Here is a 57,671-nt window from a genome sequence, read left to right on the forward strand (position 1 = left end):
TGCTTTACCAGCCCCAGCATACTCTGTTACAGACGACGAAGAGTCAGATTTCGCATTATTATTGGTTGCCATGGCGGCAAAGCTTGCCGAATTATCACGACTAACACCTAGCAAACCAGAAGATAGACTTTCGAGCATAATATTCCTCAACACTTCAAATAATACAACACCAACAAAAAACGTTATATTTCATCATATTATTTAGACTTAAGCCGTTCACGGGCTACGCTATTAGTAAATCGCATTAAACTTGATCTACTTTTGATAAATAAAATGCAATAAGCGTACCTAAATATAACAAGTTGGGACTTTATTTTTTTGTTCACTGAGCACAACGAAATAGGGACTAATAAATAGCGTTATCGCGCCCCTATTATGGCTTGAGGGCTTTGAATAAACTATGAGGAGGGGTTATTTTTACGGTAATAGGACATCATCGCAAACTCATCGGAGAGCTTTTGCTGTTGTTTCTCTTCTTTTTCAGCGTGTTGTTGTTGTTGCTTGTTAATTAAAAACTCAATTGAGTCGACGTATTGTTTGGCTTTACTCCAATCCTGTCGCCTTGAGTCAACCGCAATCGACGCTCTAGCAATCACATCACGCTGCTGGTTCATTGATTGATCTATTTTAGCTAAAAAGCCCTGCAACAAAATTAACTTATCAGCACTGACAGGAACAGTTGGATCGGGCTTCATCTGCCTTAAATAGTCTTTTTTATATTGAATCAATGAATCCATTTGCTGCTTTAGTTGATTTAATTGCTGCTGAGCCGCCGTTAACATTCGCAACTGCTCTTGCTCTTTCTTAGACGCCATTTCTTTGACGATGAGTAGTTGCTTGATATCAGCCATTATTGTAACGCGTCACCAAGTTGTGACAATGCCGTGAGTGACTCATCATACGGATGGCTTTCTTTCATCGTCTGCTGACAAAACGCTTCAATCACTGGATAGAATTGAATTGATTTATCCACTTTAGGATCTGCGCCTTGGATATAAGCACCAATAGAAATGAGGTCTTTATTCTGCTGGTACAGCGAATAATTTTGCTTCACGAGTCGAGCATACTGAACATGCTGATCACTCACAACCATCGGCATTACACGAGAAATCGATGCTTCTACGTCAATGGCAGGGTAATGACCCGACTCAGCGAGCTTGCGGGATAACACAATATGCCCATCTAAAATTGCTCGGGAAGCATCAGCAATAGGGTCTTGTAGATCATCGCCCTCAGTTAACACCGTATAGAATGCAGTAATTGAACCTTGAGTGTCACTACCATTACCAGCACGCTCCACCAGCTGAGGAAGCTTTGCAAATACTGACGGGGGATAGCCTTTTGTTGCAGGAGGCTCACCAATAGCCAATGCAATTTCACGCTGCGCCTGAGCAAATCGAGTTAACGAGTCCATTAGCAATAACACTTCCATTCCTTGATCTCGAAAAAACTCGGCAATTGATACAGCTGTTTCACAGGCTTTTAAGCGCATTAGCGGTGAGGTATCTGCGGGTGCGGCCACTACAACCGATCGTTTACGACCCTCTTCACCCAATATTTCTTCTATAAACTCTTTAACCTCACGACCACGCTCCCCGACAAGCCCAACCACAATAACATCGGCGCTCGTGCCACGGGTCATCATGCCAAGTAATACACTTTTACCCACACCTGAGCCAGCAAACAAGCCCATCCGCTGGCCTTTTCCGACTGTGATTAGCGTATTAATCGCCCGTATCCCCACATCTAATGGCTGGGAAATCGGCCTTCTGGCTAATGGATTTATTGGCTCTGCTTTGCCAGACATATGTTGTTTCGCTTTAATAGGCCCTAAACCGTCGAGCGGCTTACCAACACCATCAATCACACGCCCCAATAAATCTAGGCCAACCGGTAAGCCCTTTTGACCTAATAAAGGCTCAACCTTCGCTCCAGGCAGAACACCTTGTAATTCCTCACTAGGCATTAAATACAACACTTCACCGCTAAAGCCTACCACTTCAGCAGTTATGTAACCACTTAACGTTTCAACACGACAGAGGCTTCCTACGGGGGCACGACAACCAACGGCTTCCATCGTTAAACCAACAACGCGCCTTAATTTTCCAGACATAACAGGTTGAAACTGATTAACGCTTTCACTGTAATCTGTTAGCAGCTTGGACCAATTGGGCACACGAGGCAGATTAGCCATGCTCATTACCACCTTCCCTAGGGCTTCCTTCAGGGGCTTGAGCTTGCTCTATTGTTTGGTCATGGTGGGATGAGTCGGCCAAGGTTTGCTCTTCATTTGAATAAACTTGGCTATCAGTATATTGGGTGTTTGGGCGCTCTTGAGACTTAAAATCTTCAAAAACATGCTCAATCCGTTCTGTCAAAACTGATGATACAGAGCTACTTGGTGATTCAATAACACAGTCCCCATCTGATAATGATGGATCAAGCTGTAGAGTAATATGACGCTGACTTATCTCATCCTCAGTCCACACTTGTTTGAGGTACTCTGTATCCTGAGGGTTTAAACGCAATGTTAATGGCGAAGAGTCTTTTAATAAGACAAGGGCTTCACTTACCGCTTGCACAATCGGCTCATGGTGTTGTTTAACTTCAGTATGAATAACTTTCTTTGCCAAAACCATCGCCAAATGCAGCAATGATTGTTCAATCTCTTGCTCCTGTTTGGCAAGAGGAGTTTGTAAGCGTTCGAGTAAACTATCAATCAATGCGAGTTTGTGTTCCAATTCAGGTTGAATTGTGGCAAGCCCTTGCTCGCGTCCTTCCTCAACGCCTTGTTCCACACCTTGCTTGTACCCTTCTTCATGACCTTGAACGATACCTTGTGCAATCCCCTTCTCTAGCCCTTGCTCAAATCCTTGTTGCTGAGCTTGCTGTGTAATTTCTTCAAGTTCTTGTGCTGATAATGCACTCGGAGCCTGCACATCTTCAGTAACGACTTCCTCTTCCACCACCGCTTTTTTTTGGCTTAATTCCGCGACATTCATTCCTAGTGCATTAGTGCGGTCTTCGGCAACTTTTTCTGTAACATCTGGTGCGTACCATCGTTTTAGCAGTTCTAACTCTTCAGTAGAGGGTTTATACATTTCATTCGCCATTTTTAACCTTTACCTATGCCGCTAACGAATTATAAGAACTCGTCACCACCGCCGCCGCCAAGCATGATTTCACCTGAGTCGGCCAAGCGAGTTGCCACAGCAAGAATTTCTTTTTGTGCCACTTCGACTTCACTAACACGAATTGGCCCCATAGCTTCAAGATCATCCACCAACATTTCAGCAGCGCGTTTGGACATATTGTTAAGAAACTTATCTTTAAGTGCTTCATCAGCACCTTTAAGCGCTTTCATCAGATCGTCCGTTTGTACATCACGTAAAATTGCTTGGACACCACGATCATCAACGTCGATTAAATTCTCAAAGACGAACATCAAGTCTTGAAGTTTTTGCGCCATCTCCTCATCCGTATCACGGATAGAGTCCATTAACTGACCTTCAACATTGTTATCAAGGTAGTTCATGATATTAGCAGCAGATTTTAAACCACCCATTTTCGCCGCTTGTGCACCCGCTTGTCCTGCAAATTGTTTTTCCATAATATCGTTTAACTCTTGCAATGCCGCAGGTTGAACTTCTTCAAGGTTTGCAATACGCATCATTAAGTCTAAACGAATTTTCTCAGGGAATTGCGATAAAATTTCAGCAGATTGCTCAGGGTCTAAATATGACAATACGATGGTCTGAATCTGCGGGTGCTCACTCACGATGATATTGGCAACTTGACGCGCGTCCATCCATTTGAGCGATTCTAGACCTTTAGCACTACCACCTAAAATAATCTGGTCAATGATATTAGAGGCTTTATCTTCACCTAAAGCTTCAATTAAAGCTTTACGGATAAAGTCTTCAGAATTAAGACCAATAGAAGATAGCTCTTGAATATCATCGAGAAAGCAGCGCAGCACAGCCTGAACTTTCGCCGGAGTAAAGTCATCAAAACGAGCCATCGCTTGACCAACATACTGTACTTCTTTTGGTTCAAGCGATTTAAGGATGCTCGCGGCATCTTCCTCTTTAAGACTTAACAATAATAAAGCCGTACGCTCTAACCCTGTTAAGGTAGTAACATCAAACTCTTCTTTTTTTTCTTCTTGTGTTGCAACTTCTTCAGCCATGAGATAAACCGTTCTTAACCTTGATTGTCTTTATATAGCCAGTTCTTAACTACCTGAATTGATAAATCAGGTTCATTTGAGACCAGCGCTCGAACCGCGCGTAACAAATCATCATCTTTACGTAAATCTGGTATTTGAATTGAACCATCGTCAGCATAAGTATAGTCACTGTCCGCCGCAGCAAGCATATCAACGGTATCAGCAGCAAACTGGTCATCAAAGTCAGCTAAATCACCTTCAGCGACATCAAGATCCTCTTCCTCAACCTCTGGGTAGATGAGGCGGTTCAGCATTGGTTTCACTAATCCGAAGATAATCACAATAATGACCAATGCACCTAACACCATTTTCACAACACGCAAGAACCACGGTTGCTCCCATATAGGCAAGTCGGCAAGTTCTTCAACAGATTCCTTATGGAATGGAATTGTCACAACTTCTAAAATATCACCTCGGGCTTGGTTATAACCAATACTACCTTGCAAAAGGCGCGTGATATTAGACAGCTCTGCTTGTGTTCGCGGTGCTGTAATAGGCTCTCCGCCTTCTGCCGCTGGTGTTGTTGTGTAATCTAGCGCAACAGAAACACTGAGTTTTTTAATGATACCTACTTGCTGACGTATATGGCTAATAGTGGTATCTAGCTCATAGTTTCTGGTTGCTTCTTTCTGGAAACGTCCATTTTTCGTCGTCGTAATATCACCTACTTTTTGCTTATCAACTTCTTGGGGGATATCTGACTCTAACGGAGGCTGATTTGATAATGCGCCAGCGACGCCACCGACGAGATCACCGATGTTTTTATTTTCCATTGTCCGTTCACTGCGGATAGCTGGAAGGTCTGGGTTGTAGCGCTGTTGAGTCTCTTCAACGGCAGTAAAGTCCATTGCAACATCGACTTGAGCAGTGTAATTACCAATGCCCACAACAGGGATCAAAATAGAGTCAATTTTTTCTAAGTATTCCGTTTCTTGTTTTCGCTGCTGTTCAAACTCTTTACGATTACGCACGCTTGATGGGTCTTCATTGCCTGATTTTAATGAACGACCGTTTTGGTCAGCAACGGATACTCGACCGGGTTCTAAACCATCAACCCCTGAAGCGACAATATCAACAATTGCATCCACTTCTTCTTGGCCGAGTTGGCGACCTCGATTTAAAGTAACAACCACAGTTGCGCTAGCTTTTTTATCACGACGAGAAAACACATTCTCTTTAGGAATCGCTAATAAGACTTTCGCTCTCGCAACATTTTTTAATTCGGCGATAGCTGAAGATAGTTGGCGCTCACGGCTGTGCTTCAGTCGTTCGCGCTCTAAGCGCTGACTGACACCGAAACCCATATCTTGCATCAAGATATCATCACCGTTTGCAGGTGCATTAGCCATACCTGCACGCGTTAAAGCAAGACGGACTTGTTGATAATTCTCTTCGGCAATCATAATGGTAGTGCCGTCGATTTTGTATTCAAGTTTATTTTGGTCAAGGAAGTCAAGAGTTGTTGTAAACTCTTCAGTATCCATTTTTCCTAATGGTCGATACTCAGGTTCTTGTGCCCAAAAAAGTACCATGACGGCAATACCTAAACAGATAGCAAGCGCCAGAATCATGATAACTTGACGTAAAGTATCACCGTCACCTAACCCCGCGAGTACACCGGTCTTGGTTTCTTCTATATCATTAGATCCCGCTGACGTTATTGGGTGAGGGTCTTCATTCACCGTCATGTCTGTTGAGTTACTCGCTTCAGCCACTATTACTAACCTTTATTTTCATCTTAGGGTGCTACTTATTACGCAAAATAAGCACCTACACCATCAATATTACACTATCATCATAATCAAAATACGACGTACAGCCTATATTCTCATATTCTCAGTTTGTTTACATAAAAATATGATGAAAATACAGAACACTGTATTAAACAGGCATACTCATGATTTCTTTATACGCTTCAACGAACTTATTACGGACTTCAACGGCTGCAGAAAATGCAACGCTTGATTTTTGTGATGCGATCATCGCATCTGAAATGCTCACTGAACGATCGCCCATTTCTACGGCAATTTGCATCTCTTTTGAGGCTTTTTGCAGATCATTCACATTATCAACAGCGGCTTTTAACATCGATGAAAAATCGGCTGATTGCGCAGCAGCAGGTTTAGCACTTTCTATGCCCGGAGTATTCATTTGAGCTTTAGAGATCATGCTTTGCATATCGTTATACATTGAACCAGCGTTAATATTCATAATGTTGTCCTCGACGTTTTTTTGACTTTTTCATGCGTATAATCAATAAAAGCAAGAAATGATCCACAAAATGAAACTCAACCCAAAAAGCCAAACAAAATTAATGTTTGGCTTATATTTCAAGTAAATAGATTTTTAAAATTTTAACTACGCGGGTAAAGGAATACCCATATCACGTATTTTCGCCAATTTATACCTTAAGGTACGAGGACTGATACCCAGCTTTTCTGCTACAGCTTTACGTGATCCGTTACATGCAGCAAGCGTATCAATTATGATCTGATTCTCTTGTTGCTTTAATTCATTGCCCAATAACGGTTCGCTGACACTTGCTTCATTAATCTGTACTGACTGCACCTCTTGGACAGGCTCCATTGAAAACGACTCAAGAATAAGGTCATCGGTTGTGATCTCTTCCTCACTGCATAAAATCAATGAACGTTGTATAACATTATCCAACTCTCGAACATTTCCAGGCCACTGATGACGTTGTAGCATCAATTTAGCATCTGTAGAAAAAGCGGGAGGCTGGCCCAGGCCGCTATAATGCTTGGCTAATAAATGTTCTGCCAGTGGTAGAATATCCCCACTACGTTGCGATAGCTGCGGCCACGTTAATGGAAATACGTTAAGCCGGTAATATAAATCCTCGCGAAACTCTTTATCATTCACTGCTTGGCGTAAGTCACGGTTTGATGTTGCCAGCACTCGAACATCGAGTTTAATGGTTTTGCGTGAACCTAAACGCTCAACTTCTTTCTCTTGTAATACACGAAGCAACTTCGCTTGCAGGCTGATATCCATCTCTGTGATTTCATCGAGTAAAATTGTTCCTCCTTGAGCCTGCTCAAATTTGCCAGGACAGGCTTGTAGAGCCCCAGTAAATGCCCCTTTTTCATAACCAAATAAGGTAGACTCAAGCATGTTTTCAGGAATTGCTGCACAATTTATCGCTACGAACGGCTTATCACTTCGTCTTGATTGATTATGAATATACTGACTTAACACTTCCTTACCTGATCCAGAGGGTCCATTGATCATCACCGATGCATCGCTTTGCGCAACTTTCTTAGCCAGCTCTAATAATTTAATCGATTTCTCATCGCCAACAACAGGATCATTAACATCGAGTTCTGGCACTGGCATGTAGCGGCTGACTAAATTTAATAAGACTTCTGGTGCAAACGGCTTCGCCATATAATCTGCAGCACCCTCACGCATCGCACTCACAGCATCATCAATGTTGGCATAAGCTGTCATTAATAGCATCGGTAAATCTGGCCACTTTGCTTTGATACTGCGAAGCAGAGATAGCCCTGACATACCACCCATTTGAACATCCGAAACAACTAAAGCAACCTTGGTTGTTTTTAAGGTTAATAACGCTTCTTCACCACTTTCACATTCGACACACTCATAGCCACCTAACATTAGTGTATCAACTAAGGCTTCTCTTAAGCCTGCGTCATCTTCTACGACTAAAATTTTATTACTTGTCATGAGTTAACTCCCCATCGCATGTTTAATCACTACAGCGGCTTCACGCTGAAGTGGAAGTATTAATGAAAAACACGAACCTTGCCCCTGCTTAGATACTAAGTTTAATTTGCCATTGTGAGACTTAGCTACAGACTGAACTACTGCTAGCCCTAATCCCGTTCCCTGACTTTTTGTGGTAAAAAACGGTTCGAATATTTTTTGTTGTTGGGCTAACGAGACCCCTGGTCCATTATCAATAAGTGAAATTTCAACTTCATTGTCACCAAAGCGTCTGGCGATCAAATGCAGCAACAAGCCTTGAGGCTTAGCTTGAATCGCATTATGTATTAGGTTAGTAACAGCACCACTGAGTGCCGTGCGGTTACCTAATATCAATAAATCTGGATCGGGTAATGTCACCATCATCTTAGCTTTATGTTGTTGCATCATCGCTTCGCTAGAGGCATCAACTTCCGTTAATAGTTCTTGCAAAGATAGTTCTGTGGCTATTTGACCATTATCGCTACGAGCAAACATCAACATATCGTTTACTTGCTGCTCTAAATCTTTCAATCGTGCTAAAAGCTTGTCGTGAAAATGAGTTTTAGCATGATCGGGCATCGCTTTGTTTTTCAGGTTTGCGGCATAAAGCATCGCTGCTGAAAGCGGTGTTCTTACTTGATGTGCAAGTGACGCAACCATTTTCCCTAACGCTGATAAACGCTGCATGTGTGCCATGTTATTTTGCATTTGACGTGTTTCAGTTAAATCAGTGAGCAAAATCAATTGACCGTCTTCTGGCTCTAATGACGAAATCGCAATTTTAAGTCGGCGACCATCTTTTAATGACACCTCATGACCATCATCGGCACGCGGCTGAAACGCCTCATTAATCACATTGAACCAGCGCTGACCAATCACTTCTTGACCGAGAAAGCTCACCGCCATCTTATTTGCTTCTGAAACCAGACCATTGCCATCTAGAATAATTACCCCTGATGGTAGAATATCGACTAAATGTGCCAAACGATTTTGTGACACTTGTGCGCCGATGTGTTGATTGTTTGGTGAGTTTAGTGCCATAACAGCCTCGTCAAATATTTGTCTTAAAAACTAATACAACGAGAAATGCAGTTAATGTGCCAACTTTATTTTAATTATATATCAATCAGTTAGGAAGGGTAATTTGATGTACTTTGCTGTTATTTCCAATATAATTGATATCAACGAGAGGTTTCGTCTAAGAGACTGCAGGAACTGTGATTTGAAAGAAGCGACACAGGTTGCTTAAAATACTTTAATTGAGGACCTATATGCAGTGCCTCTTTATAAATGGGAGAACTTAGCGATAGCAATGCTTAAATGGCAAGCTATTGTCACCCTGACTCTGTAAAATTCAGGGCGACACTCTGGTCTATTAACCGTCTTTAGACATACCGTATTTACGCATTTTCTCAACAAGGGTTGTTCTGCGCATGCCAAGTACTTCAGCCGCACGCGAGACAACATAATCTTGTTGCTCTAACGCTTGGCCAATTAAATCAATCTCCAGCTCAGATAACATCTCTTTGAGGTTAACACCTTCCGCAGGAAGCTCAGTAAGAAGCGTCTTTTCAGGGATTTCAATTTCTTCTTCACCGCTGAAAATTGCAGCAAAGGCATCTTGCTCTTGTTGCTCTTCAGGATAGTCAGGTTGAAACTCAGGAACATCTAAATGGCGATATTTAGCCGGTAAATCGTTAACATCAATCAAGTTATTCGGGTAAAGAATGACTAAACGCTCAACTAAGTTACTCAACTCACGCACGTTACCTAACCAATCATGCATCATCAATGATTCCATACAGCGCTGAGTGAAACGAATTGATGTATTGTAGGCTGTCTCCATGCGTGTGACTAATTCTTGAAGTAACAGGGGAATATCACCTTTACGTTCACGCAGTGCAGGCATATCAATCGGGAATACATTCAAGCGATAGAATAAATCCTCGCGGAACTTACCTTCTTTAATACGCGTTTCAAGATGTTGATGAGTTGCAGCAACAATACGAACATCACAATTTAAGGTCTTATTGCCACCAACTCGTTCAAATGTTCGCTCTTGCAAGACACGTAATAATTTAACTTGCATCGGTTGGGGCATATCTCCAATTTCATCAAGAAATAAAGTACCACCCTGCGCAAGTTCAAAGCGCCCTTTTCGGGCTGTAAATGCACCAGTGAAAGCCCCCTTCTCATGACCGAACAATTCACTTTCTAAAAGCTCTGGCGGGATAGCACCACAGTTTACTGGAATAAACGGCCCTTCCCGACGTTTAGAATAATAGTGAACATTACGAGCAACAACTTCTTTACCTGTACCGGACTCACCAAGTACCAGAACATTAGCATCAGTTGTTGCGACTTGTTCAATTAAAACACGTACATCTTGAATATTTTCACTGCGACCCACTAAACTGCGAAACAACATCGATGAAGATCCTGCATTAACAGTGCTGCCAGGTCGCTTATTGCAAAAGTCTTGACAGTTATGAAGCTCTTGAGTGAGCTGAGCATAGCTAAAAGGAAAATCAATACAACCGATCAAGTTCGGTATTTGTTCAATAAAGGCTTTGTCGCAATCACCGACAATCAACATTGCCTGAGTGGCATGTTGAGCAAAAAAGTCAGCGCTGAGGTCGACTAATTCACCATCATAGATCACACTACGAAAGTTACCCTGCTGTTTGATGCGTTCAGTAACCTCACGAAGTTGCGTTACTTGTTCAACAGATTCACCAATAAATTCTAAAATTGTGACCAATTTTTCTAATCGTTGAGCATTATCGCTACAAATTAGAATAGAGTCAGAAACTTGCATCTTAAACAACTACCTTTTCATATAATGACTTAAACACATTAAATATTAAAAATAACTTAATAAAACAAAGTCATTTACTAGTTTTATTTATATAGGTTATTCTAACTGGCAATACAAAAAATTAGCAACAGTCAATTTATTGACTTTTTGATGTCGATTAATAATTTTATTAAACTATATTTAATATATGGCATATTACTTGCCTTTAAAAAGGTATAGTTAACACTAAAGCTATTTAAATTACCGTCGATAACATTATTAGTAACTTAAAATAAATACTCTAAACAGTCAGTTACTATCGACAGTAAACGCTAATTAAGAATCAATGAAAGTCATTGATTTAAATATAATACGTAGGATTAAGTATGACTCGATTATCAATAAAAAAGTATCGCCAAGCCAGTGTAAATACGAAAGCTGAAGAGAGTCCGTATCAATTAGTCTTGGAGATATTCAAACAAGTCCTTGGCAATATTGCTGCTGCAAAAGGTGCCATCGCACAAAATGATATTGAAAAACGCAACGAATTACTCAACAAAGCCATCACCCTCATCGGTGTTTTAGACGGTTCTCTTGATTTCGATCAAGGGGGAGATATCTCAAACAACCTTGCTTCGCTTTATGAGTATGTGATTCAACTTTTATTTAAAGCCAATGCTAACAACAGTGATGCGGAATTAGATGAAGCGATTCAATTACTATTGCCACTACGTTCAGCATGGGAACAGATCCCAACTGAAGAACAGAACAAAGTCGACTTTAGTGAGTAACCTTTAAGTTGATTTATGATAATAAGTATCGGTGACCTCATATGATACAAAGATCACTAGACGTAATCATTGAACTATCACAGCAACTCCTTGCTGTGATAGAAACCGTAGCGAGCAATGAAGCTACTAACGACACTCTAGAACAGCTAACAATTCTATCTAACGCAAGAGATAAAGCGATAAAAACACTCTTCAATGAATACAGTCATGAAGAGTTAGCACCAAATCAAGAACGATTACAAAAAATAGCCGACATTGACCAACAGCTACAACAAACTTCTCAATCGACCAAAGCTCAAATGGCACAACAAGTTATTAAGCAAAAAAAGAATACCAAAGCGGCGAGTGCTTATTTAAAATAGGCAACTTCAAAAGACATCGGAATCACTTATGGACTCAACCTTAGCGTTAATTGGCCGTAGCTCATCATTATTTGACCAAGATCTAGACACCATTGAACAAACTTTACTGTCGGGGGTTTCATCTTCTCGCTTTTTAGTTCTTGGCGCAGCTGGGACCATTGGTCAGGCCGTAGTTAAAGAGATTTTTAAACGCCAACCAAAGAAATTGCATGCGGTTGATCTTAGCGAAAATAACTTAACAGAATTAGTTAGAGATCTACGCAGTACAATAGGCTACATCGATGGCGAGTTCAAAGCACTAACCTTAGATATTGGCTCAGCAGAGTATGACGCTTTTATTAACAGTGACGGTCAATATGACTATGTTTTAAACCTTTCAGCGCTTAAGCATGTTCGAAGTGAAAAAGATCCCTACACCCTAATGCGTATGGTTAAGGTCAATATTTTAAATACCGAAAAGACCCTCAATCAATCTATTAATGCGGGAGTTAAAAAGTACTTTTGCGTGTCAACAGATAAAGCAGCAAACCCTGTCAATATGATGGGGGCCTCTAAGTCGATTATGGAGCAATTTCTAAATAGAGCGAGCAGCTCAATCAACATATCAACGGCACGTTTTGCTAACGTAGCGTTTTCAGATGGTTCCCTGTTACATAGCTTTAATCAACGAATGCAAAAGCGACAACCAATAGTCGCACCAGATGACGTCAAGCGGTACTTTGTTACACAGCAGGAATCAGGACAGCTTTGTTTGCTCTCCTGTATACTAGGTAACAACCGAGAAATATTTTTTCCTAAATTAACCCCCGACCTTCATTTACAAACGTTTTCTCATATTGCAAAGCAATATGTACTTGCACAAGGTTTCAACCCTCACTTATGCCACACAGAAGATGAAGCAAGAGAACTAGTAACACCATTAATCAAGCGAGGTGAGTGGCCGTGCTTATTCACTCCTAGCGACACTACTGGTGAAAAAGATTTTGAAGAGTTTTATACTGAATCAGAACTATTAGACATGACACGATTCACTGGGGTCGGCATAATTAAACAGGATCAGCAAAAACGATCTGAAAAGTTAGAGAGTTTCACGCAAGGTATTGAAAAATTACTCAGCCAAGGTCATTGGAACAAGCAACAGATTGTCGACTTATTCAAGCAGCTATTGCCGGATTTTGAACACCATGAGCTAGGCAAATACTTAGACGGGAAAATGTAGTGAACGATAAAATCATTAGCTTTATTCAAGGGCTTTATCAGACAAATCAGCCTATACCACTGCATGCCCCAATCTTTAATGGTAATGAACAAAAATATGTCGCTGAAACTATTGAGAGTACATTCGTGTCGAGTGTGGGTCGGTACGTCTCACAATTTGAAGATAAAATAAGCCAATATACCCAAGCTAATTGCGCCGTAGCCACAAACAGTGGCAGCGCTGCCCTTCATACTGCGCTCTACCTTGCTGGTGTTACTACAAATGACCTAGTTATCACTCAAGCACTCACCTTTGTAGCCACGTGTAATTGTATTGCTCAATTGGGGGCGCAACCTCTATTTATTGATGTTTCCAAAACCAGTCTTAGCCTATGTCCTGAAGCATTAGAGACTTACCTGACTGACAACGCCTTCATTGACGGTAAAGGTCAATGCATACACTCTAAGACCAAACAAAAAATAAAAGCTATTGTACCAATGCATTCCTTTGGTCACCCCGCATTACTCGACGAACTCACCCAAGTTTGCACACAGTGGAATTTAACTTTAATTGAAGATGCTGCTGAAAGTTTAGGCTCATTTTATAAAGGCAAACATACTGGCACACTCGGAGACTTTGCTGCTTTAAGCTTTAATGGGAATAAAGTTATTACCACAGGCGGAGGCGGCATGTTGTTGACTAAAAGCTCAGAGACCGGCCATCGAGGGAAGCATATTACTACAACAGCGAAAACACCTCACCCTTATGAATTCTTTCATGATGAGTTAGGTTTCAATTATCGCATGCCAAACTTAAATGCCGCGTTAGGCTGTGCCCAACTTGAACAGCTCCCGACTATACTCGCAAGCAAAAGGCGAATAGCAGAACAATACCAAAACTTTTTTAGCGATAGTGACTTCCAGTTTGTCGCCGAGCCTGACTACGCACACTCCAATTACTGGTTAAACGCCATAATTTGTCCAAATAAAAAAGTGAGAGATAGTCTGTTGCAACAAACGAACGGGGCCAACATCATGACTAGGCCCGTTTGGCAACTGATGCATAAGTTGCCGATGTATAAATCAGCGCTACGTGATAACCTTAAAAACTCACTTTGGCTCGAACAATGCTTGGTTAATTTACCGAGCTCGGTAAAATAAAATACATACCAATTTAAACACCTACTAAATTATGAAAAGAAATATAACAGTTTTCACTGGCACCCGAGCTGAATACGGTATTTTATATTGGTTATTAAAAGACCTTAAAAAATCTGATTTTTGTAACCTACAGTTACTTGTCTCGGGCACACACCTATCCCAACAACATGGTTCAACTATTAACGAAATCATCAATGACGGTTTTCATATTGATGAAACAGTGGAGATGATATCAGCAACAGATGACACAGCATCAATAGTAAAAAGCATGGGAGTCGCCTTAGTCGGTTTTTCACAATCACTAACGAGGCTATCGCCAAATCTCATCATCATTTTAGGTGATAGGTATGAAGCATTAGCAATAGCTCAAAGTGCAATGTTAATGAAAATACCTATTGCTCATCTCCACGGGGGGGAATTAACTGAAGGAGCCTTGGATGATAATATTCGCCATGCTATTACCAAAATGAGTACCCTCCATTTTACAGCAAACCAAGAGTATGCTCGACGTGTAATTCAGTTAGGAGAAGCCCCTCAAAGAGTGCATTGCGTTGGCGCACTGAGCCTAGAACACCTGCATAGAGAGAAAGTAATGGATAAAGAAAAGTTAATCGAATCGATTAGTTTTCCATTAAATAAACCTTTTTTATTGGTTACCTACCACGCAGTAACTCTAGCAAATGAGTGCCCTCAAACAACAACTAAAGCATTATTAGAAGCATTAGAACAATTTAGTCAATACCAAGTAATTTTGACTTACCCTAATGCCGATAGCGGGGGGTTAAAAATTATCAAATTGCTAGAACAGTATAAAAATGCAAATGAAGAGCGAGTTTTCCTCATAAAGTCTTTAGGTCAAAAACGGTACTTCTCTGCAGCAAAGCATGCCTCTGCCGTTATAGGTAACTCCTCAAGCGGAATAATAGAAGTTCCATCTTTAGAGACTCCCACAGTCAATATAGGTAGCCGCCAAAAAAGTCGTTTAGCCAGCTCTTCTGTTTTACACTGTAAGGCCGATAAAGATTCTATAGTTAACGCCATTACCCAAGTTCTTTCACCAAGCTTTAAGAGTAAAATATCCAGAACAACGAATCCATATGGGCAAGGCGATACCAGTCAAAAGATCATAGACGCACTAAAAGAGTTCAACTTCTCGCCCCAAAAAGCATTCTACGATCAAAAGGAGTAGAGCAAGTATCATGACAAAGGTATACATAATTGCTGAAGCTGGAGTAAACCATAATGGTGACGAAGCCCTTGCCTATCAACTGATAGATAAAGCAGTTGATGCTGGAGCAGACGCTGTAAAATTTCAAACTTTCAAAGCTGAAGATATTGCATCACACGAAGCTAAGAAAGCAACTTATCAAATTGATAGCAATCAACCAGAACAAACACAATTTGAAATGTTAAAAGCATTAGAGCTTTCTCACTCCTTACACTTTAAGTTAAAAGAATATGCTCAAGATGTAGGCATTGATTTTCTTTCAACAGCCTTTGACTTAACCAGTTTAAATTTTCTTGTTCATCAGCTAAAAGTCGACAGATTAAAAATACCATCAGGTGAAATAACTAACTTGCCTTTTATATTAGCTCATGCACAAACAGGATTAGATGTCATATTATCCACTGGTATGGCAACGTTATCAGAGATAGAACAAGCGTTAAGCACTTTAGCATTTGGCTTATTGAATAAGGGCCAAAAACCAAAGAGCCAGATGTGCTTCAATCAAGCCTATTTATCCCCACAAGGTCAGAAATTATTAAAAGATAAAGTTACGATTCTCCATTGCACTAGCGAATACCCTACCCCAATTGAGCATGTCAATTTAAATGCATTAGATCTAATGCGACAAAAATTCACCTCAAAGCTAGGGTACTCTGACCACACTCAAGGTATTTACGTTTCACTAGCCGCCGTAGCGAAAGGGGCAACGATAATCGAAAAACACTTTACGCTTGATAAAACACTGCCAGGGCCAGATCATAAAGCCTCTTTGTCACCACAAGAATTAAAACAAATGATTTCAGGAGTAAGGCAAGTTGAACACAGTCTAGGACAAGCGATTAAACAGCCCTCTATAGGTGAACAAGAAACTAAGATAATTGCACGAAAGAGTTTGGCATTAAAAGTGTCTGTAAGAAAAGGGGAAGAGCTAACAGAAGAAAACCTGACAACTCTTCGACCAAGCACCGGTATTTGTCCGAGTCTGTATTGGCAATACTTAGGAACAAACGCTAAACAAAATTATCAACCCGGGGACTTACTTCATGAGTAAACCACTGGTAATAATCGGTGCCGGTGGTCACGCAAAAGTTCTAATGGATATTTTATCTCGGCAAGGGCGAAAGGTAATAGCTTATGCAGCGCCGGAACAAGCAACATATAACACAATGTTTACTCAACTATCTTGGCTAAGAAGAGATAAAGAAATACTAAAATATTCGACAGATGAAATTCAATTAGTTAACGCTATTGGCTCAATGCCATATCAATTATTACGCAGCAAATTATTTGATATGTTTAAGCAGCATGGTTATGAATTTGCTAGCATAGTTTGTGAAAGCGCTTTAATATCCCCATCTGTAAAACTCGGCGAAGGCGTCCAGATTTTATCACGGGCAGTCATTAATGCAGACACAACCATAGCAGCCAATTGCATTATAAATACAGGGACAATAATTGAACATGACTGCCAAATAGGTCGGCATAATCACTGTGCTCCATCCGCGACTCTTTGTGGAGGTGTTACTACAGCCGACTTCGTCCACGTAGGTACCGGGGCAAATATCATTGAGCAATTGTCCATAGGGGAAGGTTCTATAATAGGTGCTGGTACTACAATTACTCAACATGTAGAAAAGAATACAATCGTCTATTCAGCTAAAAATCACCTTAAAAAAAGAGAGTAAAACGATGTCATCAGTTTGGGAAAGTGTGCTAATTCCACCGTCCATTACAATCAAAGAAGCGCTTCGGGTGATTGACACTCAAGCGCTTCGAATTGCTATTGTGGTCAATGATGAAAAACTCATTCTAGGAGTCGTTTATGATGGCGATATTCGCCGAGGGATATTAGCTGGAGTAGCCCTAACGGACCCTGTAACTGAAATCATGAATTCTAACCCTCTAACTGCTGACATTAAAACTCCAAAAATTCAATTATTTGAATTAATGCAAGAACATTCAATTTTTTCAATTCCTCTTGTAACAAACGGTAAAGTAGTTGGGCTTGAGACATTACATGAGAACTTAAATAGGCCGAAACATGATAACCCCGTCCTAATAATGGCAGGAGGTTTTGGCACCCGTTTAGAGAAGTTAACCGCAAACTGTCCCAAACCTATGTTAAAAGTGGGGGACAGACCCATGCTTGAAAATATTATTCTTGGGTTCATTAAAGCGGGATTTAACAATTTTTATATCTCAACTCACTTCTTACCAGAAAAAATAAAAGGCTATTTTAATAGTGGAGAAAAGTGGAATATTAACATCCAATATATTCATGAAAACTCCCCCTTAGGAACCGCTGGTGCATTAGGAATGCTTCCGAAGGAAAAAATCCAACGTCCGTTAATCTTAATTAACGGTGATATATTAACAAAAATAGACTTTAATAAACTTCTTGAATTCCATGAGGAACAACAGTCAGAAGCAACTATGTGCGTGAGAGATTATGACTATCAAGTTCCTTTTGGTGTTGTAGAAGGTGAAGGTACCGAAATAACAACTATTATAGAAAAACCAATTCATCGGTTCTTTATTAATGCCGGAATTTACGTCATTAACCCAAGTATCTTACATAGTTTAAAACCAAATACTCCTATGGATATACCTTCCTTATTTAAAAAGTTAATAGGACAAAACAAACGCGTTTTAAAATTTCCAATCCATGAATATTGGCTCGATATTGGCCAGTTACCAGATTATTCAAAAGCACAAATAGACATTCAAACATTGGAGTTAAATAATGAAACCTAATGTGCTTGCTGTTATTCCTGCAAGAGCAGGTAGCAAGCGTCTTCCAAAAAAAAACACTTTACCCTTAAATGGACGACCTTTGATTGAATGGACTATCGAAGCAGCTAAATCAGCAGCTTACCTAGACTCTGTTATTGTTAGTACGGATTGTCATTTAATCGCCAATCTAGCAAGGCAATCAGGGATAAAGGTTCCATTTATTAGGCCTGAATATTTAAGCCATGACACCGCTTCAAGTGTTGACGTAGCAATACATGCGATAGAACAATGTAAAGAATATTCACCTGAGTGGCTCATTTTACTACAACCAACATCACCTCTGAGAACAGCAGAACATATTGACCAAGCATTAAAAAAAGCAATTGAAAGAGAAGCGGATGCGATAGTCTCTGTCTGCCCAGTAGAGCACCCTCCCCAATGGACAGGTGTGTTGGGAGATAACGATTCAATGAGTCAATTTTTTAACTCAACAACTGATGCAACTAAGCAAAGTCAGCAATTAGCATCACATTACCGCTTAAATGGCGCTATTTATATCATTAGAGTAAAAACATTATTAAAATATCGAACTTTTCACCCTCCTGGCAAAGTTTTTGCTTTTAAAATGCCATGCTCAGCATCAGTTGATATTGACACTAAACATGACTTCGAATTTGCCCAATTTCTAATGCAGGCAAGAAAAGAACACAATTAATAATGAATTATATTAAAACTTAATCAAGGTTTTTAAATGACAATTAAACAACACGATTTACGCGCTTTATATAACCTTCCAGAAAAAATCGTTTTCTGTAAAGAATGTACAATATCAAATCAACGTCCCCGAATTACTTTTGACCAGAATGGGGTATGTAGCGCTTGTAATTTTGCCAAATACAAGAGAAATAAAATCGACTGGAACCTTCGTGAACAAGAATTGAGAGAGCTTTGTGATAAGCACCGTAAAAACGACGGCTCTTACGATGTCATTGTACCTGTCAGTGGTGGTAAAGACGGTGGTTTTGTAGCACACATGCTCAAATATAAATACGGAATGAATCCATTAACTGTAACTTGGTCACCTAGCTTATATACTGATATTGGAAGGAAGAATCTTGACAACTTTATTCGTATGGGTGGCTTCGATAATGTGCTTGGTTCTGTTAATGGTAGGGTCCACCGTGAATTAAGTCGATTATCATTCCTGCATATGGGGGATAACTTTCAACCATTTATTTATGGCCAAACAAACTTCCCACTAAAAATGGCAGTACAACACAACGTTTCACTAATTATGTATGGTGAAAATGGCGAAGTTGAATATGGTGGTAATATGAAAAACGCCCACCGCCCTACTCGCGATATTGAAGATCATGACTCTCATTATTTTTCAGGAAAACCACCTGAATTTTGGGAAGAGCACGGTATAAAAAATAAAGATATTTACCCTTATTTACCCCCTAAATATGACAAAATAGTTGAAAACAAAACTGAAATTCACTTTATGGGATATTACCATTTTTGGGATCCCCAAGAAAATTTCTATTATTGTACAGAACATAATGGCTTTGAGATTAACCCAGAACGTTCAGAAGGCACCTATTCAAAATATGCTAGTTTAGATGATAAAACCGACTGGTTACACTATCACCTAGCCTTTATAAAGTTTGGCATTGGACGTGCAACAAGTGATACCGCACATGAGATTCGCGATCACAAAATTACCCGCGAAGAAGGTATAGCTTTGGTCAAGAAATATGATAGTGAACAACCGAAAAAGCACTTTAAAGAAACACTAGATTATTTAAATGTAAGTGAAGAGCAGTATCATGAAATCATTGATAGCTGGCGCTCACCACACATTTGGAAGAAAGAAAACGGTCAATGGGTGTTAAAAAACGCCATTTGGTACAAATAAACTAAGGTAAACCATGATAAAACAACCTAAAGCAGTCGACTTAGCCGCGTTTAGTGCGGGCTTAAAGCGCCCTCTACCGGCTAAGTATGGCCTACCTGAAGAAATAAAGTTTTGTACACGATGCGTAGAGTCAAACCAACGACCTAGTACAACCATTGAATATAAACATAAAGCAGATTCAAAAAAGCAAACAATCCAATTTGATGATGAAGGTGTATGTTCTGCTTGTCGTGTTGCAGAGCAAAAAGAGCAACTGATAGATTGGCAAGAACGCGAACGGGAGTTACGTGAGCTATGCGATAAGTATCGCCGCAATGATGGCCGTTACGACTGCATTGTGCCAGGTTCAGGCGGTAAAGATAGTATTCTTGTAGCCCATGAGCTCAAATATAAATATGGAATGCACCCCCTAACTGTCACTTGGGCACCACACCTATATACTGATTGGGGGCGAAAGAATTTTGACGCTTGGATAAATTCTGGTCAAGATAATATCTTAATCACCCCTAACGGTAAGGTTCACCGCCTCTTAACTAGACTGGCAATCGACAACCTCTTTCATCCTTTTCAACCATTCATTTTTGGTCAAAAATCTGCAGCACCAAAGCTTGCTGCTGCAATGGGGATACCACTAGTCTTTTATGGCGAGCACGAAGCTGAGTATGGCTCACCCGTTGAAAATGATGATATGAGTCAGCAAGACAGTAAGTTCTTTTCAGGCGTATCTATCGATGATATCTTTATTTCTGGGGTGGCGGCAAAACAACTGATAACAGATTTTGCGATTGATCCTTCAGAACTTCAGCCTTATTTGCCAGCAGATCCTGAACGCCTATATCAAAATAAAACTACAGTTCGTTATTTTGGCTACTACAGGAAATGGCACCCGCAAGGGGCGTATTATTATGCTGTCGAAAACTCTGATTTTGAAGCATCACCAGAGCGCTCTGCGGGAACCTACAGTAAATATAGCAGTATCGATGATAAAGTTGACGATCTACATTATTACACTACCGGCATAAAATTTGGCCGTGGCCGGGCAACAGAAGATGCAGCACAAGAAATTAGATCTGGCGAGATATCGCGAGAAGAAGGCTGTGCATTAGTCAAACGTTTTGATTTAGAATGGCCAGGACGCTTCGAAAGAGAATTATTTTCATACTTAACCATTAATCCAAAAGAATTCCCTGCAGCCAGCAAAATGTTCGAACAACCAGTAATGGATCGAATATATTTTGATACACTTGCCGACAACTTTAGATCCCCACATTTGTGGCAGTATAAAGATGGTCAATGGCAATTAAGAAAAACTGTTTGGCAACCATAAACAATAAAAAGAAAAAGAAAATGTCACTAAAAAATACAGCAACTTGGTGGAAAACGTGGAATGAAGTAAATCAATTAACTTCAAATCGAGAAGTGGTTTTATACGGCCGTTCTGAAGACTGGATTCCTAAGACGTTAAAGAAGCTTCGAAACAAGCCAAGCTACATTATTGATAGAAACCCTAAATATATCGATACGGATTATAAAGGTCTTAGTGTTTACTTACCTGAGAGGCTACTATCAATAAAAAGTGCTCTGCCTTTTGTTGTGATTACTTCAGGGGTCTATGAGGGGATTGTTGAGATACTGATCAACAATGGCTTTCAACCAGGCATTGATTTTTGTTGCTGCCCTGAATATCGTGATTTTCAATTACTTGAAGATATGCGTAATTATACTCAACAATTAATCGTTAGCTGCTCAGATTACAATGATAAAGACAAATCACGGTACAGCAAGGCTGGCGGTGGTATCTTTCTGTATCACATAGGTCCAAACACCTACGAAAAGAAAATATCAGGCTCGTTTAGACAAATAGTAAAAGTAAAGAATCTTTTTTATGCCATAGAATATGTGGCTTGTGAATTATTTATCTTCGATAGCGATTTCAATATTATTGAGACAAAACCTTTAGATGACGCTAACTACTGCGGCCTAGAGTACAGTGAAAAGCACGACTTGCTGATTTTAATCAATGCTGGAAAAGACACTATTTCACTATATGATCGAGAGACGTTTACACTTCAACTGCGTCGATTTTTCTCAGCGAAATCCGAAAGTGGTGAAACAAGTTTGCATCACTTAAATGACGTATGTTGTTATGACGATCAGTTATACGTGTCATATTTCTCCCATTCAGGTAACTGGAAAAAAGGTATCTACGATGGCGGAGTTAGTGAGTTTAACCTCTTAGATATAGAGCAGCCCCCTGTTAGATTAGTAAGAGATTTATGGAAACCTCACAGCCCGAAAATAATAAATGGAGACCTATGCTATCTAGACTCCATGCGAGGTCGGTTCTACACTACAAACCAAGTAATTGCAGGGGAGTTTCATGGCTTTGCTCGTGGCTTAGCAAGCGATGATAATTTCTTTTATATTGGATTAAGCGAAGATATGTATATGAGCCGACGATTTGGCACGACAAATAATATTATGCTTAACGCTGGTTTCTACTTGTTCGACAAAGAAACTAAAGCAAGTCGTTTTTATCCTATGTTAGATAATATGAACATTCATGATTTACACGTACTAAGTAAGCCCGAAATCAATGCGTAATATTAGAATCATTGCTAGGTTAGACATAAAGTCCCCTAACCTAGTAAAAGGCATTCAATTGGAAGGCCTGAGAAAACTTGGTGACCCTAATGATTTTGCTAGGCAATACTATTTACAAGGTATAGATGAAATAATCTACGAAGACATTGTTGCCAGTTTATATGAAAGAAATAGTATTTTAGAGTTAATTAGCAAAACCTCAGATGATATTTTTGTTCCAATTACCGTTGGTGGAGGACTGAGAACTATCGAAGACGTTACTGCAGCCCTTCGAGCTGGAGCTGATAAGGTGTCGATTAACACCGCAGCACTAAAATCACCACAACTTATCAGTGACGTTGCAAATAAGTTTGGCAGCCAATGTATGGTGTTAGCGATTCAAGCGAAACGAATAGATAACGGATGGGAAGCCTACCATGACAATGGCCGTGAAAAAACAGGAATTGATGTGATTGCATGGGCTAAACAAGGACAAGAATTGGGTGCTGGTGAAATCCTATTAACTTCTGTAGATAAAGAAGGAACCAAGAAAGGTTTTGATATTGAATTAATTAAAGCAGTCAGTGAAGCTGTTTCTATTCCGGTAATAGCCCATGGCGGAATGGGCTGTCTCGATGATTGCTCTGACGCAGTAATCGATGGAGGCGCTGATTCAATTGCGCTATCGAATTTACTCCATTATGAAAAAGTCACTGTCGATGAAATTAGAGAGCACTGCAACAATAAAAACATCCCTGTCCGAAGTAAGAGTCTGAGGGGTGCATCATGACTCGACCAACAGTAACAATCATAGACTATGGATTGGGTAACATCAAAAGTGTACAGCAGGCTTTTGAACATATTGGAGCACAGGTTAATTTATCTTCCTGCCCAGAAGAAATTAAATCTGCACAATATCTGGTGTTACCCGGTGTCGGTGCTTTCAAACAAGGGATGTCCGCTCTTATACAACTAGAGTTAATCCCTGCCATAAAAGAGTATGCTCAGTCAGGAAAGCCTCTCATGGGTATCTGCCTTGGTATGCAAATGTTACTTGATAAAAGCTTTGAACATGGAGAACATGAAGGACTAGGTTTAATTTCTGGCACAGTGAAAGCGATAGATAGGCATTCGCCAAATGGTGAACTAATAAGAAAAATTCCTCATATAGGCTGGAATGCAATATCACCTGCTTCCAAATGGCAAAAGTCGATATTAGCCCCGATAGAACAAGGTAGTTTTTTCTATTTTGTTCATTCCTTTAGAGCTGAAGTAGCCAATACAGAGCACCTGCTTGCTACTTGTGAGTATGAAGGCTTAACAATTCCAGCAGCTATAAAACACAACAACGTTATCGGGCTGCAATTTCACCCAGAAAAGAGTGCAGTAGATGGCTTAGCTATCCTAAACACTTTTATTAATCAGTAATTCTTAAAATTAGTAGCTTAAGCACCAGAACTTTACTGGTGCTCATAAGCTTGAATACATATCAATAATACAAGAATTTTTGCACTAAAGGCTTGTAATTCAAATAGTCAGTGTAATGGTTCAACCTAATAAACCCCTTATGAATACTAACTTGCCTTATGTAAGTTGGATGAAGTAACATTCGCAATAACGTAAAGTCGCCTACCTCTTCTATTTGAACTTTTTTCGCTACCAATTTACCACCATCATATAGGGTTAAGCCAAGGACCAGCTCACTTAATTGAGCATATGTTTTAGCAACTTCATCAGCTAATTGACTTTGCTCCTGTAGTAACTTCGTTATTGTTAAATTAATAGATAAAGGAACAGGAAACCTCTCTAAAATAGTCAATATCTGCCGAGTAAATTCATTGTATTTCGAGCCTATCGTGTAACACAAAACCGTTATAATAGAGCTTGTTATGGCACTAGCTGGTAATTCAAAAAACTGCTGAGAAAATTCATGATATCGAGTCGTCAATTCTGCCACATCATGCCAACAATCAAGTTGCTCTCGTTCTTCAAGCTCAAAACTCAGAGCTGCTCTTAACATTGAAATCACAATTAATTCATGGAGTACTTCAGGAGGTATTCGCTTACATATCTGCATCATATTAGTTGAAGCAACATGAGGTGAAAAGTACCCCAGCCCCTCATAGGCAAGTAAATTCTCTGTAACGTCAGGCAGTTGTTTTAAGCTAGCGTGCAAATCTTCACTATGGACTAACTCATTTGATAAGTTTTTCAGCAGCCCTTCATAAACTGACAATAAGTCTTGTTGTACTTTTTGCATCTTATGAGCGCTCCTTTTTATTCACTAGGTGAATTCGTTCCGTAATAAAACAAAGCATTTCCTGAAAATAGGAAACAAACAAACTAAGAGCTTGATTTATATATATCAGCCTATCCCTTACCAAAGGTATCCGAAATACATTACTCGTAATTGTCGCTTGTAACGAATTAAGGCTGCCACCTAACAACTTGGAGCAAACAGCATTCCCTTCATCCATTTGTTTTGTTATTGCGATATGGTTGAGGTAGAAAAACTCCCATAACGCCTTTTCACTTTGCACCGCTGCCTCAACACGATCTTCTTTAGTAAGGTATGCGACCATATCACCAGTAATCTTATTATTCGCTTGGACTTGTGTAACCACCTCTTGCCAGTTGAAATCACTAAACAGTGAATCAGCTAAAAACCATTCAACATAGCTCTTGCGATCAAAGGGCTCAATGGTTTGTACTTCTGATACAAACATAGGTTCCGCCCCATTTATCTTGATCCCATCAGAGCAATTAATAACACGAGAATTCGGACAAGAGTCGATGAGTGATTCTAGAGATGCTCTTGACCAATCAAATACTTCATCCGTACGGATAGTTCCACCAAAATTTGCTTCTCTACTTCTATCGCCAGGAACCTCTTCGCGATTAAAGGTTCGCTTAAAGTCACTGTCATTGTAAGCTGTTGCTTTAGAGTGATGATAAGCTTTATCCTTAAAGCCTAAATCGACACCAAAGAGGTAAATATTTTCAGCACCTAAGTAACAAGACAAAGCCATTGCGCCATTTGCAACAGTCGGATTACAAGCCATCAACTCAACAAGCTCTACATTTTTTGCTAATTGTTTAAACAACTCTCCACCCGCATCAAAAGGCTTTAAGTAAAGCAACGAGTGATTAAAGCGAGAAAGTACTTTATCCGATAAAGTATGACAACCAACGAGAGTGATATCTTTTACAAAATCATCATCCTTAATCTGATCTAACCAATCAACAATATGCTCAGTCCGCTCAATTTCAATATGAAAATCAGGTTTTATTCCATGATTATAAAGTGCGCGTAATGAGGTACCACAAGAAATAACCAACGCTTGCTCTCGATGTTGCTTAATACACTCAAAACTTTGATCTAGTGATGGGCCAGATGCACAAATAAAAATGTTCTTGGCAACCTTTAAGTAATCATCATGGTGACGTACCCTTAAAAACGTTCTTTTCTTCTTGGCACTAATAATACTATTGCGAATAGACTGAATATCATCTTCACAAAAGCCATACCCAGAGTACAAAATAGAATTGTTATCTTCTAACTGCTCAATTAAAGCAACACTACTCTCACTTTCATAGTGACGATATATGGGAAGAGATGCTAACCGATGGAAACCTCTAAATTCGGCAACACGTCTAATCGCGGCCAAATAATGCTTCATTGTCTGTCCGACAACTAGGCTTATACCTCGATTATTTACCGAAAACTGCTCAAATAACCACTCATAGTCAATTGTATGGAGTGAAGCGTAGAAAAAATCTCTGTTGGGCTCATATATCACTATCATTTCCGTATTAGAATTAGCCAATGACTCAAGGTGATAGCCTAAACCGATACCAGTAACACAAACAAGAGGGTAGCTCTCAACAGGTTCCCAATCTTTTCCTTGCTGAGGTGTTACGTATGGTTTTGCAAGCTGTTGTAGCGAATCCATATAATTAGGGTGAATATGTTCATGCATTGCATTTTCATAACTGGCACCGTCATAGCTATCAATATTATAAACGAAACTAAATGGCTTTTTCATAAACTGAGCCATATGTTCTTGAGAAACTTCTTTTGGATCCCCTTGGTAAACAAATTGCCCATTACCAGCAATGTTTAAATAGCCATCGGCATCCATTTCCAGGGCCCATTGTTCTGGTTGATAATTAACAAACTCATTAAAGAGTTCAGAGTTTTTACGTTGAAAAAAGGCGAGATTTTTGTGGAAGGTAAGTTGTAATACCGTTCTTAACAACTCAAGATTTTGTTCGCTCATTGCGCAACCTTATTCAAAGGAAATTTGACACTTTAACCTATAAAGCAATAATTACACCAATACCCTGTTTTAGCTATTAATATCTACACAAAAAACAAAAAACCGCTCAATAAATTGAACGGCTCTATGTGTGCGTGGTATTTTTAATCAGAATTAGCTGGTTTTCTTAACCACCCCAGGCATGTTGTCTAACTGCCCCATTAAATAACTCGAGGTAGAGTTCATATTGGCCACCAGCATATCCATAGCGTTGTATTGTGATAATAAACGTGCTTCGTAATTTTCCATTTTACGATTAAATGCAGTCATATCGTCTTCAAGTTTATCTAGTTGCGTTTCATACCCATTAATGCGTGAATCGATTAACCCACCAGACTCAGTGTAATTAGCAATTAATGTATCGGTTGAAGCTGCAAAGCCAGGCGTTGAATCATCACCAACAAAAAACTGTTGAACCGCACTCGGATCTTCAGCAATCACTTTATTTAAAATGGTGGAGTCTAATGACAAGACACCATATTGGTCTGACTCGACACCAAGTTGTGCCAAAGAAAGCGTATTGCCACTACCACTGTCAAAGGATTGGCTTAGCATATTTCTTAATTTTCCCGTGATCCCACGTAACATAGAGTCACCCGCTAACGGACCACCACCGGCCTCTCCCGCTTGACCAAGTTCTTTAGCCACCTTGTAATATTCGTTATAGCTTTTAACAAAGGCCCCAAGTTCTTTCGCGACTAACGCATTATCTTCACTGACCGACACTTTAGAGTTGCCATCATCGACATCTTGTGCCTTTTTAGCGGTCAAGGTAATGCCATCAATGGCATTTTCAAAGGTGTCTGTTGCATTAGTTAGGGTAATTTGGCCATCAATGGTTATAGAAGAGTCAAGTGCTGCATTGGTTTCAATAAGGTTTGACTCGACCAAAGGATCGCCACTACGACTTGCCGGATCGATATAAGTTAATAAGTCATTTAAACGACTACTAGGATCAAGTGGTGTAGTGCCATCACTTTGTGTCGCTGTAATTGAAAGCTTGTTGTCGAGTCCGGTATTATTGGATGTCATGACTAAGCTTTGTTGGCCGCCGCTATCGGTAATAATAGTCGCAGTCACATCTTCATTGTCAGTAGACTCGTTAATTTTATCTCTGATGTCACTTAAAGTATCAGTGGCACTAATATCTAAGGTGAAGCCAGTAGGGTCATCAGGGGTCGAAAATGTCAGCTTTCCCTCACCCACAGCAAGCGTTTCATCGAACGGGGTCGACATGACTTTATGTGCTTGAGCCAAATTATTAACTTTTATATCATAGCTACCGACCTGAGCCGTTTTGTCCGACTCAATCTTAACAAAGTCATCACTGCCGGATGCTTTTCTTAATTGGTAATTTTCAGCATCTTTAAGTTTATCGAGTGAGTCGGCTAATGAAGACAACGATGCCTTTAATGAACCGTTTGCAGAAATGTTAGTAGTTAACTTGGAACCTTGTTTATTGATACGCTGTTGAAAAGGGACACGCTCAGCTTCAACAAATGCTGATACAAGATCTTGTACAGGCATACCAGAGCCAATACCTGTAAATGAAATACCTGACATAACTCACCTCTTCACACTAGTAGTATCAAACACTACTTTTATTACCACGTAACTTTTTGTCGCCAATTAGCACTTCCACCAATTTACAATGGGATGGCTAAGCCTTCACATTAACAAATGTACCTGCCGCATCCGATAAACTAGCCACTAAATCTAGCACTTCTTCTGAAGGATACTGACGGACCGTTTCACCAGAGTTTTTATCAATGACTTTTATCACATCACGGCCTGAATCTTCATCAACACTAAACTCTAAGCCTCGATTTAAAGAACCAACAAAATCTTGCAGTTTTTGCGCCATCGCTTCGAGTTGGTCTTTTTGAAGTGCTGGTTGCTCTTCGCTTACCGACGCTGATTTGTTGTTCGAAGTAATATCCTCAGCGAGCTTAGCTTGTTCCAATTGGGAAACATTTAATTTACTAGCTTGGACCGCATCTCTTTGTTGATAGGCTGAATTCGTCGCTTGTTGATTATTGCTAACGCCTGAGCTATCAGGAGTGCTCAACGATAATTCAATACTCATAACTTACTCCCATTTAAATCTAATCACCTTCACTGTAAAGCCAATAGCACTAACAAGTCTCTTATAACCTTTATAATAAAACGACTATCAAGCTTTATCAATTGACAAAAACGCAAATAACCGCTGCTGATGATACAGGCAACGGTTATTAATACGGCTTAATTTTCAAAAGCCTTCTAGCTAAGGTGTTCGGGAGCTAGAAGGTCAAGGCTACAAACTTAAGCCGAAGTTAACGCTACCTTAACCTAACAAGCTTAGTGCTGCTTGTGGTAGTTGATTCGCTTGCGCTAAAATCGAAGTACCCGCTTGTTGTAAGATTTGATTTTTAGTCATCATCGCTGTTTCACTAGCAAAGTCAGTATCACGAATACGGCTTCTAGAGGCTGATACATTCTCTTCAATGTTTGCTAAGTTAGAGATAGTATGTTCAAAACGGTTTTGAATCGCACCTAAAGTTGAACGTTGTGAGTCAATTTGTGCTAACGCGCCATCGATAACATCAAGTGCATCTTGAGCACCAGTTTGAGTACCTAAATCAACAGCAGATATTTTAGACAATGTAGATACCGCATCCGCACCAGCATCGGCATCAGTTGCAGTTACCACAGCAAATGAATCCACTGAAGTTAACTTGATACTTCCAGCAACTACAGTTGAGTCTGTCGCTGCGACTGTACCAGTTAGAGTAATCGCAGCAGCTTGCTTAGTACCAGCAGCATCAATACCTTTAACTGTCATATCACCAGTAGTAGTGGCTAAGTTCGCGATATCAATATCTTTACCAGACTCATCAGTTAGGATAATTGAGCCACCTTCATTTGATGCACTTACACCAGTATCACCAGATTTTGCATTAATCGCAGCAGTTAGCTCTTCTAAATCTGTGATGTCAGAAGTACTAGCAGAAATTGCTGTACCATTTAGTTCAAATGTTGCTGAACCAGTCGCTGTCATTGTAATTTCAGCTTGACTACGGGCATCAGCAGTAACACCTGTTGTTGCAGATTCAGCATTAATGCTCTTAGCAATTGTTTCAGCTGTATCAGCAGCTGCTGGCGCAGTTGTTAGTGCAGTACCATTGATTGTTAATGCACCACCTGCAACACCATTAGCCGTTGCCGCAGCACTTGCAGCTGACGCACGGCCAAGACCTACTGCAGAACCAGCCGCACCAGCAAGCGTATGTTGCTCTGAACCAATTTTACTTGCAGCTGTACTTTTTAGAGTCACACTAATAGTTTCATTAGCATTTGCACCAATTTGGAAAGACTTAGAACCAAAAGAACCGTCTAATAGTTGCTGACCACCGAAACTAGTAGTATCAGAGATACGAGTTAACTCAGTTTGTAGTGCTGCAACTTCTTTTTGTAGTGCTTCGCGGTCAGCTGAAGAGTTTGAACCATTCGCTGATTGTAAAGAAAGGTCACGCATACGTTGTAAGATATCTGTAGAGGCTTGCATTGCACCCTCAGCAGTTTGCGCCATCGAGATACCATCGTTCGCATTACGTTGTGCTACACCTAGACCGTTGATTTGGGAAGTTAAACGGTTTGAGATTTGCAGACCAGCGGCATCATCTTTTGCGCTATTGATACGCATACCTGATGATAAACGTTGCATTGAAGTAGCCAAATCATTACCAGATTTTGATAAGTTACGTTGACCGTTTAAAGAACTTACGTTAGTTGATACTGTTAAAGCCATGATAATTCTCCGCTTACTTACTATTAATTTTGTTAATTAGTTTAGGAATATGAATCCCTGTTAATTAACTTAACGGCACGGTGTGGAGAAACTTTACACTTTTTTTTATTTTTTTTACTTTTTTAATCCAAAAGAACCAAGAACATCAATAAGAGGCTGTTTTATATTGGATTATTATAAGTAAACACATAAGTAAATGTAACTTTTTATCTATAGAAATGCAAAACCCACCAAAAAAGGTGGGCTTTTATGCAGCTAGCAGAGTTAAATAGTGGGGATTAACCGCCCAATAATTGAACCGCTGCTTGCGGGATTTGGTTCGCTTGCGACAAGATTGAGGTACCCGCTTGTTGCAAGATTTGGTTTTTAGTCATATTTGCCGTTTCAGTGGCAAAGTCAGTATCACGAATACGACTTCTTGCCGCCGAGTTATTTTCAACAACGTTACTTAAGTTGGAAATCGTTGACTCAAGGCGGTTTTGAATCGCACCCATACTTGCTCGGTTACTATCAATAAAGGCTAATGCAGAATCAATGACCTCAATTGATAGTTGCGCTCCTAGTGCATCACTAACATCAATTTGATCAACAGGCTCTAAATTAGCTGATTCCACCCCAGTTGAAGGCATAATGCTAGTCGCACTACCTTGCACTGTGTAGTTAAGTGAAGAAGACAATCGTACCACTCCTGTCGCTACGGCATCTGGGGTTGCAGTGGCTAATGTATAGGTGTCCGTACGAGCTGTTCCTTCGTAATCTAATGCCGTCATTACGGTATTAGCCGTCGAGGTATAGTTCCCAAGGACAATATCGTCCCCCGACTCACTCGTTAAAACAATTTCATTATCTATGGCTTCTGCGGTAATCCCTGTTTTACCAGAAATCTTGTTGACCTCATTAACAAGTGAATCAACATCATCATCTTTTACTGTTGCTGATAGTTGGATCGCGGTGCCATTTGAGCCTTGTAAATCAAATGATACTGATGTCGCCGTCGTAAATGCTGCAAAGTTTAATTTTGTTAAAGTACGTGCATCAGCCTTAGCAGACGAATCACTGCCGTTGATTGCCGCTTCTAACGCTTTTGCATTTGCACCAGTCAGGGCCGCAGTTGGACCTTCAGAGCTAGTAATAGTAACCGTTGCTGCAGCGGTCGTATTAACAGAACCAACAGAGCCAAAGCCTGCTGCACCTGTGGTATTAGCTAAACCCTGAATATCGAGCTCATAACTACCAATATCCGCTGCCGCAAATGAAGAGAGGCCCATTTGAATCGTTTCAAATGATTTAGCACCCACTTGGAAGCTCTCGGTACCGAAACTACCATCGAGTAACTTACGATCACCAAAGGTAGTAGTATCAGCAATACGAGTTAACTCTTGTTGTAACTGTGTGACTTCTTCCTGAATCGCGCGGCGATCTGCTGGTGAATTCGAACCATTGGCCGCTTGAATTGAAAGGTCACGCATACGGTGGAGGATATTGGTTGATTCTTGTAGCGCCCCTTCAGCAGTTTGCGCTAATGAAATACCATCGCCAGCATTACGCACAGCAACATTTAGGCCCGAAATTTGCGAGGTTAATCGATTTGAAATTTGTAAACCAGCGGCATCATCTTTAGCACTATTAATACGTAAACCTGATGATAATCGTTGCATAGAAGTCGCTAACTCGTTACCTGAAGCACCCAGGTTGCGTTGTGCATTTAACGAGGTAACGTTAGTTTGTACTGTAAGAGCCATGATATAGCCTCCACTTTAATGACTAAGGCATCAAAGGGATGCCACAAGTCGGTAAAATTATTAATATTTCTGCTTAGCTAATTAATACAAAGCAACCAGTGTGCCAACTATAAAACTTAATTACATTAATCTTAGTTAATTTAAGCAAAACGTAGATAGCAGCTAGTTTTAAGCGATTTTTTATTTTTAATTAATTAAACATTAATGCCTTAAAACAGCATTTCACTTCGTCAATAAACTGACTTTTGCCGCTAATTGCCGCTCTTTGCCACCGTCAAATTTTGTACAATATGATTTAAGGAGCGGCGGCTTACTTCATTAAAGATAAGATGCATAAATGTAATTGGGTTGGTTGGGACTATGTAAAACAGAGCTCCCGGCTAAGAGACTGCCGGGAAGACGGTTGTTAGTATGCTACCGAGAAGCGTTGTCGATACGCTGCCAAGAAGAATTGTTGGTGCGTTGTCGAGAAGAACAGTGTTGGTCACACTATCGAAAGAAAGACAGTTATAAAAAGGTTACAAGAAGTTCAATAAACTCATACTTTGCACTTGAGAGAATGCAGTTTGTGAGGCTTGCAGTGACAACTTTTGCCGCTCAAACTGTGAGATAGCTTCTACCATATCAAGATCCTCTAATGAAGAACGTGATTTTTCAATCGTCAAATTATAGTCGATATGACGTTCACTTTGACTTTCGGTCAACTGTAACCTCGCGCCGATTTCAGCACGCACATTACTAAACTTTATTTGAATTTCATCCATATCAGCAATGATATGACCATAATCTTGTTGTCGTGCCCCTTCATCAGCGCCGGTACCATTTGACGCCCTAAGCCAGTCAATTGCATCATTCATCACACTAAACACATCAGTTTCTGATTGAGGTGATAAAGTGATAGAATCTCCTTCTTGTGGCGTTTGATTTATCTCTGTTTCAATACCACTAAAACTAATAGAGTCTCCAGCAACATAAACAGCTTGAGTTAATGGCAGTGTTGGATAAACCTGTGTGCCTAACGCATCAGTAACAGTAACGCCCATTTCACCACTTGGCATAGTCGCAAAACTAATCTGGTAATCATCAGGTGTTGCTACAGGTACATAAGAAGCACGGTCAACAATTTCTGAGCGAGTAACAACCGCGCGGTCAATTTCTTCATGCGCAGGGTTTAATGTATAGGCAGGCTTAAAATCGCCTACACTGTTTGCCACCGTCATAAAAACATCTTCACCAGGGTCACTAGTGGCAACTTGCACCCCTAACCCCACATTGGTTAAGCGCTGCCCTTTATCACCAACATAGTTAACACTGCTATCGGATTGTTCAATAAATGGAGGCGTCTCTGTTTGAAATCCCCCAAAAACATAACTGCCTGACTCATCTCGTGTGTTTGCTAATGACAACAATTCATCAAAACGGGCTTCTAACTCATCGGCAAGAGCGTCTCTTGCCGATTGATCATTGGCAACACTATTACCTTGTAACATTAAGTCTTTAACTCGAAACATGACATCTTCTGCTGATTGCATTGCGCTTTCTTGTACTGTGATGCGCGATTCAGCAAAGGTAATATTTGTTTGGTATTGCTCAGTTAAGGCCTGTTCTTGGCGGATATTTAAGATAGAGATAGCAGCAACAGAATCATCACCTGCTGTGATCACGCGTTTGCCTTCAGAAATACTGACAATCGACTGATTAACATCACTTTGACGATTAATAATATTGTCCGTATTACTTTGATAAAATTGATTCGTTGAAATTCGCATTTACCCCTCCTACCTAGCTGACTGAAGCAAGGTTTGAAAAATCTCATTTGCTGTTGAAATGATTCGAGCACTGGCAGAGTAAGCCTGTTGAAAACGCAACAAGTTTGATGCTTCTTCATCGAGGTTAACTCCAGAGGTGTTGGACATTCTCGTTTCTGCCTGTGTGTAAAGTGTTTGAGTTGCGCCAGCCTCAATACGAGAGGTAGCCGTTACAGAGCCCACGCTAGTGACCGCACCTTCAAATAGATCGCTCATTGTTGAACGACCTTGATTCGCCAGTTTTTGTTCGCTTAAGCTTGCCATTGCCAACGCATTTTTATTATTGCCCGTACCGTATGCGTATTCGATACTATAAACTTCTGGGGCATTAATTGTTTGTCCCGAAGGCTGACCAGATAACTTAAAACTCATGCCAGCCGTTGAGAAGTTCAGCGGTCCAGTTGTATAAGTTGCTGATGTACCAAGTGCTGTACCACTACTATCAAAAAGAGGTTGAGCGACTCCTGAGCTATCAAGCACCTGATAATTAAAGGTTCCAACAGGCGCTTCATACACTTCTAACGACAAGGCGCTCCCCGCACTAGGAAAACCAGCTGCGGCAGTATTATCAACACTGGTTATTTCTAATTTCGCTGTATTAACGTTATCTTTTGAAGAATAAACCTCCACCACAGAAGATGTCGCGATTTGCGATGGTTGTGTTAACTCTACATCTAGGTTCGCTCCACCAAGGCGGGTTGGCTGAATTATAAAATCGTCGCCATCAAGGGGCGTCCCACCTGCTTCTTTAAACATAAAACCATCAGGAGTCGTAAACGTTCGGCTACCGACAGCTGCTGGCGCATCAGGGGTTAATGTCTGACTACTACCGTCGGTTAAGTTTGTTAAAGTATAAGTACCGCCCATAAAGCTTAATTTATAATCATCACTAGTAAGCTGGTTAGGGTCTGTAATCTCAACTGCGCCGCTTAAAGTGCCAGTATTATCTTGATCTGCCATAAAGCGTCGTTGAGTGGACTCAAGGGCATTAATGTCCTCAAATAAATTTTGTCCTGGCAACCCATTTAAATCAACGCCTTGAGACTGCACTGTATTAAAAGCATCAGCCACGGTAATTGCGGTTTGGCCTAATTTGTTAATTGTATCGGTTAAAATACCATCCCGATAAGTCACCAAAGAGCCTAGACTGCCACCAACTTGTTCGTTCGAAAGGCGTTGCTCACTGCCTGAAGGGGCAACAATAGCCAGCTCGGTTTGGCGAGGATCCGGGTTACCCATTTTAGCACTGACCGAAAAAAACGTTGTGCCTGTCACGAGTGTTTGTCCACTGGCAATATAAACATTTAAAGCGCCATCTTGAGTGGGTACGGTAGACACGTTGGTATATGAAGAAAGTTCCTTGACTAACGAATCACGCTTATCCAGCAAATCACTTGGCGTTGCCCCATTTGCAGATCCTTTAACGATATCGCGATTAAGACTCGCAAGTTGAGCTGATATTTCACTAATCATTTCAACTGACGTTTCTAGCTCATCATTCACTGCATTGTATTCTGCATCTAATGTACGCTGCACAGACTGCACATTTTGCGAAAAAGTATTAGCCTTAGACAACATAACTTCCCGTAAACCAATATCACCAGGAACATCCACCAGTGAGTTGACCGCTGAGAATAAGTCATTCAATGAATTGGATACGTTAGGTCCAATCAATGACATCGTCTCATCTAGACGTAACATCTTTTCAGCCATGGTTTGTGCATTGCTATTGAGAGTTTGATTAAAGACTAACTCATTGTAGCGAAACTCATCAAAGACACGCTCGACCTGTGCAATGCGTGTACCAGTACCCACAAAGTCATTGCCCGAGGTGACAGGCAAAGTTGTTTCTTGTAATACTCGTTGGCGGGAATAACCATCGGTATTTACATTGGCAATATTATGACCCGTCGTGCCTAATTGCTGCTGAGAAGCAAGCAATCCACTCACACCGAGTTGTAATAAATCAACGCCCATAACTTTATTCCTTACCTCGAGAAAACATCACAACCGATTAACTAAATGACTAGTTCGCTAATTGATTGACCCTGGACAGTACCGACATGATCTTTGATGCGTAATTTGGATCTGTCGCATAACCGGCTTGTTGTAATCCTTGCAAAAAGCTTGCCGGATTTGAAATTTTCTCTAACGCTGGTTGATAACGGGGTGAGTTTTGTAAGAACTGAGTAAAGTCATCAAAGCTTTGCTCTAGGCCATCATAAGCCCTGAACTGGGCCTTTTCACGAACTGCAACACCGTCACGATATTCAAGAGTTGAAACCGTCGCATGCTCACCTTGCCAGCGATTATCCGCTTTGATATTGAATAAATTAAAACTTGATTCTTGTGACGGTTTATTGACTATTTTTTGCCCCCAACCGGTTTCTAATGCCGCTTGAGCAATAAGTACACTTGGTGAACCGCCTAATGCAGCGGCAGCCTTTTTAGCATACGGCATCAACTGATTAACGAAGTCGGCAGGTGAAGTAAATGATGGATTCGCACTTTGCTCGACTTTTTCAGGCTGTGATTTTGCCGCTGGAATAGCACTAGCTAAGTTACCGTAGTCATTACCTGAAAATACACGCTCTATTTTCTTGCGGATATCACTATCAAGGCTCGACGTTTTTAGCGATGTCGCCTCCATCGCAGGCAGACTTTGAGTACGCAATGCCGCAGCTGGCATTACATTAGACGTTTGCGGGCTTAATTGCTGGACGATAAGTTCTGAGAGGCCAAGGCTTCCGTTTTGGCTCAAATCTAGAGCCATTTGATCATCATACATATTTCGATAGGTCTCACTACTCTGGCTATTAAGCGGAGAGTCTGACTCAAACGCTTTATTTGCTTCACGCATACTTTTAAGTAACATCTTCATGAAGATGCCTTCAAATTGCTTAGCCACTTTCTCTAACGCTTTTTTCTCATCTTGTTGAGCTTCTTTACGAAGATTATCTAAAGAGGCGACATCTTGATAATTTGATTGCGCAACACGCGTATTGCTTGGCATCAATTGTTTAGCTAATGAATCCATGTCAATTCCCTCCTTAAATAACGATTAGTTCGCCGTGTAACGAACCTGCTTGTTTTAAGGCTTCTAAAATAGCCATAAGATCAGAAGGTGAAGCTCCCACCAAGTTTACCGCTTGGACGAGTTCGTCCAGAGTCGTACCTGGAATAAACTTAAACATGCGACTGTCATTACGGTTTACGTCAATAATTGTGTCATCTTCAACGGCTGTTTCACCATTCGCCAATGGGTTTGGCTGAATGACTGCTGGGTTTTCAGCAATGGTTACCGTTAATGAGCCGTGAGTAATCGCCGCAGGCTTTAAACGAACCTGTTGACCAATCACAATAGTACCAGTACGTGAGTTAACAATAATTTTTGCCGCAGCTGTTGCTGGCGTTACATCTAAGTTTTCAAGTACAGACAAGAAATAAATACGTTGTGATACGTCTCTTGGCGCTCTGACATTAATTGATGTGGCATCAATCGCTTTTGCAACATCATTGGCACTTGGTTCAACAATATCTGTAGTGCCCGTTACACCGCCGCCAAACTTTTGATTAATCGTACTGGCAAAAGCTTGAGCTGTTGTGAAGTCAGGGTTGTGTAAGTTAAAGGTAATGTAATCACCTTGAGCAAACGAGTTAGGCACCTCACGTTCAACAATCGCGCCATTAGGGATTCGGCCAACTGTTGGGGTATTTTGAATCACTTTAGAGCCGTCATCGCCACTGGCACTAAATCCTGACACCATCAAACTACCTTGAGCAACCGCATACACATTACCGTCGAGACCTTTCAAAAAAGTCCTAAGTAAGGTGCCGCCGCGTAGACTTTTAGCGCTACCAACAGAAGAAACGGTAATGTCAATATTTTGGCCAGGTTTGGCGAATGCATTTAAATCCGCATGAATGGCGACCGCTGCTACGTTTTTAATCTTAGGTTTAACCCCTGCTGGCATAGATATGCCAAAATTCCGTAACATCGTCATGAAGCTTTGGTCAGTAAAAGGGCTTTGCTCGCCAGTACCAGGTAGGCCAACGACTAAGCCATAGCCAACGAGCTGATTTGAACGGACACCTTTAACAGAAGCTAAATCCTTGATTCTTTGTGCTTTAGCCTGTTCAACACACCCAAAAAATAGAGAGCATAACAGTATAAAGTAAGTAATTAGAGTAAGCTTTTTCATTAAAAATCTCCTGACACAAAATTGACGGATTAAAACGGCCACCAATTACTATTAAAGAATCGTGCCAACCATCCAGCTTTTTGTGCATCAGCGAAAGATCCTGTGCCAGAATACTGAATTCTAGCGTTTGCAACGCGTATTGATTCGATTTGATTATCCGCACTAATATCTTGTGGTCGTACGATGCCGTTAAGGCGAATGAACTCATCACCATTGTTAATGGTTATCCATTTCTCACCGCGTACAATTAAATTGCCATTACCTAGCACTTGCACCACACTCACCGAAATAGATCCACTTAAACTATTTGATTGGTCTGCACTACCTGTACCTTTAAACTCACTGTCTTGATCTAAACCAAAATCTAATGTGTTGCCGCCAATGGTGACGTTTTTTCCTAATCCTGTGACAGGCGATAGCGTCACGCTATTTTCTTTTTTAGTATTACTATTCGCATTTTTCTTTGCTGAGGTGCTTTCACTCAAAATAACTTCAATAATATCGCCAACACGACGTGCTTTAACATCGGCATATAAGCTATCTAGCTGATTAACATCAAACAGCGAGCCTGTCTTAACAATTTGTTTTGGAGGTGTAGCTGGATAAATTGGTGCATAATATGGATCATCTGCAATCGGCTTATTATTAGTATTGGCACAACCAACCAATAGGCTAACACCTGCTAACAATAAAAATTTTTTCATTTTTTCACCCTCTACAAAAACCTAGTGCTATACAAATAAGCTCATCAGCTAGCTTTTCATATAAATTCTTAAAGCTGCTGTGTAACAAAGCTCATCATTTGATCAACCGACGAGATAACTTTAGAGTTCATCTCATAAACACGTTGTGACTCTATTAAATTAACAAGTTCCTCTGTCACATTAACGTTAGAGGTCTCAAGTGCTCCTTGACGTACTGACCCTAGGCCATCAAGCCCTGGGGTTCCTTGTATAGGAGCACCACTGACACCGGTTTCAGTGTATAAGTTCTGTCCCATCGGCTCTAATCCTTGTGGATTGATAAAGTTAGAAACAGTTAATTGCCCCACTACAGTATTTTCAGCTTGCCCACGCTGGCGTACAGACACTTCACCTTCAGAAGATACCGATATACTCACCGCATCTTGAGGGATAGTAATTGCAGGCTGGACTAAATAGCCACTGCCTGGGGTCACAATTTGCCCTTCTTCGTTCAACATAAATTGGCCATTACGGGTATAGCCAACATTTCCATCGGGCATTAAAATTTCAAAGAAGCCATCACCCTCAAGCATCAAATCTAGAGGGTTTTCTGTGGTTAGCATATTACCTTGCGAAAACTCTTTTTGAGTTGCCACCACTTTAGTACCAGCACCCAACATTAAACCGGCTGGTAGCTCTGTATTTTGTGATGATTTACCACCAGGCTGATTAATGTTTTGATAGAGCAAGTCTTCAAAGACCGCTCGAGACTTCTTAAAGCCAACGGTACTAGCATTCGCTAAGTTATTTGAAATTGTTGCAATATCTGTTTGTTGAGCATCTAAGCCCGATTTACTTATCCACAATGCTGCATGCATAATTAATCTCCTAAATTATCCTAGACGCAATAAACGATCTTGTGATGTATCAACTTCTTCTGCTGTTTTCATCATCTTAACTTGCATATCAAATTGGCGCTGTAAGCTAATTAAATCCACCATTTCACTGACTGAGTTAACATTACTTCCTTCAAGCATGCCACTAGCAATCGTTACTTCTGCGTCATTCACGAACTCGCCACCATCTTTAAGGCGAAATAAGCCATCATTACCTTTGACCAAGTTTTGCCGTTCTGGGTTAACCAGTTGTAAGCGGCCAACTTCTTCAATTACTGTCGCTGGAGCCCCTTGAGGTCTAACAGTGATTGTTCCGTCACTACCAATATTCAATTCATCAACCGGTATTGGGAGTGCTATCGGCCCTCCATCACCCATAATGAACTGTCCAGCAGCGTTACGTAACATACCGGCATTATCAATTTGTAACGATCCAGCGCGAGACAATGCTTGTGAACCATCCTCAGCTTGCACGACTAACCAACCTTCGCCTTGAACAGCAACGTCTAAGTCTCGAGAAGTAGAAATTAAAGGACCCGAAGTAAAGTCTTGAGCCGGACGCTCTGTCAACGAAAACACTCGTGTCGGCATGCCTTCGCCAAAAGCCTGCATTGAGCGTGCTTGCTCAATATCAGATTTAAAACCTGTGGTTTTGGCATTAGCTAAATTGTTCGCTCGCAATGCAGTAGCATTGAGGTTTTCTTTGGCGCCACTCATGGATATATAAAGTAATTTATCCATATTTCACCCCGTCAATAAATTATCAATTTGCTAGGATTAGCAGTTCATAACAAGATAAATGCAACAGGTATGCCAATAGTATGGGTAAAATTAAGAGTGAAAATAAAGGGAGGAGATATTTAACCATTTCACTTCGTAACACCCAAACAAAGGTGTTACGAAACAAATGGTTGAAGTCATTATCTAATTTGCAAAATAGTTTGAGATAATGTTTGATTCACTTCTAGTGCTCTTGAGTTAGCTTGGAAGTTACGTTGAGCGGTAATTAAGTCTACCAACTCTGTCGTTAAATCGACATTCGCTTGCTCTAATGCAGCCGAGTTAATCGTACCGAAGGTGCCGCTATCGCCTTCACCTGGTAATGGCTCGCCAGAATCTTGACTCGCCTTCCAAGATGTATTACCAATTTGCGTTAAACCTTGTTCATTTCTAAAGCGCGCCATAGCAACTCGCCCCAGTGGCTCAGCACTACCATTACTGTAAGTTGCTTTAACTAAACCATCTGGGCCAATTTCTACCCCGGTTAATCGACCAACCGTTAAACCATTTTGCTCAAGAGAAGTCACTTCAAAGCCAGACGAGAATTGTGTTGGCTCATCAAGTTTGATTGTAACCGCTTGTGTACCATCAGCACCTGTTGGATAAACACCAGCACCTGGTGTGCCTAATGCTTCTAATACAATATCAGGACTAGCTGGCGCTGCAGGTGGCTGATAAATACCACTGGTATCAAAATTAATTAATGCTCCAACGTGGCCGGTACCAGCAGTCGCTGCAGTTGGAGAAGCCGCTGAAGCAACATCAACTTTAATGCCATCAACTGCAGTAAACTGTGCCCATTGATTTGGTGCAGAGACATCCTTTACAAAGTAACTGGTTTGTACATGTGACTCACCTAATGAGTCATAAATTGTAATCGATGTTGAGTGGTTGTAAGTCGTTGGGTCTGTATGGTCGAATAAACTTAAATCTTTCGCTGTAGCGTTTGCAGGTAAGTTCGCTGACATGGTGACTTCACTAGACATTACCGGAACACCCGCTGTTTCAGGGATCTGAATTCCATTAGTCGATGTAAGGTTGATGGCAGCTGAGGTGCCATCAGTATTTACCGGATACGTTTGTAAGTAGTTACCTTTTGAATCGACAATGAAGTTTTCATTGTTTAATTTAAAGGCACCTGCTCGCGTAAACGTTAAATCTTTAGAGTCAAGGCCATCTGACGTTACAAAAAAACCTGGACCAGTAATCGCCAAATCTAACGCATTATTAGTGAAAGACAAGCTACCTTGGTGGAATTGCTGTGCAACTTGCGCTGTTGTTGCACCGTCACCGGCCTTCGTTTTTGAGTTAGTAAATAATGAGGAGGCATAGACATCGGCAAATTCTGCACGAGACTCTTTAAAGCCGATAGTGTTTACGTTAGCAATATTATTGGCCGTCACATCCAAATCTTTCTTTGATGCAGCGATGCCACTTAGTGCGATATTAAAAGACATTTTAAAACCCTCTTTTCAGATTAACCTTCGGCAACTGCTAACACTTCATTCAGTGAAATGTTGCCTAGCCCTCTTAAATTTAATACTACGCCGTTAGCAGAATTCCCTAAGCTAACGCTCGCTACATGACTGTATGTTGAAACAGCTAATTCTTGTTGTTCTCCACCAACACTGCCAGTGGCTTTAATTGAATAATTACCTTCAGGCACAGCTTCTCCCTTTTCGTTAGTGCCATCCCAAGTGAATTCATTATTACCTGCCGGCATATTAGCCAGCTTGATAGTTTTAATTAACTCACCCGTTTCGTTCTCTATACGAACTGACATACCAGGGGTTGCTTCAGGTAAACTAATAACCGCCTCAATACTTTCACCAGGCTTAACATGCCCCACATTCGCAGGAATGAGAACTTTTTGACCGACCAAGCTCGAAGCCTGTAATGCTTGAGAAGATGTCATAACCGAATTTAAATCTTCAAACTGATTGGTCATTTGAGAAATACCTTCCACCGTACTAAAGGAAGCCATTTGTGAAATCATCTGATCATTATCAACAGGTTTTGATGGATCTTGCATTGCTAACTGCTCAGTCAATAAGCGAAGAAAGTCCTCTTGATCTAATGTCTGATTAGAACCATCATCAACTTTCACTGGCTCTTTTTGCCAGCGCATCGAATCTAGATAAGCATTACTAGTATCAATTGTGCTCATTACTAATTCCCCTATTTACCTAATTGCAGTGTTTTCATTAGCATTTGCTTTGCAGCATCAGCGACTTGCACATTAGTTTGATAAGAACGTGAAGCTGACATCATATTGGCCATCTCCTCCATCACATTGACATTCGGCTTATATATATAACCGTTTTCATCTGCCAATGGGTGATTAGGGTTATACTCTTGGCGTAAAGGATCTTGATCTTCAACTATACCTAACACTTTTACTGGCACTGACTCTTCTTGATTAGCGGCAGCTTTTTGTAGCTCAGCGGCAAAAACCGGATGGCGACCACGATAGGTCTCTTCGACGCTGCTACTGACACTATTAGCATTGGCAAGATTAGATGCCGTAACATTTAATCTCAATGACTGAGCACTCATTCCAGAACCGGCGACATCAAAAATATTATATAAACTCATAATTAAGATCCTTTAATGGCTAATCTAAGCCCTTTAAACTTACCGCCGAGAAATTGTAGACTAGACTGATACTCCAATGCGTTTTTCATATACAAGTTTCGTTCCATTTGTACATCAACTGTATTGCCATCACCAGTATCAGGTTGATTTGGAATACGATACGCCACACCGTCACCAACAGAAGAAGTGACTTTAAAGTGCTTATCATGAGTTCTAGCCATACTTGAAGATAAATTAGACTCCGCATTTCGCATCGCTGTAGCAAAGTCCATATCTCGCGCTTTATAATGCGGAGTATCGGCGTTCACAATATTACTGGCAATTAACTCAGCACGCTGGGCTCTAATACCCACAGTGTGCTGTGCAATTCCTAATGCTTTATCAAATGAGATCGTCATAATTTTGTCTCTTCAATGGTTTTGTATATATAAAGCAATAGCTATGCCAGAAACAATAAAACATATTTTTTATGAGGAAATAAAAAAGGGCAAGCGAACGCTTACCCTATAACTAGTTGATAGTGCTTAATATATTATTTATTGGCCTGATAAACAATGCCTGCTTTACAGCGGTTCATTGTGAATTCATCTGTTAAGCCATTAATTGACTCTGATGCACCTAACATTAAATAGCCATCTTTATTAGCTACCTTGGCAAAGTTGGCAAAAATCTGCCGTTTAACTTCAGGAGAAAAGTAAATAAGTACATTTCGACAAAAGATTATATCGAAACGACCCAGCACATTAAAACTATCAAGCAGATTAAACTGTTTAAATTTAACGTGCTTTTTCACTTCAGGCTTAACCGAAAAACAATTGGTTGATGACGGATTGAAAAACTTTCGTTTACGCTCAGGTGATAAACCACGAGCTAAAGCTAAGTTGTCATATTCCCCCTTGTTACAATGCTCCAGCATGCTAGTTGAAATATCAGTAGCTAAAATATCAAAGCCATACTTTAACATTCCTGGATTTTTCTCTTTAAACTCTAAACACGTCATTGCAATGGAGTAAGGCTCTTGACCTGATGAGCTCGCTGCAGACCAGATTTTCAATGGCCGCTTTAAATCGGCAAACTCAGGCAGCAAACGTTGAGTTAATACTTCAAAAGGATACTTATCACGGAACCATAATGTTTCATTCGTCGTCATAGCGTCAATAACAACCGCCCGTAACGCCCGTTCTCGAAGTTCCATTGCTTTTTTGACTAACTGCGATAACGACTCACACTTATATTCGCTCATCAGCGGTGCGAGACGGCTTCTGACTAAATACTGCTTACTATTACCTAAAACGATGCCGCAATGCTGCTCAAGAAAGCGGCAAAAGTCAGTATACTCTTTTTCAGTCAAGTCTTTATTTGTCACTCGATATTTCCCTAGCTGGTTGAGAGTGCAAGATATTAATATTACGCTCAACAGCGGCGGCTAAGTCATCAGGGTTAAATTTAGCGATAAAGTCATCTGCACCGACATTATCAACCATCGCCTGATTAAAGACACCACTCAACGAGGTATGCAAAATAACTCGAAGATCTTTCAATTTTTCCATCGTTCTGATTTCAGCGGTTAAGGTATAGCCATCCATTTCAGGCATTTCAATATCAGAAATTAACAAACCTAATTTTTCAGTAACTGAACGCTCGCAAGTTTCACTTAAAGCGATAAGCTGTTCTAATGCTTCTCGACCATTTTTCGCTTGCATAATCTCTAAACCCAGTGGGGTTAGGGCTCGTTTAACCTGATTCAATGCCACAGTCGAGTCATCAGCAATCATCAACATTTTTTCACTGTCAGCAATTATTTCTTTGGCTTCTTGTAACACTTCATCTGTCATTTCTTCATTAGTAGGTGCTACTTCCATTAGAATTTTTTCTACATCTAAAATCCCAACCATATCGTTATCGACTTCTGTGACAGCCGTAAGATAATTTTTATCACCAGCACCTTCAGGAGGCGGCATAATTTGCTCCCAATTAAGGTTAATAATGCGTTCGACAGAATCAACTAAAAAGCCCTGAATAGAACGATTGTATTCGGTAATAATGATAAAACGATTAGTTAAGTCATCGATTGCAGCGCCGCCAGTGGCTAAGCTTAAGTCAATGACAGAGATAGTCTCACCACGAATATGAGCAATACCACGCACTTCGCGCGCAAGGTTAGGCAAAGACGTTAATTTGGGACACTGCAGAACTTCTTTGACTTTAAAAACATTGATACCGTAGCGTTGTCGACCATTTAATTTAAACAGTAAGAGCTCAAGACGATTTTGTCCGACGAGTTGAGTACGCTGGTTTACTGAATCTAGTACACCGGCCATAGTGGCTCCATTTCAATAGACAGATAGTGAAAAGGCTTATTTTATGTTAGATTCATCCCTGTAACAGAGTTTTTACAACTCAACTACTGCTTCTACCATAGCGATAAGCAATAAAATTTAATTTACTTATATAAAATATAGTGACTTATGAGTAGTGTCAAACAAAGATATACGAATAAATACAACACCCTTAGTATAACGACAATAGTTGCCGTTTTAGTATTGTACCTTTTATCGACCAATGCCAAAGCAACTACCGTTCACCAATCAATAGAAAATCAAATCCATACTTATATTAAAGCACAGTTAGATGATTCCTCGAATAAAAAAACCGAAATAAATGTATCTAAAATAGATCGGCGGAAAAAATTAGCCGTTTGCCAGACACCATTAGAAATTAAAGTGGCGGGTAAACAGGGCCTGAAGCGTAATAGTACAATTCACGTCAGCTGCCAAGGGACATGGAATCTGTATGTTCCTGTTCAGGTCAAACAATTGATGTCTGTAATTGTCGCAGCAAAGAATCTCTCGCCAGGTACATTACTCAATAAAAGTAATTTAAAAAAAGCCTACGCTGACATGACAATAACCATGGGACAGACTGTCGAGCAACTGTCTCAGGTAACAGGTTCGAAAGTTAAACGCTATATTCAACAAGGTAGACCCATTTTATTTACTTCTGTTTGTCTTGTGTGTCGTGGTGATCCCGTATCTATCTATGCAAAAAAAGGAAGTTTAATCATAAAGTCTTCAGGCATAGCATTAAATGATGGTAGTATTGGGCAAATTATATCTGTAAAGAATTCAAGTTCAGGTCGAACCGTAGAAGGGACTGTCGTCGCGGTTGGTGAAATTGAGATAAAATTATAAATTGTGCTAAAGTTTTCTAAACCGCCGCCGATGTAGTGGTTGAAGAATAATTTTTTGTAGAGGCTATCATGGCAATTGATATTAATAAACTTGCAGGCAACCATAGTCAACAACTTGACAGCCTCAAGAATAAGTCGCAGAACAATGCAACTGAAGTTAAGCAGCAAAATGTTCAACAGCAGTCGCAAACTCAAGCACAAAGCCAACCTCAGGCCAAGGACTCTGTCTCGTTAACAAAACAGGCACAGCAATTGCACGGTATTCGAGAGAAGTTAAACAATACTTCCTCGGTAAACCAAGAAAAAGTAGAGAGCATTCGCAAAGCGATTGCATCTGGGGACTATAAAGTAGACCCTGAAAAATTAGCCGCTAACTTGGCGAAATTCGAGGGAGATCTAGAGAAGATCTTTTAAATGAATATTGAACAACCATTACAATTTTTATCTCTTCAAATTACGTATGCCGAGCAGCTATTAACACTGCTCGCGCAAGAAGAACAAGCCTTGATAGCCCGTCAATATGAAGCCATCAATCAACTCGCTGAACAAAAGCAACAGCTTATTGAACAATTGCAGCAAACCGATCAGCAACTAGCTAACTCCCTTCCTAATCCCAAAGAGTTTCCCGCTGAATTGCAATCTCATAAAGAGCAAGTTGATCTACTACTTAAGCAATGCCAAGAAAAAAACCAACAAAATGGCAAAGCTATTGCCTTAGGGCTCAATAGCCTTGAGCGACTGCAAGGCTCCTTGATTCAAAAGCGTGCAGGTAATTCGATGACTTATACAGCCAAGGGTAAAACCCGGGGCGGTTCCTTATCAGGTGGTTACGTCTCAGCTTAATTCCAATCCACATATTAGCCTTCCGACTATGGCTAGTGGTAGTCATACATCCAAGCATGAGGATATAATCATGAGTAAAACTTTGAAAATAATTCTTTTTACTAGCATATTGTCGCTTGTCGGGTGTAATTCAACTAAGTTTATTGAATATGAAACACAACAACCGCAAGAATTTGTCGTTTTAACAGCCATTGGTTATGCACCGATCAATCAGCAGCCAGGTAAAGATCGAACCACAAAAATGCTAAATGCAATCCACGCCTCAAAATTAAATGCCTACAGAGAGTTATCTGAACAAGTCCATGGCTTTCAGCTCAATGGCCAAACCACATTTAATCAATTAATTATTGAAAACTCTTCGATGCAAACCTCAGTCCAAGGACTGATCCGTGGAGCAACGGTTAAGAAAAGCTACCCAATCGATGATGATATCTATGCGACAGAGTTAGAGCTAGATTTTAAAACTATCTATCAACTTTATCAGTCAGCCAACTTACCTCGTCGAGTAAAAAATTAAGCGAGTAATAATCTATGACCAAATTTAACTTAATGTCATTTATCCTACTTAATATCTCCTTATTAGTTTTTTCTCCTACCGTTAAAAGTGAGTGGTTCGAGGCTCACGGTCAAGCGCCAATTATTAACAGCAATCTAGATGTTGCACGACAACAGGCCGTAGAAGATGCCCTTAGACATGCCCTACTTTTTAACGGAGCTCAAATTCAAAGTGTCTCTAAGCTAAGTCAAGGGCTACTAATGAGCGATCACTTTGAAGTTCGCTCACAAGGTAGTGTCCGGGATTTGAAGCTTATCAACGAAACCCAAGCTCCTGATTATGTTAAAGTAACAATACGAGCAGATATTGTGGCGGACCCACTTCAATGTGACACGGCACAACACACTAAAACGCTTGCATTAACGCAATTTCCTATTCTTAACCGCCAACAAGCAGTCAACGGTTCAGTGTTTGATCTTGGCAAGCATACCTCAATGCAATTGTTTGATAAAATGTCTCTGCACAAAGGAAGCTATTTAGCCAAGCAACTATTGCCGATTGAACAACTTATTTCATCGCGAGACCAACCCTTTACAACCAACGAACAACAACTATTGACACAACAAGCAGATAGTCAATATTTATTGACGGGGCAAATCGATGACATTTCATTATTTCAAGCTGAGAGTAAGTGGTTTGGTTTAAGTAATAACGCCCCAAAAAGGCAATTTAGCCTCACTATGACTTTATTTCATGGCCTAAGTGGCGAACGTATTTGGTCAAAAAAATACCAGACAATAGCCCCTTGGAAGTATAAACCGCAACAAACGGTTGATGTTAGTAGCCAAGCATTTTGGTACAGCGAGTATGGTGTTGCGATTAACAATCAACTAACTCAAGCCGTCTCCGATATTAATCAACGTTTATTTTGTGAAGAACTGACTGGGGAAGTTTTAAAAGTTGAACCAGAACAACTGACGATAAACTTAGGGACAATGCACGGTTTAAAATTAGGTGACAAACTCACCGCCTTCCATAGGCAAACATTTACCGACTCAAACGGTATTCTACGCCAATCAACGACCATTAACAGCACCGTATTAGTTGTAAAAAATATCAACCGTAACCACCTGACCGCGGCAGCCGAGCAGGTACTTTATGGCGATATCCAATTAGGGGATTTAATAAGAAAGCAATAAGGGTATACATTGGCTTGTTATTGACTCTATCTATTACTCACCTTGAAACAACAATGCAAAAATCAAAACAGCGCCTTGGGCGCTGTTTTTGTAACGTAATTTTTTAATACATTATTATTTGCTACTTTCATCATAATCTCATCAATACAGTCGATGTTTTCGGTAGTGCTCCCAATTACAACTAGTAATAAGGAGACAAGTAAGAGATTATTAAAAGTACAACTTGTTTTATAAAAAAAATTTAGTATAGTTTGCAATACTTTACTTGTCCTCGTAGCTCAGCTGGATAGAGCAGCCGCCTCCTAAGCGGCAGGTCGGACGTTCGAATCGTCTCGGGGACGCCATTCCCTTTTTTTGATTTTTAGATAACTTTAAATCACAAAAAACAATCTCTTGAACACCATCCACACCACCAACCTTCCTTTTTAAAACCAATAACTTAAAAGAAATTACCTCCTATTCCACCAAGCACACTTGTTACAAAAAAGTAAAATAACCAAGCAAAAGACACACAATTTATTAAACTTTAGACTGGAATTTAAACAATTTTTATGTAATTGTTAGTTTTGTGTGACAGCGTTGTCATAAGTGAGTTGGACAGCGCTGTCACAGTTGGTCGGTTGATTTGTTTATCATAAATAGTTGATAAAAGGATTCAGTAGTACTTTTTAGACAACGACTAAGATCATCATTGCAAGCGACAATTTGATTAAAAAATACAATAAAAGTGTGAAAGGAAAGTTAATGTCGAGCATCAATTTCAAGAAACACCTATTAGCAAGCAGCATCGCTGTTGCTGTAAGTGGTGTTGCAATCACCCCAGCTTTAGCTGCTGACAAAGATGAAGCTAAAGAAATCGAAACGATTCAAGTTAGCGGTATCCGTGGTAGTTTAAAAGCGGCCCTTAACTCAAAGCGTTTTGCTAACGCCGTTGTTGATTCAATTTCAGCTGAAGATATTGGTAAGTTCCCTGACCGTAACATCGCTGAATCTCTACAACGTATTCCAGGTGTAACTATCGCAAGAAACTTTGCTGGTGAAGGTGGCAGTGTCTCTATTCGTGGTACCAACCCTGAATTAACGCTAATCAGCATGAATGGTAACTACGTTGCATCGACAGGTTGGTTCTCTCAACAACCTGCAACACGTTCATTTAATATGGATTTATTACCACCAGAACTTGTTGCTGGCGTTGATGTATACAAATCACCAATGGCCTCTTTAGATGAAGGTGGTGTGGGTGGTACTGTTGCCGTTCGTACTCGTAAGCCTCTATCTTTAGACTCAAACACTGTTTACTTCTCAGCTGAAGTACAAGATAACAGCCTAGCTGACGATAACGGTATGGGTGCTACCGGCATGTACAGCTGGAAAAATGAAGATGAAAACTTCGGTGTTCTAGCGGCGTTATCTACTTTACAAGCGGTAGGTCGTAGTCACAAAGCTGAAAACTACATGGATGATGGCTGGGCAGGCGCTGGTATTTCAGAGTTTTATCAAGATCGTCAACGTGACGCGATTGATTTAACTGTTCAGTATGCACCAACAGATTCATTATCAATGAATCTACATTATTTTAAAGTAGATTTAGATGCAGGTAATACCAATCAAAACTACCTAATCATTCCTGGTGCGGCGCTTGGTTCGACCGACGATGATGGCGTGTACACTCCAGGCTTTAATGAGCGTGTTACAGGTGCAACAAAATTTGCACCAGATGGTGGTCGTGCATTAAACGGTACTTTCGCAGGTGGCCCATTTGACGATACCAACTCACGTAATGCTGAGATGGAAACACAAGTTGTCGCATTTGAAGTTAACTACCAAGCTGACAGCTTCACTGTAAATAGTAAATTTGGTAAAACAAAAGCAACTGGTGGTGATGGTGGTAACTATAATGTAGGTTGGGTTTCTAGTAATGACAATCAAAGTATTAACTTTGATATGTCAGGCAAAAATTCAATGTTGTTACAACCGGTAAACACTGATGCGAGTAATCACGCAGAATACGTGATGAATAATGCTTCTGTTACTGCGGGATACCGTAAAGATGAAGAAACGTTTGCTCAAGTTGATTTCGATTTTGACGTAGAATGGGGACCTGTTTCTAACTTAAAAACAGGTATTAAACTTCGCGATCATGAATTCACTAGTTTCTCAGAAGCTTGGCAGTTTAAAGACGGTCTAACAACTGGTATCACTAAAGCTAACTTTGCAGATGGTACATTTAATCACTCAGGTGTAGGTTTACAAGCTGGTTCACCAACGGCTATCGCACGTGTTGATGGTGATGCTCTTCGCTCACATATCAACAGCTTTAAAGCGAGTGATTCTCTCAACAAAAATAGCTATGGTGTAATCTCTGAAGATATCTTTGCAGCTTATGTCCAAGGTGACTTTAGCGGTGATGATTATCGCGGTAATATCGGTTTACGTTATGTAAAAACTGATACAGGTGCAGATTATTATAACTTCTTTGATACGAACATTATTGAGCGAGAAGAAAGTGAATATTCTGATTGGTTACCAAGCTTTAACTTAGCCATCGATCTAGCTGATGATGTTATCTTACGTATATCTTCAGCAAAAGTGATCAGTCGCCCTAACTACACTTTCTTAAATCCAGCAGCGAGCACGACGGAAACAACCCGTCAAATTACTCGTGGTACAGTCAAGTTAGACCCTTACCGTGCAACACAGTCTGATATCGGCGTTGAATGGTACTTCAACGAAGAATCACTGGTTTCTGCAACCTTATTTAATAAAGACATCCGCTCTTTCGTTATCCAAGGTGCAAACAAATCAAGTATTGTTAACCCAGTAGATGGCGAGACCTATACTCTGAATGAACCAGCACAAGGGCTAGGCGGCGAAATCCAAGGTCTGGAGCTACAATACCAGCAGCAAATGGGCGAGTTCGGTTGGTCTGCTAACATCACTTATTCTGAAGGCTTCGGCATGCAAGAAGTTGATGATGCTATCGTTGAAGTAGACCTACCTGGTATGTCTAAAATTAGCTACAACGTAAGTGCTTTCTTTGAGAATGACATCATTTCATCACGTCTAGCTTATACTTACCGTGATGACTTCATTGCGCAATCTACAGGTATTGGTGGCAACACATCTTGGGATGCTCATGGTTTTGTAGATGCTAGCTTAACGTGGCATGCAACTGAAAACATTGACCTAAGCTTTGAAGCAACAAACTTACTTGATGAAAGTACAACACAACGTCTATCTACTGATTTTGACGCAATGCGTTTATCGGCAGAAAACGGTCGTAATCTGTACTTGAAATTCTCTTACCGTTTATAATTTTTCATAAACGATAGGGGTAAGGAAGGAAAGTTCAACTTTCCTTCCTTTTTTAACCCTCTGTTATACCAAAACAACTTTCCTGTTATTTTACCTACCCACACTGAAGTTGTTTTGGTATAACAACTATAATTAACCATAACGAGTAGTAGCTATGGCACAAGATAATAACCATATTCTGATTATTGGCGGTGGAACCGCAGGCTGGTTAAGCGCAGCAATTCTTGCTAAAAGCTTAAATAGTCAGTCCAAGGATGGGGTTAAATTAACCCTTGTTGAATCACCTGATGTACCCATTATTGGCGTTGGCGAAGGCACATGGCCTAACCTTAGAGGCACATTACAAAGAATCGGGGTCAGTGAAACCGACTTTATTCGCGAATGTGACGTGACTTTTAAGCAAGGCGCTGAGTTTGTTAATTGGTCTCACACGCCGACACCGCAACAGCCTCACAGCTATTATCACCCATTAAGTACGGTTAACCATTCATCATATAATTTCAGCCTTGCCCCATACTGGTTACAACAAGATGTCGCAACGCGACTGCCTTATGACAGGGCGGTTGCCACCCAAGCGCGTTTGTGCGATCACGGTTTAGCGCCAAAACAAATTGTAATGCCAGAATATAGCGCCGTACAAGAATATGCCTATCATCTGAATGCTAATAAATTTGCCGACTTTTTAAAGCGCCATTGCATTGAAAAATTAGGGGTAAACTTCGTTAGTGCTAACGTCACCGAAGTCGTTCTCGATCATGATGAGTTTATCAGCCACGTTACAACAGATAGTGCTGAGCAGCCACACCTCGAAGCAGATTTCTTTATTGATTGTTCTGGTAATCGGGGCTTAATTATAAAACAAACTTATAATATCGATTGGCAAGATATTAGTGATGTAATTTTCAATGATACCGCCTTAGCGGTGCAAGTGCCCTACCCTAATGATGACCGTGAAATAAAAACGCATACCATTGCCACCGCTCAAGATGCAGGTTGGATTTGGGACATTGGCCTTCGAAATCGCCGGGGTGTTGGTCATGTTTTCAGTAGCAAATACACCACAGAAGCCAAAGCCAAACAACAATTAATTGATTATATCGGTACGGATTATAGCGATGATTTAATGATTCGAACCATTAAGCTTAATCACGGCTATCACAAAAAGTTCTGGCATAAAAACAGTGTCGCGATTGGCATGTCGGCAGGGTTTGTTGAACCGTTAGAGGCATCTGCGATATTCTTGTTTGATGCAGCCGCTAATATGATCGCAGCACAATTTCCTCGAGATAAAGCGCAAATGCCTTATGTTGAGCAGAAATTCAATCAACATTTCACTATGCGAATGGAGCGTACCGTCGAATTTATCAAGCTGCATTACTGTATATCACAACGCCGTGATAGCCAGTACTGGATTGATAACTGTGATGATAAGAGTATTCCTGACAACCTGAAGCAACGATTGTCCTATTGGAAGAGCTTACCACCGACAAAATATGACTTTGACAATGCTTGGGAACCGTTCAATTTAGATAGCTATTTATACGTGCTTTACGGCATGGGATTTGAGACTGACGCCGCGAATGTCGCTACTAAATACACGGAAAAAGACGCAGCACAAGCAATGTTTAACGATATTAATAAGGCTAGTGATTTACTCATTGATAAACTGCCTAAGCAAAAAGAACTCGTTGATAAAGTATTACAATATGGCTTTGCCAAAGTATAGGTGACATGATGACCCAACAAACAGTGCAACAAGTCGTTGTCGTTGGCGGTGGTACCGCAGGCTGGTTAACCGCGGCAAACCTAGCCAAACGTTTTAACTCGACACAGCCCGGCTCAATTCAAGTAACTATCGTTGAGTCGCCGGATATTCCAACCATTGGTGTTGGCGAAGGTACCTGGCCAACCATGCGCAAGACTTTAGCCAATCTAGGGATTAGCGAAACTGAGTTTTTAGTAAAGTGTAATGCTTCATTAAAACAGGCAACAAAATTTGTTAACTGGCGTGAAACACCTGCTGCAGGTGATTCAAATCATTACTATCATTTATTTACTTCTGTCTATGATGCCTCAGATTTTAATCTTGCCCCATACTGGCAGCGAGGAGATTTAGGTTCAAGTACTTATGCTCAAAGTGTCAGTGTGCAAGGTGAAGTTTGTGAGCGTAAATTAGCGCCTAAAGCTATTACCCACAAAGAATACGAAGGAGCGCAGAACTATGCCTACCATTTAGATGCGGGCTTATTTGCGGACTTGCTCAAACAACACGCCGTTGAAGTTCTTGGCGTTAAACACATCGCTGCAAATGTCTCTCAAGTGAACCTTGATAAAGATGAGTACATTGCCTCAGTCACCACCGATCGCAGTGGTGTTATTGAAGGCGATTTTTTTATTGATTGCACAGGCTTTAAGTGTTTGCTGTTAGGTGATGCGCTCGGGGTAAAATTTAAAAAAGTTGATAACGCTCTACTGACCGATCACGCCGTGGTTATGCAAGTCCCATATCAAGACGAGCAACAAGAAATTGCCAGCTGCACCATCTCAACGGCTCAAGAAGCAGGTTGGATTTGGGACATTGGCTTAAGTAATCGCCGTGGTACAGGCTATGTCTATAGCTCAAAGTTCACGAGCCATGAACAAGCTGAGCAAACATTACGTGACTATGTAGGCCCGGAAAGTGAAGGCTTAATGACCCGCGTTATTCCAATGAATATCGGTTATCGGGAAAAATTTTGGCATAAGAACTGCCTTGCCGTTGGCCTATCCGCAGCCTTTATTGAACCTTTAGAAGCATCGGCAATTTTTTTAATGGAAGCAGCATCAAACATGCTTTGCGATTTGTTTCCTCGTGACCGCCAAGCGATGGCAGTGGTTGAAAAAAAGTTCAACCAATCTTTCCAATTCCGTTGGAATAAAACCATTGATTTTATCAAAATGCATTATGTTTTATCACAACGAACAGAGCCTTTTTGGTTAGCCAATCAGCATCAAGAAACTATACCGGAAACCCTAACAGAGTTATTAGAGCGCTGGAGATACCATCCGGTCAGTGATTATGACTTTGATAATGTGTATGAACCTTTTCCAATGGAAAGTTATCAATACGTCCTTTACGGAATGGGCTTCAAGCAAGATTTATCATTTAATGCTGGGCGCTACTCAAAGAGTGCACAGGCAATACAAAACTTTAATAATGTACAACATATTGCTCAGCAAGTAGAAAGTAAACTGCCGAGCAACCGTGACTTATTAAACAAAGTTAATCAATATGGCTTTCAAAAATTATAAAAGCTATTAAACAATATGGAGTGTTATTGTGACCACTATTCAAGCTATCGATAAAAATAAACATAACAATTTAAAAGTTAGCGCTAACCCGACACTACTACAAAGTGAAGGGAGACACTTCGCGCCCCTTGTCGTGCAAGAGTTTGTTGCAGCAAGTCAAGATTACCCAGTCGTATTTGTTAAAGATTCAGACACAGGCCAATTTAAAGCCATTGCACTACTTGGCCTAAAGCCAGGAGAAAATGAATTTTACTCTCCACAAGGATGGAGAGGCAATTACACACCGGAAGCACTTACCCTGTACCCCTTCTTAATTAGCCAAAATAAAGATGACGACTCAGCAATTCTTTGCTTTGATAGTGCTTCGCCATTAATCAATGAGACGCAAGGTCAAGCCTTATTTGAACAAGAAGCCGAAACACCTTGGTTACAAGAGCAAGGTGAGCGTGTAGTGCAGTACGTCGAGAAGTCTCAAATGACAGACCAATTTATAAAAATGTTATTAGATTTTGAGCTCGTTTCACCTCAATCCTTAAGCCTCACGCTAGAGGATAATGAAGAGTACACACTCAATGGTTTATACGCGATTGATGAAAACAAACTAAACCAATTAGACGACGATAAGTTTAACCAACTGCGTAAAACAGGTGCATTAACCCCAATTTATGCATCATTAATTTCAATGCAGCGTATCCATAACATTGTGCGCTTAAAGCTTGCTACAAAATAACGTCTAGTCAATTATTCATTGCAAGATACCGGTTATTAAGCCCGTAATAACCGGATTTACCACACATTCTATCGTAGCGGAGCAGTGCTGCGACTAATCAACAACTACTTCAGGTAATTGTGCTTTATTATTATTTGCAGTGAGTACATACTCACCGTGGAATTTAACAATCGATTTATAATCACTGACTTTAAACGCCAACCAACCTAACAGATATGCTTGCTTAATAAACAATTCACTGTCTCCGCGGATAAAGCAGCTAATATTACTAAGCTGAGCTCCACGCTCGTCAAATGCACGCTCAATGCAGCTCTCGTCAACAACAAACGATGATAAGCCGTCACTATGAATGGTATTTTTCTTGGGGTGTAGCTCCGTCACGCTGACTTGCCATTTAGCCTCATTTAATTGAGATTGTAATTGCTCAAAATTAGATTGAGCTGATTCGGCTTTCGAACGTTGTTTTAGGTTGAGATATGTATGCATTAAATCACTAAAACATTGTTTTAATTGAGCTCCAGCGCCTAATGTTCTTGCTTGCTGTTGCCACTCTTTTAGTATCAGAGCAACCGCCTTATCAAAACGTTGCTCTTTAATAGCTTTACTCACCCAAACACTAAAGAAATGATTTTCACTGAGTGGGTTATTCGGGGTTTTCCCAGACTGTTGAGACTTTTCAAGTTCTTCTAACCCTAAAGAAACTAGTCTGAGTAGTTCATCTTTAAACATCACCATCATCTACTCCTTATAAAAAAAGCGCGGATGACCGCGCTTTTTTATTTACACATCAAATTATGTATTATTTATTAATTTTGTATTCTTTAGGCGGTGTTTTACCCATCAAGTGCTCTACAAAATAATCCCAACGTTTACGCATCATGTACGCTTCACGCGCGAAGCCATGGCGACGGTTAGGCAACATTAATAAATCAAAGTCTTTGTTAGCTTTTATTAATGCATCTACCACGATTAATGTACTGTACGGTGGCACATTATCATCTAAAGTGCCATGAGCTAATAACAACTTACCTTTTAACCCATCAACCATTAGTGGGTTTGATT

Annotated in this window: 54 protein-coding genes and 1 tRNA gene (2 of these 55 running past the window's edge); 24 read left to right on the forward strand and 31 right to left on the reverse strand. The window is 40.4% G+C overall.

Annotation, left to right across the window (positions count from 1 at the left end):
* From Q8W26_RS01580 to Q8W26_RS01625, 10 genes are all read right to left on the reverse strand, one after another.
* Nucleotides 1–138 carry the beginning of a flagellar hook-length control protein FliK gene (locus Q8W26_RS01580; protein ID WP_101213049.1) on the reverse strand. Its footprint begins 2,457 nt before the window's first position, so the window shows 138 of its 2,595 coding nt (coding positions 1–138); it begins with the start codon at nucleotides 136–138; the stop codon falls past the left edge of the window.
* A 260-nt stretch (nucleotides 139–398) separates the two neighbouring features.
* Nucleotides 399–851 carry a flagellar export protein FliJ gene (gene fliJ / locus Q8W26_RS01585; protein WP_101213048.1) on the reverse strand — a complete coding sequence of 151 codons (453 nt, stop codon included), beginning with the start codon at nucleotides 849–851 and terminating at the stop codon, nucleotides 399–401.
* Complete coding sequence (gene fliI, locus Q8W26_RS01590; protein WP_101213047.1) at nucleotides 851–2,200, reverse strand: flagellar protein export ATPase FliI; 1,350 nt, start codon at nucleotides 2,198–2,200, stop codon at nucleotides 851–853. The genes fliJ and fliI overlap by 1 nt, the downstream gene beginning before the upstream one ends.
* On the reverse strand, nucleotides 2,187–3,101 hold the full coding sequence (locus tag Q8W26_RS01595) for a FliH/SctL family protein (RefSeq protein WP_305472010.1): 915 nt from the start codon (nucleotides 3,099–3,101) through the stop codon (nucleotides 2,187–2,189). The genes fliI and Q8W26_RS01595 overlap by 14 nt, the downstream gene beginning before the upstream one ends.
* Before the next feature lie 41 nt (nucleotides 3,102–3,142).
* A complete protein-coding gene (gene fliG / locus Q8W26_RS01600) occupies nucleotides 3,143–4,189 on the reverse strand; it encodes a flagellar motor switch protein FliG (RefSeq protein WP_101213045.1) in 1,047 nt (348 codons plus the stop codon).
* Between the two features lie 14 nt (nucleotides 4,190–4,203).
* The gene (fliF, locus tag Q8W26_RS01605) at nucleotides 4,204–5,943 is read right to left on the reverse strand and encodes a flagellar basal-body MS-ring/collar protein FliF (RefSeq protein WP_101213044.1); all 1,740 of its coding nucleotides are present in this window, start codon (nucleotides 5,941–5,943) and stop codon (nucleotides 4,204–4,206) included.
* 166 nt (nucleotides 5,944–6,109) lie between these two features.
* Entirely contained in the window at nucleotides 6,110–6,439 is a 330-nt protein-coding gene (gene fliE / locus Q8W26_RS01610) for a flagellar hook-basal body complex protein FliE (protein WP_101213043.1), read from the reverse strand.
* 147 nt (nucleotides 6,440–6,586) lie between these two features.
* A complete protein-coding gene (locus Q8W26_RS01615) occupies nucleotides 6,587–7,939 on the reverse strand; it encodes a sigma-54 dependent transcriptional regulator (RefSeq protein ID WP_101213042.1) in 1,353 nt (450 codons plus the stop codon).
* Between the two features lie 3 nt (nucleotides 7,940–7,942).
* Nucleotides 7,943–9,001 (reverse strand): PAS domain-containing sensor histidine kinase, encoded by a 1,059-nt coding sequence (locus Q8W26_RS01620; RefSeq protein WP_101213041.1) that lies wholly within the window; start codon nucleotides 8,999–9,001, stop codon nucleotides 7,943–7,945.
* 334 nt (nucleotides 9,002–9,335) lie between these two features.
* Nucleotides 9,336–10,778 (reverse strand): sigma-54 dependent transcriptional regulator, encoded by a 1,443-nt coding sequence (locus tag Q8W26_RS01625; RefSeq protein WP_101213040.1) that lies wholly within the window; start codon nucleotides 10,776–10,778, stop codon nucleotides 9,336–9,338.
* Nucleotides 10,779–11,143: 365 nt separating this feature from the next.
* Here Q8W26_RS01625 and fliS point away from each other — a divergent pair, with 365 nt between their 5' ends.
* Genes fliS through hisH form a run of 14 tightly spaced genes read left to right on the forward strand, consistent with a single transcriptional unit; the run spans nucleotide 11,144 to nucleotide 24,158 of the window.
* Nucleotides 11,144–11,548, forward strand: coding sequence for a flagellar export chaperone FliS (gene fliS / locus Q8W26_RS01630; RefSeq protein ID WP_101213039.1), 405 nt, complete (start codon nucleotides 11,144–11,146; stop codon nucleotides 11,546–11,548).
* Nucleotides 11,549–11,589: 41 nt separating this feature from the next.
* Nucleotides 11,590–11,910 carry a hypothetical protein gene (locus Q8W26_RS01635; protein WP_101213038.1) on the forward strand — a complete coding sequence of 107 codons (321 nt, stop codon included), beginning with the start codon at nucleotides 11,590–11,592 and terminating at the stop codon, nucleotides 11,908–11,910.
* Between the two features lie 28 nt (nucleotides 11,911–11,938).
* A complete protein-coding gene (locus Q8W26_RS01640) occupies nucleotides 11,939–13,129 on the forward strand; it encodes a UDP-N-acetylglucosamine 4,6-dehydratase (protein ID WP_101213037.1) in 1,191 nt (396 codons plus the stop codon).
* Nucleotides 13,129–14,268, forward strand: a complete 1,140-nt coding sequence (locus tag Q8W26_RS01645; RefSeq protein WP_101213036.1) for a LegC family aminotransferase — start codon at nucleotides 13,129–13,131, stop codon at nucleotides 14,266–14,268. Before Q8W26_RS01640 ends, Q8W26_RS01645 begins: the two co-directional genes overlap by 1 nt.
* A gap of 31 nt (nucleotides 14,269–14,299) precedes the next feature.
* The gene (gene neuC, locus Q8W26_RS01650; protein WP_101213035.1) at nucleotides 14,300–15,457 is read left to right on the forward strand and encodes a UDP-N-acetylglucosamine 2-epimerase; all 1,158 of its coding nucleotides are present in this window, start codon (nucleotides 14,300–14,302) and stop codon (nucleotides 15,455–15,457) included.
* Between the two features lie 10 nt (nucleotides 15,458–15,467).
* Nucleotides 15,468–16,547, forward strand: coding sequence for an N-acetylneuraminate synthase (neuB, locus tag Q8W26_RS01655; protein WP_101213034.1), 1,080 nt, complete (start codon nucleotides 15,468–15,470; stop codon nucleotides 16,545–16,547).
* Complete coding sequence (locus tag Q8W26_RS01660; RefSeq protein ID WP_101213033.1) at nucleotides 16,540–17,181, forward strand: acetyltransferase; 642 nt, start codon at nucleotides 16,540–16,542, stop codon at nucleotides 17,179–17,181. The genes neuB and Q8W26_RS01660 overlap by 8 nt, the downstream gene beginning before the upstream one ends.
* A gap of 4 nt (nucleotides 17,182–17,185) precedes the next feature.
* Nucleotides 17,186–18,250, forward strand: a complete 1,065-nt coding sequence (locus Q8W26_RS01665; protein WP_101213032.1) for a nucleotidyltransferase family protein — start codon at nucleotides 17,186–17,188, stop codon at nucleotides 18,248–18,250.
* The gene (locus Q8W26_RS01670) at nucleotides 18,240–18,944 is read left to right on the forward strand and encodes a cytidylyltransferase domain-containing protein (RefSeq protein WP_101213031.1); all 705 of its coding nucleotides are present in this window, start codon (nucleotides 18,240–18,242) and stop codon (nucleotides 18,942–18,944) included. Before Q8W26_RS01665 ends, Q8W26_RS01670 begins: the two co-directional genes overlap by 11 nt.
* A gap of 36 nt (nucleotides 18,945–18,980) precedes the next feature.
* Nucleotides 18,981–20,147, forward strand: coding sequence for an N-acetyl sugar amidotransferase (locus Q8W26_RS01675; protein WP_305472021.1), 1,167 nt, complete (start codon nucleotides 18,981–18,983; stop codon nucleotides 20,145–20,147).
* A 13-nt stretch (nucleotides 20,148–20,160) separates the two neighbouring features.
* Nucleotides 20,161–21,474, forward strand: coding sequence for an N-acetyl sugar amidotransferase (locus Q8W26_RS01680; protein ID WP_101213030.1), 1,314 nt, complete (start codon nucleotides 20,161–20,163; stop codon nucleotides 21,472–21,474).
* Between the two features lie 20 nt (nucleotides 21,475–21,494).
* Nucleotides 21,495–22,751: a DUF4915 domain-containing protein gene (locus Q8W26_RS01685; protein WP_101213149.1), complete on the forward strand. Its 1,257-nt coding sequence runs from the start codon at nucleotides 21,495–21,497 to the stop codon at nucleotides 22,749–22,751.
* Entirely contained in the window at nucleotides 22,744–23,520 is a 777-nt protein-coding gene (hisF, locus tag Q8W26_RS01690) for an imidazole glycerol phosphate synthase subunit HisF (RefSeq protein WP_101213029.1), read from the forward strand. The genes Q8W26_RS01685 and hisF overlap by 8 nt, the downstream gene beginning before the upstream one ends.
* Nucleotides 23,517–24,158 carry an imidazole glycerol phosphate synthase subunit HisH gene (hisH, locus tag Q8W26_RS01695; protein WP_101213028.1) on the forward strand — a complete coding sequence of 214 codons (642 nt, stop codon included), beginning with the start codon at nucleotides 23,517–23,519 and terminating at the stop codon, nucleotides 24,156–24,158. Before hisF ends, hisH begins: the two co-directional genes overlap by 4 nt.
* 61 nt (nucleotides 24,159–24,219) lie before the next feature.
* Here the strand turns inward: hisH and Q8W26_RS01700 are convergent, their stop codons facing one another.
* The 19 genes from Q8W26_RS01700 to Q8W26_RS01790 all read right to left on the reverse strand — a co-directional run bounded on the left by Q8W26_RS01700 (nucleotide 24,220) and on the right by Q8W26_RS01790 (nucleotide 45,866).
* The gene (locus Q8W26_RS01700; protein ID WP_101213027.1) at nucleotides 24,220–24,990 is read right to left on the reverse strand and encodes a hypothetical protein; all 771 of its coding nucleotides are present in this window, start codon (nucleotides 24,988–24,990) and stop codon (nucleotides 24,220–24,222) included.
* A 1-nt stretch (nucleotide 24,991) separates the two neighbouring features.
* Nucleotides 24,992–27,010, reverse strand: a complete 2,019-nt coding sequence (locus Q8W26_RS01705) for a 6-hydroxymethylpterin diphosphokinase MptE-like protein (protein WP_101213026.1) — start codon at nucleotides 27,008–27,010, stop codon at nucleotides 24,992–24,994.
* Nucleotides 27,011–27,163: 153 nt separating this feature from the next.
* On the reverse strand, nucleotides 27,164–28,612 hold the full coding sequence (gene fliD / locus Q8W26_RS01710) for a flagellar filament capping protein FliD (protein WP_305472025.1): 1,449 nt from the start codon (nucleotides 28,610–28,612) through the stop codon (nucleotides 27,164–27,166).
* Between the two features lie 97 nt (nucleotides 28,613–28,709).
* Complete coding sequence (locus tag Q8W26_RS01715; protein ID WP_101213024.1) at nucleotides 28,710–29,135, reverse strand: flagellar protein FlaG; 426 nt, start codon at nucleotides 29,133–29,135, stop codon at nucleotides 28,710–28,712.
* A gap of 240 nt (nucleotides 29,136–29,375) precedes the next feature.
* Nucleotides 29,376–30,839: a flagellin gene (locus Q8W26_RS01720; protein WP_101213023.1), complete on the reverse strand. Its 1,464-nt coding sequence runs from the start codon at nucleotides 30,837–30,839 to the stop codon at nucleotides 29,376–29,378.
* Nucleotides 30,840–31,117: 278 nt separating this feature from the next.
* On the reverse strand, nucleotides 31,118–32,581 hold the full coding sequence (locus tag Q8W26_RS01725) for a flagellin (protein ID WP_101213022.1): 1,464 nt from the start codon (nucleotides 32,579–32,581) through the stop codon (nucleotides 31,118–31,120).
* A gap of 518 nt (nucleotides 32,582–33,099) precedes the next feature.
* The gene (gene flgL, locus Q8W26_RS01730; protein ID WP_101213021.1) at nucleotides 33,100–34,350 is read right to left on the reverse strand and encodes a flagellar hook-associated protein FlgL; all 1,251 of its coding nucleotides are present in this window, start codon (nucleotides 34,348–34,350) and stop codon (nucleotides 33,100–33,102) included.
* 9 nt (nucleotides 34,351–34,359) lie between these two features.
* The gene (flgK, locus tag Q8W26_RS01735) at nucleotides 34,360–36,366 is read right to left on the reverse strand and encodes a flagellar hook-associated protein FlgK (protein WP_101213020.1); all 2,007 of its coding nucleotides are present in this window, start codon (nucleotides 36,364–36,366) and stop codon (nucleotides 34,360–34,362) included.
* Between the two features lie 49 nt (nucleotides 36,367–36,415).
* Nucleotides 36,416–37,426: a flagellar assembly peptidoglycan hydrolase FlgJ gene (gene flgJ / locus Q8W26_RS01740; protein WP_305472028.1), complete on the reverse strand. Its 1,011-nt coding sequence runs from the start codon at nucleotides 37,424–37,426 to the stop codon at nucleotides 36,416–36,418.
* A 13-nt stretch (nucleotides 37,427–37,439) separates the two neighbouring features.
* A complete protein-coding gene (locus Q8W26_RS01745) occupies nucleotides 37,440–38,591 on the reverse strand; it encodes a flagellar basal body P-ring protein FlgI (RefSeq protein ID WP_101213019.1) in 1,152 nt (383 codons plus the stop codon).
* A 29-nt stretch (nucleotides 38,592–38,620) separates the two neighbouring features.
* Nucleotides 38,621–39,295 (reverse strand): flagellar basal body L-ring protein FlgH, encoded by a 675-nt coding sequence (gene flgH / locus Q8W26_RS01750; protein WP_101213018.1) that lies wholly within the window; start codon nucleotides 39,293–39,295, stop codon nucleotides 38,621–38,623.
* A gap of 68 nt (nucleotides 39,296–39,363) precedes the next feature.
* Nucleotides 39,364–40,152 (reverse strand): flagellar basal-body rod protein FlgG, encoded by a 789-nt coding sequence (gene flgG, locus Q8W26_RS01755; RefSeq protein WP_101213017.1) that lies wholly within the window; start codon nucleotides 40,150–40,152, stop codon nucleotides 39,364–39,366.
* 15 nt (nucleotides 40,153–40,167) lie between these two features.
* On the reverse strand, nucleotides 40,168–40,911 hold the full coding sequence (locus Q8W26_RS01760) for a flagellar basal body rod protein FlgF (RefSeq protein WP_101213016.1): 744 nt from the start codon (nucleotides 40,909–40,911) through the stop codon (nucleotides 40,168–40,170).
* A 179-nt stretch (nucleotides 40,912–41,090) separates the two neighbouring features.
* Nucleotides 41,091–42,407 (reverse strand): flagellar hook protein FlgE, encoded by a 1,317-nt coding sequence (flgE, locus tag Q8W26_RS01765; RefSeq protein ID WP_101213015.1) that lies wholly within the window; start codon nucleotides 42,405–42,407, stop codon nucleotides 41,091–41,093.
* A gap of 20 nt (nucleotides 42,408–42,427) precedes the next feature.
* Nucleotides 42,428–43,117: a flagellar hook assembly protein FlgD gene (locus Q8W26_RS01770; protein ID WP_101213014.1), complete on the reverse strand. Its 690-nt coding sequence runs from the start codon at nucleotides 43,115–43,117 to the stop codon at nucleotides 42,428–42,430.
* Nucleotides 43,118–43,128: 11 nt separating this feature from the next.
* The gene (flgC, locus tag Q8W26_RS01775; RefSeq protein WP_101213013.1) at nucleotides 43,129–43,545 is read right to left on the reverse strand and encodes a flagellar basal body rod protein FlgC; all 417 of its coding nucleotides are present in this window, start codon (nucleotides 43,543–43,545) and stop codon (nucleotides 43,129–43,131) included.
* A 2-nt stretch (nucleotides 43,546–43,547) separates the two neighbouring features.
* Complete coding sequence (gene flgB, locus Q8W26_RS01780) at nucleotides 43,548–43,943, reverse strand: flagellar basal body rod protein FlgB (protein ID WP_101213012.1); 396 nt, start codon at nucleotides 43,941–43,943, stop codon at nucleotides 43,548–43,550.
* 134 nt (nucleotides 43,944–44,077) lie between these two features.
* Nucleotides 44,078–44,911, reverse strand: coding sequence for a protein-glutamate O-methyltransferase CheR (locus tag Q8W26_RS01785; protein WP_101213011.1), 834 nt, complete (start codon nucleotides 44,909–44,911; stop codon nucleotides 44,078–44,080).
* On the reverse strand, nucleotides 44,901–45,866 hold the full coding sequence (locus Q8W26_RS01790; protein ID WP_101213010.1) for a chemotaxis protein: 966 nt from the start codon (nucleotides 45,864–45,866) through the stop codon (nucleotides 44,901–44,903). The genes Q8W26_RS01785 and Q8W26_RS01790 overlap by 11 nt, the downstream gene beginning before the upstream one ends.
* 147 nt (nucleotides 45,867–46,013) lie before the next feature.
* Between Q8W26_RS01790 and flgA the strand changes: the two genes are divergently transcribed.
* The 10 genes from flgA to Q8W26_RS01840 all read left to right on the forward strand — a co-directional run bounded on the left by flgA (nucleotide 46,014) and on the right by Q8W26_RS01840 (nucleotide 56,609).
* Nucleotides 46,014–46,736 carry a flagellar basal body P-ring formation chaperone FlgA gene (gene flgA, locus Q8W26_RS01795; protein ID WP_101213009.1) on the forward strand — a complete coding sequence of 241 codons (723 nt, stop codon included), beginning with the start codon at nucleotides 46,014–46,016 and terminating at the stop codon, nucleotides 46,734–46,736.
* A gap of 68 nt (nucleotides 46,737–46,804) precedes the next feature.
* Complete coding sequence (gene flgM, locus Q8W26_RS01800; RefSeq protein ID WP_101213008.1) at nucleotides 46,805–47,149, forward strand: flagellar biosynthesis anti-sigma factor FlgM; 345 nt, start codon at nucleotides 46,805–46,807, stop codon at nucleotides 47,147–47,149.
* The gene (locus tag Q8W26_RS01805) at nucleotides 47,150–47,578 is read left to right on the forward strand and encodes a flagella synthesis protein FlgN (RefSeq protein WP_101213007.1); all 429 of its coding nucleotides are present in this window, start codon (nucleotides 47,150–47,152) and stop codon (nucleotides 47,576–47,578) included. It abuts the gene before it with no gap.
* 70 nt (nucleotides 47,579–47,648) lie between these two features.
* Entirely contained in the window at nucleotides 47,649–48,095 is a 447-nt protein-coding gene (locus Q8W26_RS01810) for an LPP20 family lipoprotein (RefSeq protein WP_101213006.1), read from the forward strand.
* Between the two features lie 14 nt (nucleotides 48,096–48,109).
* Nucleotides 48,110–49,273 (forward strand): flagellar assembly protein T N-terminal domain-containing protein, encoded by a 1,164-nt coding sequence (locus Q8W26_RS01815; protein WP_101213005.1) that lies wholly within the window; start codon nucleotides 48,110–48,112, stop codon nucleotides 49,271–49,273.
* Nucleotides 49,274–49,540: 267 nt separating this feature from the next.
* Nucleotides 49,541–49,617, forward strand: a tRNA-Arg gene (locus Q8W26_RS01820).
* Nucleotides 49,618–50,017: 400 nt separating this feature from the next.
* On the forward strand, nucleotides 50,018–52,588 hold the full coding sequence (locus tag Q8W26_RS01825) for a TonB-dependent receptor (protein ID WP_101213004.1): 2,571 nt from the start codon (nucleotides 50,018–50,020) through the stop codon (nucleotides 52,586–52,588).
* A 154-nt stretch (nucleotides 52,589–52,742) separates the two neighbouring features.
* Nucleotides 52,743–54,314 (forward strand): tryptophan halogenase family protein, encoded by a 1,572-nt coding sequence (locus Q8W26_RS01830; RefSeq protein ID WP_101213003.1) that lies wholly within the window; start codon nucleotides 52,743–52,745, stop codon nucleotides 54,312–54,314.
* Nucleotides 54,315–54,319: 5 nt separating this feature from the next.
* Complete coding sequence (locus Q8W26_RS01835; protein ID WP_305472037.1) at nucleotides 54,320–55,879, forward strand: tryptophan halogenase family protein; 1,560 nt, start codon at nucleotides 54,320–54,322, stop codon at nucleotides 55,877–55,879.
* A gap of 28 nt (nucleotides 55,880–55,907) precedes the next feature.
* Nucleotides 55,908–56,609 carry a SapC family protein gene (locus Q8W26_RS01840; RefSeq protein WP_305472038.1) on the forward strand — a complete coding sequence of 234 codons (702 nt, stop codon included), beginning with the start codon at nucleotides 55,908–55,910 and terminating at the stop codon, nucleotides 56,607–56,609.
* Between the two features lie 93 nt (nucleotides 56,610–56,702).
* Here the strand turns inward: Q8W26_RS01840 and Q8W26_RS01845 are convergent, their stop codons facing one another.
* Together Q8W26_RS01845 and Q8W26_RS01850 are read right to left on the reverse strand one after the other, a co-directional pair.
* Nucleotides 56,703–57,347 (reverse strand): DUF2913 family protein, encoded by a 645-nt coding sequence (locus tag Q8W26_RS01845; protein WP_101213000.1) that lies wholly within the window; start codon nucleotides 57,345–57,347, stop codon nucleotides 56,703–56,705.
* 61 nt (nucleotides 57,348–57,408) lie between these two features.
* Nucleotides 57,409–57,671, reverse strand: the 3' portion of a protein-coding gene (locus tag Q8W26_RS01850) for a DPP IV N-terminal domain-containing protein (RefSeq protein WP_101212999.1). The gene runs 2,044 nt beyond the window's last position; the window shows 263 of its 2,307 coding nt (coding positions 2,045–2,307); the start codon falls outside the window, past its right edge — the gene reads right to left on this strand; it ends in the stop codon at nucleotides 57,409–57,411.

It is taken from the genome of Psychrobium sp. 1_MG-2023, from assembly GCF_030689115.1.
In the GTDB taxonomy this organism is placed as follows: Bacteria; Pseudomonadota; Gammaproteobacteria; order Enterobacterales; family Psychrobiaceae; genus Psychrobium.

Coding starts and splice junctions, on each gene's coding strand:
- Q8W26_RS01670 (WP_101213031.1), top strand. CDS start 18,240: ATGAAACCTAATGTGCTTGCTGTTATTCCTGCAAGAGCAGGTAGCAAG.
- fliE (WP_101213043.1), bottom strand. CDS start 6,439: ATGAATATTAACGCTGGTTCAATGTATAACGATATGCAAAGCATGATC.
- Q8W26_RS01615 (WP_101213042.1), bottom strand. CDS start 7,939: ATGACAAGTAATAAAATTTTAGTCGTAGAAGATGACGCAGGCTTAAGA.
- flgA (WP_101213009.1), top strand. CDS start 46,014: ATGAGTAGTGTCAAACAAAGATATACGAATAAATACAACACCCTTAGT.
- flgL (WP_101213021.1), bottom strand. CDS start 34,350: ATGCGAATTTCAACGAATCAATTTTATCAAAGTAATACGGACAATATT.
- Q8W26_RS01700 (WP_101213027.1), bottom strand. CDS start 24,990: ATGCAAAAAGTACAACAAGACTTATTGTCAGTTTATGAAGGGCTGCTG.
- Q8W26_RS01760 (WP_101213016.1), bottom strand. CDS start 40,911: ATGGATAAATTACTTTATATATCCATGAGTGGCGCCAAAGAAAACCTC.
- Q8W26_RS01635 (WP_101213038.1), top strand. CDS start 11,590: ATGATACAAAGATCACTAGACGTAATCATTGAACTATCACAGCAACTC.
- hisH (WP_101213028.1), top strand. CDS start 23,517: ATGACTCGACCAACAGTAACAATCATAGACTATGGATTGGGTAACATC.
- Q8W26_RS01625 (WP_101213040.1), bottom strand. CDS start 10,778: ATGCAAGTTTCTGACTCTATTCTAATTTGTAGCGATAATGCTCAACGA.
- fliD (WP_305472025.1), bottom strand. CDS start 28,612: ATGTCAGGTATTTCATTTACAGGTATTGGCTCTGGTATGCCTGTACAA.
- flgM (WP_101213008.1), top strand. CDS start 46,805: ATGGCAATTGATATTAATAAACTTGCAGGCAACCATAGTCAACAACTT.
- Q8W26_RS01745 (WP_101213019.1), bottom strand. CDS start 38,591: ATGAAAAAGCTTACTCTAATTACTTACTTTATACTGTTATGCTCTCTA.
- fliJ (WP_101213048.1), bottom strand. CDS start 851: ATGGCTGATATCAAGCAACTACTCATCGTCAAAGAAATGGCGTCTAAG.
- Q8W26_RS01595 (WP_305472010.1), bottom strand. CDS start 3,101: ATGTATAAACCCTCTACTGAAGAGTTAGAACTGCTAAAACGATGGTAC.
- Q8W26_RS01845 (WP_101213000.1), bottom strand. CDS start 57,347: ATGATGGTGATGTTTAAAGATGAACTACTCAGACTAGTTTCTTTAGGG.
- Q8W26_RS01825 (WP_101213004.1), top strand. CDS start 50,018: ATGTCGAGCATCAATTTCAAGAAACACCTATTAGCAAGCAGCATCGCT.
- fliS (WP_101213039.1), top strand. CDS start 11,144: ATGACTCGATTATCAATAAAAAAGTATCGCCAAGCCAGTGTAAATACG.
- Q8W26_RS01640 (WP_101213037.1), top strand. CDS start 11,939: ATGGACTCAACCTTAGCGTTAATTGGCCGTAGCTCATCATTATTTGAC.
- Q8W26_RS01620 (WP_101213041.1), bottom strand. CDS start 9,001: ATGGCACTAAACTCACCAAACAATCAACACATCGGCGCACAAGTGTCA.
- fliG (WP_101213045.1), bottom strand. CDS start 4,189: ATGGCTGAAGAAGTTGCAACACAAGAAGAAAAAAAAGAAGAGTTTGAT.
- flgB (WP_101213012.1), bottom strand. CDS start 43,943: ATGACGATCTCATTTGATAAAGCATTAGGAATTGCACAGCACACTGTG.
- hisF (WP_101213029.1), top strand. CDS start 22,744: ATGCGTAATATTAGAATCATTGCTAGGTTAGACATAAAGTCCCCTAAC.
- Q8W26_RS01720 (WP_101213023.1), bottom strand. CDS start 30,839: ATGGCTTTAACAGTATCAACTAACGTAAGTTCTTTAAACGGTCAACGT.
- neuB (WP_101213034.1), top strand. CDS start 15,468: ATGACAAAGGTATACATAATTGCTGAAGCTGGAGTAAACCATAATGGT.
- Q8W26_RS01725 (WP_101213022.1), bottom strand. CDS start 32,581: ATGGCTCTTACAGTACAAACTAACGTTACCTCGTTAAATGCACAACGC.
- flgC (WP_101213013.1), bottom strand. CDS start 43,545: ATGAGTTTATATAATATTTTTGATGTCGCCGGTTCTGGAATGAGTGCT.
- flgJ (WP_305472028.1), bottom strand. CDS start 37,426: ATGGATTCATTAGCTAAACAATTGATGCCAAGCAATACGCGTGTTGCG.
- Q8W26_RS01790 (WP_101213010.1), bottom strand. CDS start 45,866: ATGGCCGGTGTACTAGATTCAGTAAACCAGCGTACTCAACTCGTCGGA.
- neuC (WP_101213035.1), top strand. CDS start 14,300: ATGAAAAGAAATATAACAGTTTTCACTGGCACCCGAGCTGAATACGGT.
- Q8W26_RS01685 (WP_101213149.1), top strand. CDS start 21,495: ATGTCACTAAAAAATACAGCAACTTGGTGGAAAACGTGGAATGAAGTA.
- fliI (WP_101213047.1), bottom strand. CDS start 2,200: ATGAGCATGGCTAATCTGCCTCGTGTGCCCAATTGGTCCAAGCTGCTA.
- Q8W26_RS01805 (WP_101213007.1), top strand. CDS start 47,150: ATGAATATTGAACAACCATTACAATTTTTATCTCTTCAAATTACGTAT.
- Q8W26_RS01770 (WP_101213014.1), bottom strand. CDS start 43,117: ATGAGCACAATTGATACTAGTAATGCTTATCTAGATTCGATGCGCTGG.
- flgK (WP_101213020.1), bottom strand. CDS start 36,366: ATGGGCGTTGATTTATTACAACTCGGTGTGAGTGGATTGCTTGCTTCT.
- Q8W26_RS01810 (WP_101213006.1), top strand. CDS start 47,649: ATGAGTAAAACTTTGAAAATAATTCTTTTTACTAGCATATTGTCGCTT.
- Q8W26_RS01660 (WP_101213033.1), top strand. CDS start 16,540: ATGAGTAAACCACTGGTAATAATCGGTGCCGGTGGTCACGCAAAAGTT.
- Q8W26_RS01815 (WP_101213005.1), top strand. CDS start 48,110: ATGACCAAATTTAACTTAATGTCATTTATCCTACTTAATATCTCCTTA.
- flgG (WP_101213017.1), bottom strand. CDS start 40,152: ATGCATGCAGCATTGTGGATAAGTAAATCGGGCTTAGATGCTCAACAA.
- Q8W26_RS01830 (WP_101213003.1), top strand. CDS start 52,743: ATGGCACAAGATAATAACCATATTCTGATTATTGGCGGTGGAACCGCA.
- Q8W26_RS01835 (WP_305472037.1), top strand. CDS start 54,320: ATGATGACCCAACAAACAGTGCAACAAGTCGTTGTCGTTGGCGGTGGT.
- Q8W26_RS01715 (WP_101213024.1), bottom strand. CDS start 29,135: ATGAGTATTGAATTATCGTTGAGCACTCCTGATAGCTCAGGCGTTAGC.
- Q8W26_RS01675 (WP_305472021.1), top strand. CDS start 18,981: ATGACAATTAAACAACACGATTTACGCGCTTTATATAACCTTCCAGAA.
- flgH (WP_101213018.1), bottom strand. CDS start 39,295: ATGAAAAAATTTTTATTGTTAGCAGGTGTTAGCCTATTGGTTGGTTGT.
- Q8W26_RS01680 (WP_101213030.1), top strand. CDS start 20,161: ATGATAAAACAACCTAAAGCAGTCGACTTAGCCGCGTTTAGTGCGGGC.
- Q8W26_RS01705 (WP_101213026.1), bottom strand. CDS start 27,010: ATGAGCGAACAAAATCTTGAGTTGTTAAGAACGGTATTACAACTTACC.
- Q8W26_RS01665 (WP_101213032.1), top strand. CDS start 17,186: ATGTCATCAGTTTGGGAAAGTGTGCTAATTCCACCGTCCATTACAATC.
- flgE (WP_101213015.1), bottom strand. CDS start 42,407: ATGTCTTTTAATATCGCACTAAGTGGCATCGCTGCATCAAAGAAAGAT.